The organism is Methylopila henanensis, from assembly GCF_042681025.1.
GTDB classification, from domain to species: Bacteria; Pseudomonadota; Alphaproteobacteria; order Rhizobiales; family Methylopilaceae; genus Methylopila; species Methylopila henanensis.
This window is the reverse complement of sequence record NZ_JBHUER010000002.1, coordinates 248,624-304,524: the sequence shown is the minus strand read 5'-3', so window position 1 is coordinate 304,524 and position 55,901 is coordinate 248,624. Positions and strand designations below refer to the sequence as shown.

Here is a 55,901-nt window from a genome sequence, read left to right as displayed (position 1 = left end):
TGGAGGCGAACAGCGTGACGGCGCCATGCGTAGCCGTGCGCCAGCTTTCGAGCGCGGCGTCGACGTTCTGCACCAGCGCGATCTGTCCCGGACGGCCGTAAGGCAGGTTGCGGACGGTCGCGAGCGCGGTCACGCCGTCGGGCAGGGTCAGGCTCATCACGCCGGCGCGCTCGCCGAAGGTGGTGAGCGGCTGGGTCGCGCCGAGCAGCGTCACGAGATCCGAAGGCGGCTGGCCTTCCGGCGCGCCGAGCGCGACGGAGACACGGCCGGTCTCGTCGGCGACGTAAAGCCTGCGGCCGCGCTCCGTCGTGGCGCGGGGCAGGGCGGCGGCGACGTCGTCCCCGAGCTTGCCGTCGCGGTTCTGGTCGGTGACGCGCGGCAGCTCCTGCGCCGCCAGCGTCGCCAGCAGATCGAGCTCGTCGGTCGCGTTCCGGAGCGCGTCGCTCCGGCTGTCGAGCGCCTGCATCAGCGCCCCGGCGCCGACGACGCAGAGGAAGGCGACGATCAGCGCCGGGATGAGCTTACGGAGGACGGGTTCGGCGTCGTCGAGGCCGAATTTCGACCGGGACAGGGATCCTGCGATCTTCTTCACGCCGAAGCTACGCACAGGCATTCCCGCCACGTTGGCGCGCGCCATCGCAGTGTCCTTCCGGCCGATATGAGCTGAAGTCGATCGGAGAAGAACCCCACGTTCCGATTCGACTTGGCTATTAGAATCAATACCGGCCTGCACTGTCCAGTACGAATTAACGTACGATTAAATACTTTTCCTCGCGTGGCCGAAAAGTGGAGTCGAATGAATCACTTGGACGTCACCCCGAATTTCAGCCGAGGGCGCGCCGAACGATGTCGCCGACGTCGGCCGAGAGCCCGGACGCGCGGGACAGCGTCCGGAGCGCGTCCTCGGCCTTCGCGCGGCGGCCCGGCTCGAGCGCCCGCCAGGTCTTGAACGCGCCGAGGAGGCGCGCCGCGACCTGCGGGTTGCGCGCGTCGAGCGCGCGGGCGGTCTCCGCCACGAAGGCGTAGCCGGCGCCGTCGGCGCGGTTGAATTGGGTGGGGTTGGCGCCGAACGCGCCGACGAGGGAGCGGACGCGGTTCGGATTGCCGAAGTCGAAATAGCGGCTACGCGTCAGTTCGCGCACCCGGTCGAGCGTGTCGGGCAGGGGCGCCGAGGCCTGGATCAGCAGCCACTTGTCCATCAGCAGCGGATCGGAGCCGTAGGACGCCGCGAAGGCGTCGAGCGCGGCGTCGCGGGCGGGCGCGGCGTGCAGGGACAGGACCTGCAGCGCCATGATGCGGTCGGTCATGTTGGTCGCGCCGTCGAACAGCGCCTTGGCGAGCGCGACGCCTTCCGCGCCGCCGTCGGCGGCGAGGTAGTCCAGCGCGCTGACCTTGAGCGCGCGGCGTCCGGCGGAGGCGGCGTCGGGGCTGTAGTGGCCAGTGTCTTGAAGGCGCGCATAGGCGGCCGCGATCTCGTCGGCGAGGCTCGCCGCGATCGCGCCCTTCAGCGCGCGGCGGGCGGCGTGGATCGCGTCCGGATCGACGTCGTCGCCGATCTCGCGGGCGACGTCGCCTTCGCTCGGCAGCGCGGCGACCTGGGCGGCGAAGGCGTGATCGGTCTCGCCGGGCGCGAAGGCGCGGCCGACGGCGTCGGCGATCCGGGGCTCCTCCGGCGTCGCGCCGCCCGTCCTCAGCGCGGCGACGCGCGCCACGAGGTTGCGCAGCGCGACCGTCTGTCCGGCCTGCCAGCGGTTGAACGGATCGGGGTCGTTCGCCGCGAGGAACAGGTAGTCGTCGTCGGTCAGGTCGGCGGACAGCTTCACCGGCGCCGAGAAGTTGCGGAACAGCGAGGCGACCGGACGCTGCTCCAGTCCCTCGAAGGTGACCCGCGTGGTCGCGGAGGTCAGCGCGACGACGGCGTCCGCCTTCCGGCCGCCGACGACGAGCGGCAGATCGCGCCCGTCGGGGCCGACCAGCCCGACGACCATGGGAATGACGGCCGGCGCCTTGGTCGGCTGGCCGGGCGTCGGCGGCACGCGCTGCGTCGCCTCGATCGTGAAGGTTTTCGTCGCGGCGTCATAGGCGGTGGTCACCTCGACCGACGGCGTGCCGGCCTGATGGTACCAGAGCATGAATTGGTCGAGATCGCGCCCGGAGACTTCCGCGAAGCAGGCCACGAATTGCTCGATCGTGCAGGCCTGGCCGTCGTGGCGGTCGAAGTAGAGGTCCATGCCGGCCTTGAACGCCTCGGGCCCGATCAGGACCTTCAGCATGCGGATGACCTCGGCGCCCTTCTCGTAGACCGTCGGCGTGTAGAAGTTGTTGATCTCGGCGTAGGCCTGCGGCCGCACGGGATGGGCGAGGGGGCCGGAGTCCTCCGCGAATTGCGCCGCCCGCAGGTTGCGGACGTCCTGGATGCGCTTCACCGGCCGCGATCGCGTGTCGGAGGTGAACTCCTGGTCGCGGAAGACGGTGAGGCCTTCCTTCAGGCAGAGCTGGAACCAGTCGCGGCAGGTGATGCGGTTGCCGGTCCAGTTGTGGAAGTATTCGTGGGCGATGATCGCCTCGATGTTGGCGTAGTCGCCGTCTGTCGCGGTCTCGGGGCTCGCCAGCACGTACTTGTCGTTGAAGACGTTGAGGCCCTTGTTCTCCATCGCGCCCATGTTGAAGTGCGAGACGGCGACGACCATGAACACGTCGAGATCGTACTCGCGTCCGAAGGCTTCCTCGTCCCAGCGCATGGAGCGCTTGATGGCGTCCATGGCGTAGGTGGCGCGGTCCTCGCGGCCGTGCTCCACGAACACCTTCAGAGCGACGTCGCGGCCGGAGGCCGTGACGAAGCGGTCCTCCACCACGCCGAGGTCGCCCGCCACCAGCGCGAACAGGTAGGACGGCTTCGGGTGCGGATCATGCCACACGGCGAAGTGGCGGCCGTCGCCGGCCTCGCCGGTTTCGGCGAGGTTGCCGTTCGACAGCAGGACCGGCGTCTCGTCCTTCGGACCTTCGACGCGGGTGGTGTAGACCGCGAGCACGTCCGGCCGGTCCAGGAAATAGGTGATGCGGCGGAAGCCCTCGGCCTCGCACTGGGTGGTGTAGGCGCCGTTGGAGCGATAGAGCCCCATGAGCCGCGTGTTGGCGGTCGGGTCGATCTCGGTGACGATGGTGAGCTCGAACGGGCGGCGCGGCGGGTTCGCGAGCGTCAGCCGCTCCGGCGAGACGTCGAGCGCATCGGCCTCGATCGCGCCGCCGTCGATCGCGGCCGAGACCAGCTTCAGGTCCTCGCCGTCGAGCACGAGCGCTGCGCGCTCGCGGCCGTCCGGATTGGGGCGGATCGACAGCCGCGCCGTCACCCGCGTCGCCGTGGGGTGCAGGTTCACGTCGAGGTCGACGGTCTCGATCAGGAAGTCCGACGGCCGATAGTCGGCGAGACGGACGATCTGGGGGTCCTCGGCGCGCATGGCACGGCTCCGTCGGCTTGGGGTGCGAACAGGGCGTCCGGTTTAGGCTTGAGCGCGGGGCGGAGGCAAGGCGGGCCTGTCGACGGCCCTGCCTCGCCGCCATCAGCGGAACGCGCTGAAACGATCACAAAACCTGTTGTTTTCGAGGAGCCGTTCGTCTTGCGCGCTCCGGTCGCCGCGCCTAGGGTCCGGCCGATCCAAAGCCTGCCGGAGCATGAACGATGGCCTTCCTCGCCGACGCCCTTTCGCGCGTTAAGCCGTCCGCGACGATCGCGGTGAGCCAGAAGGCGCGCGAGCTCAAGGCGCAGGGTCGCGACGTCATCGGCCTCGGCGCCGGCGAGCCGGATTTCGACACGCCGCAGAACATCAAGGACGCCGCGATCGACGCCATCCGCCGCGGCGAAACCAAGTATCCGCCGGTCGCGGGCATCCCGCCGCTGCGCGAGGCGATCGCGCAGAAATTCAAGCGCGAGAACGGGCTCGACTACAAGGCGTCGCAGACGCTGGTCGGCACCGGCGGCAAGCAGATCCTCTACAACGCTTTCGTCGCTACGCTGAACCCGGGCGACGAGGTCGTGATCCCCGCGCCCTACTGGGTGAGCTACCCCGAGATGGTGGCGATCAACGGCGGCACGCCCGTGCTGCTGCCGACCACGCTCGAGCAGGGCTTCAAGGTTCAGCCCGAGGCGCTGGACGCGGCGATCACGCCGAAGACCAAGTGGGTGCTGCTGAACTCGCCCTCGAACCCCTCCGGCGCCGCCTACAGCCGGGCCGAGATCAAGGCGCTGACGGACGTTCTGCTCAAGCATCCGCATGTCTGGATACTGACCGACGACATGTACGAGCATCTTGTGTTCGGCGGTTTCGAGTTCACGACGCCGGCGCAGGTCGAGCCCGCGCTCTACGAACGCACGCTGACCATGAACGGCGTGTCCAAGGCCTATTGCATGACCGGCTGGCGCATCGGCTACGCCGCGGGGCCGGACAGGCTGATCAAGGCGATGGAGATGGTGCAGGGCCAGCAGACCTCGGGCGCCTGCACCATCGCCCAGTGGGCCGCGCTCGAGGCGCTGGCCGGGCCGCAGGATTTCCTCCCCGGCTTCCGCGTCGCGTTCGAGCGGCGGCGCGACCTGGTGGTCTCCATGCTGAACCAGGCGAAGGGGCTCAACTGCCCGACGCCCGAGGGCGCGTTCTACGTCTATCCCTCCTGCGCCGAGGCGATCGGCCGGACCGCCCCGTCGGGCAAGGTCATCGAGACCGACGAGGATTTCGTCTCCGAGCTGCTCGAGGCGGAAGGCGTCGCGGTCGTGCACGGATCGGCCTTCGGACTTGGGCCGAACTTCCGCATCTCCTACGCGACCGCCGACGAGACTCTGGAAGAGGCCTGCTCGCGCATCCAGCGCTTCTGCGGATCGCTGCGCTGACGCGCAGGGCGGCGGCCGGGTTTGCGTGTTATGATGCGGCAGGGGACGAAACCTAAGCCGCGCCGGGTGCGTTTCACCGGCGCCCGCATCAAACGATCGGAGATCGTCATGTCCTTCCGGCTTAAGGCTGCGCTCCTCGCGGCCGCGATCGCTGTCCCCGGCGCTGCGCTCGCCGCCGACATGGGCCACCCCACGGTGACCGTCACCAAGAAGCGCTACGTCGAGTCCGGCGTGCAGATCGGCACCCTGACCTGCAAGTCGCCGGGCGGCATCGGCTACATCGTCGGGTCGGACAACGACCTCGCCTGCGAGTATCGCCCGGCGGGCGCGCGGCATCCCGTGGACGCCTACATGGGCCGGCTGTCGACCATCGGCGTCGATGTCGGGGCGACCGGGCCGAGCGTGCTGAAATGGGCGGTCATCGCGCGCACCGAAGACATCGGACCCGGCGATCTGGCGGGACGCTACCGCGGCGCTTCGGTCAGCGCGGCGGCGTTGGTCGGCGGCGGCGCCAACGTCCTCCTCGGCGGCTCGGGCCGCTCGATCGCGCTGCAGCCGCTGAGCTTTGAAGGCCAGACCGGCATTTCCGTCTCGGCCGGCCTGGCGTCGCTGACGCTCGATCCGGTTTGACCGCGCGCCTCGCGCGGATGTGAAGTAGGTATTGCGGCCGGGCGTAACGTCCGGCCGTTTCCGTGCGTACCTCCCATGACGAAACGGGAGCGATCCATGCTGATCAAACGCACGCCGAGCTGGGCTCTCCGCGAAAGCGAGGCGACGCCGGAGGCGGTCGCGCTCGGGCGCCGGCGCTTCGTCGGCGCCGCAGCGGCGGGCGTCGCGGCAGCGCTGGGCGCGAGCAAGGCGGAGGCGGGCTGGCTGTTCGGCTCCGACGAGCCGGCTGCGCCGCCCGAGAAGGACCCGACCGCGGGCCTCTATCCCGTCAAGCGGAACGAGGCCTACGCGCTCGACCGCCCTGTGACGCCCGAGAGCGTGAACCTCGGGTACAACAATTTCTATGAGTTCGGCACGACCAAGTACATCGCGTCCGCCGCTCAGAAGCTGCCGCTCAGGCCGTGGACGCTGCGCGTCGGCGGCCTGGTCGAGACGCCGCGCGAGGTCGGGATCGACGACCTGCTGAAAGCGCTGCCGCTGGAGGAGCGGCTCTACCGCCACCGCTGCGTCGAAGCCTGGGGCATGGCGCTGCCGTGGAGCGGCGTTCCGCTGAAGAGCTTCGTCGAATGGGCGAAGCCGCTCGGTTCGGCCAAATACGTCAAGCTCACCGCCTTCCTGAAGCCCGAGGTGGCGAGCGGCCAGCGCAGCCCGCTGTTCGAGTGGCCCTATGTGGAGGGCCTGTCCATGGCGGAGGCGACCAATGAACTCGCCTTCCTCGCCACCGGCGCCTATGGCAAGCCGCTGTCGAAGCAGATGGGCGCGCCGATCCGTCTCGTGGCGCCGTGGAAGTACGGCTTCAAATCGGTGAAGTCGATCGTGAGCGTGGACTTCGTCGAGGAGATGCCGCGTACGCTGTGGGCGGCCGCCGGTCCGTCCGAATACGGCTTCTGGGCCAATGTGAACCCGAAGGTCGACCATCCCCGCTGGAGCCAGGCGCGCGAGCGCGTCCTTGGCACGGACGAGACCCGGCCGACGTTGCTGTTCAACGGCTACGCCGAGCAGGTCGCCGGCCTCTACAAGGGGCTCGAGGGCCAGAAGCTCTATATGTGATGCGGGCGGCCGATCCGTCGCGGCCGGGCGACCTTGCGTCCTAGCGTCTCGCATCCCACAGTTCCGCCATGCGCGCATGGGTGTTGACGGACGGAAAGCCGGGCGACGAGCAGCCCTGCCTCGGGGTCGCCGAGGCGGTGGCGGACCATGTCGAGAAGCGCCGCGTCATCCCGCGCCGACCTTGGGTGTGGCTTGCGCCCTGGGGCCCGCTCGATCCCCGCGACGCGCCCGACCGCTTCGGCAGCCCGATCGCGCCGTCCGGCGAGGGCTGGCCGGACCTGGTGGTGGCGGCCGGGCGTCGTGTCGTGCCGCACCTCCGACGCATCCGCGCCGCCTCTGGCGGGCGCACGATCACGGTCTTCCTGCGCGACGCGCGGGCAGGGTCCGGTTTCGCCGACATCATCTGGGTTCCGGAGCACGACACGCTGCGCGGGCCGAACGTGATCGTCACCCCGACGAGCCCGCACCGCATCAACTCGGTCCGGCTCGCGGCCGCGCGCGCGGCGCCGCCGCTGGTCCCGGCTTCCGTCACCGGACCGCGCGTCGCCGTGCTGCTCGGCGGCGACACGCGGCACGCGCGCTTCACCGAAGAGGACATCGACCGTCTCGCGGCCGGGCTTGCGCGGCTGCGGGCGGACGGGGCGGTGCTGCTCGCCACGGCCTCGCGCCGCACGCCCGAGCGGCTGAAGCTGGCGGTTCGGGCGATCTGCCACTACGTGTGGGACGGAACGGGGGATAACCCCTACATTTCGTTGCTGGCGCAGGCCGAAGCGCTCGTCGTGACCGCGGATTCCACCAATATGGTGGGCGAGGCGGTGGCGACCGGCAGACCAGTTATGGTGTTCGAGCCCTCCGGCGGGCGGCGGAAGACGCGCGCGTTTCTGGACCGGCTGACCGCGCTCGGCGCGATCCGGCCGTTCTCCGGCAGGCTCGAGCGCTACTGCTACACGCCGATCGACTCGACGCCCGAGGTCGCCGGCGCCATCGAGGCGTTGGCCGCGACCCGCCACATCCTGCGGCGCGAAGCCGAGCGCGACGGCCCGATCGTCGCGCGTGTCACGAACGGACGAATGCGATGACGACCGAACCTTTCCGCCCCGCCGCCGCGCGCCACGAGCGCGTCGTGATCCTCGGCTCGGGCCCCGCCGGCTGGACGGCCGCGGTCTACGCCGCGCGCGCCATGCTGGAGCCGCTGGTGATCTCCGGCCTTCAGCCGGGCGGGCAGCTCACCATCACGACCGACGTCGAGAACTATCCGGGCTTCGCCGAGCCGATCCAGGGCCCGTGGCTGATGGAGCAGATGCAGACCCAGGCCGAGCGCATGGGCGCACGCACGCTTGTCGATCATGTCTCGAAGGTCGACCTGTCGCGCCGGCCGTTCGTGCTGGAGACGGAGTCGAGCGGCGTCATCACAGCGGACGCGCTGATCGTCTCGACCGGCGCGCAGGCGAAGTGGCTCGGCCTCGACAGCGAGGAGCGCTTCAAGGGTTACGGCGTGTCGGCCTGCGCCACCTGCGACGGCTTCTTCTTCCGCAACAAGGAGGTGGTCGTGGTCGGCGGCGGCAACACCGCGGTCGAGGAGGCGCTGTTCCTGACCAACTTCGCCTCCAAGGTCACGGTCGTGCATCGGCGCGAGAGCTTCCGCGCCGAGCGCATCCTGCAGGACCGGCTGTTCGCGCATCCCAAGGTCGAGATCGTCTGGAACGCGACGATCGGCGAGATCATCGGCGGGGGAACGCCGCTCAAGGTCGAGGGCGTGAAGCTGGTCGACGTCCGCACCGGCGTCCCGACCGTGCTGAAGGCCGACGGCGTGTTCATCGCGATCGGGCATGCGCCGGCGACCGAGCTGTTCCGTGGTCAGCTCGACATGAAGCCGTCCGGCTATCTCGCGGTGCGGCCGGGAACGTCGCTCACCAACGTGCCGGGCGTGTTCGCGGCCGGCGACGTCGCGGACGAGACGTACCGGCAGGCGGTGACCGCCGCCGGCATGGGCTGCATGGCGGCGCTCGACGCCGAGCGTTTCATCGCGGCCGAAGAGGCTGCGCGACACGCGGCCTGATCATCATATGGCCGACGCCGGTCCTTGTGAGGCCGGCGCGGACCGAAGGGGGAGCGACGGATGGACTGGGACAAGCTGCGCATTTTCCACGCCGCCGCCGACGCCGGCAGCTTCACGAAGGCGGGGGAGATGCTGGGGCTCAGTCAGTCCGCCGTCAGCCGTCAGGTTTCCGCGTTGGAGCACGACCTGAAGGTGCCGCTGTTCCACCGCCATGCCCGCGGCCTGATCCTGACCGAGCAGGGCGAGCTTCTGTTCCGCACCACCCAGGACGTGTTCTCGAAGCTCGAGGCGGCGCGCTCCATTCTGACCGACAGCCGCGAACGGCCGAACGGCGTGCTGAAGCTGACGACGACGGTCGGTCTCGGCGCCGGCTGGCTGACGCCGCGGCTCAAGGAGTTCATGGAACTCTATCCCGACATCCAGCTCCAGCTCATCCTCACCGACGACGAGCTCGATCTCTCGATGCGGGAGGCGGACATCGCCATCCGGCTGCGGCAGCCGACCCAGCCGGATCTGATCCAGCGCCGGCTGTTCACCGTGCATTTCCACCTGTTCGCCTCGCCTGACTACATCAAGCGCCATGGTCGGCCGGCGACGGTCGCCGAACTCGACCAGCATCGCCTGATCGAGTTCGGGGGGCCGATCCCGTCCTTCCTCCAGAGCATCAACTGGCCGCTCACGGTGGGGCGGCACCCGCGCGATCCGCGCCCGGCGGCCCTAACGATCAACAGCGTGGCCGCGATCAAGCTGGCTGTCGAAAGCGGCGTTGGGCTCGCTGTGATCCCGGACTATTTCATCGAGCAGACGTCCGAACTGGCGCGCGTGCTTCCCGACGCCGACATGCCGGCTCTCGACGCCTATTTCGTCTATCCTGAAGAGTTGAAGAACGTGGCGCGGATCAACGTGTTCCGGGACTTCGTTCTGTCGAAGGCGCAACGCTGGTCGTTTTGACGCAGGGATGAGGAGCGCCGCGGCGCATTCTGCGCGGGCCGCTGGAGCAAGTGTAAGTCCTGTATGCGTTTTATGCGCCTGCGTTGCGATCATTGGGCAGCTTAAGTCGTAGGCAAATCGCCTAATCGGACGCCATTTGCATGGCCGGCATGCTTCGGGAAGCCTTGATCCGGCGCCTCGATGTCCCCACTGTCACCCCATGCTGATTGCATCGTCACGCGGCCTCCCTGCGCGGCGTCTGCAGCCGGCTGTTCCCCTCAGAAGTGAGCGCATTCCCCGGCGCGAGCTTCGAAACTCATTAAGCCGGCCCGTCATGGCCGGCTTTTTTTTGCGCGCGGGGCCCTGCGACGTCGCTCCGCTTGAGTTCGCCCGAGGGCGCAGCTACACCGCTGATCGTGCTGCGCTGCAATAAAGGGCTCGGGGATGAGGGAGCGCTTCGACGCGATCGATCTGAAGATCCTCTCCGAGCTTCAGGCGGACGGGCGGATCACGAATGTCGAGCTCGCCCGGCGGGTGGGCATCTCGGCGCCGCCTTGCCTCAGGCGGGTGAGGGCGCTTGAGGAATCCGACGCGATCCGCGGCTATCGCGCGCTGCTCGACGAACGCAAGCTAGGCTTCGAGGTCACGGCCTTCGCCATGGTTCAGCTGGCCGGCAATTCCGAAGCCGATCTGGCCGCCTTCGAGGACAAAGTCCGGCGCTGGCCGCAGGTGCGCGAGTGCTTCATGCTCTCGGGGGAGATCGACTTCATGCTGAAGTGCGTCGCGCGCGACCTAACCAGCTTCCAGAGCTTCGTGATTGAACTCACCGGCGCTGGCAACGTCAAAACAGTGAAGACCGCGCTGGCGCTGGGCCAGATCAAGAACGAGGCGGCGGCGCCGTTCGAGATGGTGGACTGACGTCGATCTTCGCCGCTGCGGCAAGTTTTCCGGGATCGGTTCCGCTCCTTGATCGTTGTGTCTGTGAGAGCGCCTCGCGAAAGCGCGCGGCGCACACCGATCAAGGGAGATCCCGATGGCTTATGAGGCGCACAACACCCCCCCGCCCGGTGCGCGGACCGAGACGCTGGAGCCGGTGGAGGCGAAGCAGGCCACCAACAAGCCGAAGGGCATGCCGGTGGTGCTGATCGCCAGCATCACGGCGGCGGTGGTCGCCATGGCCGTGGTTCTCTTCGGCTACGTCTGAGCCGGCCAGCAGCGTCAAATATCAAAACGGCCGCCCAAAGGGCGNCCGTTGTCGTTTGTGGAGACATGGGGCGCCGAAGCGGCGTCCGCGCCGTCCTCCTCAGACGAAGCGGATCTTGAGCACTTCGTAGCTCTTGCCGCCGCCCGGGGTGACGACTTCGACGGCGTCTCCGACTTTCTTGCCGACGAGCGCGCGCGCGATGGGCGAGCCGATCGACACGCGCCCGGCCTTCACGTCCGATTCCGGCTCGCCGACGATCTGGTAGACCTTCTCCTCGTCGGTGTCCTCGTCCACCAGCGTGACGGTGGCGCCAAAGGTGATGGTGTCGCCCTTGAGCTTGGAGACGTCGATGATCTCGGCGCGCGCGATGGTGCTCTCGAGCTCGGCGATGCGGCCCTCGTTCAGGCTCTGCTGCTCCTTGGCGGCGTGATATTCCGCGTTCTCGGACAGGTCGCCGTGGGACCGGGCCTCGGCGATCGCGGCGATGATGCGCGGACGCTCGCCGGAGGCGCGATGCTTGAGCTCCGCCTCCAGCGCGACGAGGCCGGCGGCGGTCATCGGGATCTTGTCCATTTCAGTCTCTCTTGCATAACCGCTTACAGCCCCGGGACGGATTCGCCTCGGGGAGCGGCTGACGGTTGGCCGGGAGAGCGCCGCTGAAGCGGTTCGGTCCCGGACGCTGACGAACGGCGGCCGGGTCGGCCGCCTCAGGCGAAATAGGATTGCAGCGCGCGGACTTCGAGGTCTCCGCCGAGATAGGCCTTGATCCCCTGCGCCGCGGCTACAGCGCCTGCGAGGGTCGTATAGTACGGCACTTTGTGCAAGAGGGCCGCACGGCGGAGCGAGCGGCTGTCGCTCAGGGCCTGGGCGCCGTCCGTGGTGTTGAACACGAGCTGGACGCCGCCGTTCTTGATCGCGTCGACCACGTGCGGCCGCCCTTCCAGCACCTTGTTGATCTTCTGCGCGTCGATGCCGTGGGCGGCCAGATGCCGCTGGGTGCCCGAGGTGGCGATGATCTTGAAGCCAAGGTCCGCCAGCATGCGCACGGGCGCCAGGATGCGGTCCTTGTCCGCCTCCTTCACCGACACGAACACCACGCCCGAGCGCGGCACGCGGGTGCCGCCGCCGAGCTGGCTCTTGGCGAAGGCGACGCCGTAGTCGACGTCGAGGCCCATCACCTCGCCGGTGGAGCGCATCTCGGGCCCGAGCACGGTGTCGACGCCGGGGAAGCGCGCGAAGGGGAACACCGCCTCCTTCACCGCGATGTGGCCGAGCGGCTCGGACGTCAGCCCGAACGAGGCGAGCGGCTCGCCCGCCATCACCCGCGAGGCGATCTTGGCGAAGGGCTCGCCCACCACCTTGGCGACGAAGGGCACCGTGCGCGAGGCGCGGGGATTGACCTCGAGCACGTAGATGACGTCGTCCTTGATCGCGTACTGTACGTTCATCAGGCCGCCGACCTCGAGCGCCAGCGCCATGGCGCGGGTCTGCTCCTCGAGCCGCCGGATGATCTCGGGCGACAGCGAATGGGGCGGCAGCGAGCAGGCCGAATCGCCGGAGTGGATGCCGGCTTCCTCGATGTGCTCCATGATTCCGCAGATGAAGACGTCCTTGCGGTCGCACAGCGCGTCGACGTCCACCTCGATCGCGTCGGAGAGGTAGCGGTCGAACAGCAGCGGGTTGCGCGACAGCACGGTGTTGATCTGCCCGGTCTTGTCGTTGGGGTAGCGCTGCTTGACGTCCTCCGGCACGAGGTCGGGAAGGGTGCCGAGCAGATAGTCCGAGAACATCCTCTCGTCGTGCAGGATCGCCATGGCGCGGCCGCCGAGCACGTAGGACGGGCGGACCACCAGCGGGAAGCCAAGGCCTTCGGCAACGACCCGCGACTGCTCGACCGAATAGGCGATGCCGTTCTTGGGCTGCACCAGCTTGAGCTTGTCGAGCAGACGCTTGAAGCGGTCGCGGTCCTCGGCGAGGTCGATCGCGTCTGGCGTCGTGCCGAGGATAGGCACGCCGGCCGCCTCAAGCGCGTTGGCGAGCTTCAGCGGCGTCTGGCCGCCGAACTGCACGATCACGCCGTGCAGCGTGCCGTTCGACGTCTCGGTCTCGATGATCTCCAGCACGTCCTCGGCGGTCAGCGGCTCGAAATAGAGCCGGTCCGAGGTGTCGTAGTCGGTCGACACCGTCTCCGGGTTGCAGTTGACCATGATGGTCTCATAGCCGGCCTCCGACAGCGCGAAGCAGGCGTGGCAGCAGCAGTAGTCGAACTCGATGCCCTGACCGATGCGGTTCGGGCCGCCGCCGAGGATGACGACCTTCTTCCGGTCGGACGGGCGCGCCTCGTCCTGCGGCTCGCCGCCGGCGAAGGCGGGCGCATAGGTCGAGTACATGTAGGCGGTCGGGGAGGCGAACTCGGCGGCACAGGTGTCGATGCGCTTGTAGACCGGGCGCACGCCGAGCGAGCGGCGCCGCGCGGCGACCTGCTCGGCCGAGAGGCCGGCGAGCGTCGCAAGCCGGGCGTCGGAGAAGCCCTGCGCCTTCAGCTTGCGGAACGCCTTCTCGGACGTCGGCAGGCCGTGACGGCGGACCTTCTCCTCGGTCGCCACCAGCCCTTCGAGTTGCCGCAGGAACCACGGGTCGATCTTGCAGGCGTCGTGGATCTCCTCGACGGTGAAGCCGAGCCGAAGCGCCTGCGCGCATTTGACGAAGCGGTCCGGCGTCGGGCGGCCGAGCGCGGCGCGGATGGCGTTCTTGTCGTCGCCCTGTCCGAGGCCGTCGATCTCGATCTCGTCGAGGCCGGTCAGGCCCGTCTCGAGCGAGCGTAGCGCCTTCTGCAGGCTCTCGGGGAAGGTGCGCCCGATGGCCATGGCCTCGCCGACCGACTTCATCGAGGTCGTCAGCGTCGGCTCGGCGCCCGGGAACTTCTCGAAGGCGAAGCGCGGGATCTTGGTGACGACGTAGTCGATCGTCGGCTCGAACGACGCCGGGGTCGCGCCGCCGGTGATGTCGTTCTCGATCTCGTCCAGCGTGTAGCCGACGGCGAGCTTGGCCGCGACCTTGGCGATCGGGAAACCCGTCGCCTTGGAGGCGAGCGCCGAAGAGCGCGACACGCGCGGGTTCATCTCGATCACGATCATGCGGCCGGTGGCCGGGTCGATCGCGAACTGGACGTTGGAGCCGCCGGTCTCGACGCCGATCTCGCGCAGGGTCGCGAGCGAGGCGTCGCGCATGCGCTGGTATTCCTTGTCGGTCAGCGTCAGCGCCGGGGCCACGGTGATCGAGTCGCCGGTGTGGATGCCCATCGGATCGATGTTCTCGATGGAGCAGACGATGATGCAGTTGTCCGCCTTGTCGCGGACGACCTCCATCTCGTACTCCTTCCAGCCGAGCACGCTCTCCTCGATCAGCACCTCGTCGGTCGGCGAGGCGTCGACGCCGCGCTCCACGATCTCGAGGAACTCCTCGCGGTTGTAGGCGATGCCGCCGCCGGTGCCGCCCATGGTGAAGCTCGGACGGATGATGGCCGGCAAGCCGATCTCCTCCAGGGCTACGAGCGCCTCGGACAGGTTGTGCGCCAGCCGGGAGCGGGGCGTCTCCAGCCCGATCTTGGTCATGGCCTCGCGGAACAGCTCCCGGTCTTCGGCCTTGTCGATCGCCTCGGCCGTGGCGCCGATCATCTCGACGTCGTGCTTCTCCAGCGCGCCCATCTTCTTCAGCGACAGCGCGCAGTTGAGCGCGGTCTGGCCGCCCATGGTCGGCAGCAGGGCGAAGCCGCCCGGAACGACGTGGCGCTCCTTGGCGATGATCTTCTCGACGATCTCGGGCGTGATCGGCTCGATGTAGGTGGCGTCCGCCATGTCCGGATCGGTCATGATGGTGGCGGGGTTCGAGTTGACCAGGACGATCCGGTAGCCCTCCTCCCGCAGGGCCTTGCAGGCCTGGGTGCCGGAGTAGTCGAACTCGCAGGCCTGCCCGATGACGATCGGTCCCGCTCCGATGATGAGGATCGTCGCGATGTCGGTGCGTTTGGGCATGTGAACCTGTCTCGGCGTCGTCTGCTGGCCGGGCGCGGTCGCCCCCGCGCGGACGCGCGAGGCGGGAAGGGCGATTGCGTGGCTGAGCGCGTTCCTTACATGGTCGAAGCCGGGCAGGGAAGCCGGGTTAGACGCATCCGGTCCCGCGGGACGACGATAACCGGAGACAATGTCGCATGGGGCTCTTCGAAAACAACCGCACGGTTCTCGTCACGGGGGCGTCCTCGGGGATCGGGGCGGAGCTCGCGCGGCTCTTCGCCGCGAACGGCGACCGCCTCGTGCTGACGGCGCGGCGCGAAGACCGGCTGAAGGCGCTCGCCGACGAACTCTGGACCAGGCATGCGGCGCAGGTCGACGTCGTCGTCGCGGATCTCGCCGCGCCTGAAGGCCCGCGCGAGCTGGCGATCGAGGTCGGTCGCCGCGGCCATGTGGTCGACGTGCTAGTGAACAACGCCGGGTTCGGATCGCTCGGGCCGTTCGTGAAGCAGCCGCTCGACCGCCAGCTCGCGATGGTGGCCGTCAACGTCGCGGCGCCGACCGCGCTCACGGGCATGTACCTGCCGGGTATGCTGGCGCGCGGCCGCGGCGGCGTCCTGAACGTCGCCTCGCTCGCGGCCTTCCAGGCCGGTCCAGAGATGGCGGTCTATTACGCCACCAAGGCCTATCTGCTGTCGTTCTCGGAGGCGCTGTTCGAGGAGTCGCGCCGGCAGGGAGTGACCGTCACTGCGCTCTGCCCCGGCCCGTCGCCGACCGAGTTCGGCGAGGTCGCCGGCGCGAACAATCTCCGCCTGTTCAAGACGGGCGTGGTGTCCGCCGCCGACGTCGCGAAAGCGGGCTTCGACGGCTTCCAGGCGAGGAAGGCCATCGTCATTCCCGGCGCCCTTCCGAAAGCGGCTGCGCTTTCCACCCGCTTCGTCTCGCGCGGGTTCACCCGCCGGCTGGCGCACGAGCTTCAGCGTTCGAAGGCCTGAAAACGCAAACAGGGCGCTCCGTGAGGAGCGCCCTGTCGCGATAAGTCCGAAACCCGGAAGGGCCTCGGGCCGAAATCACTCGGCCTTGAGGTTCGCGGCCTTGGTCTTGCCACGCTCCATGACGACTTCGAACGCGACCTTCTGGCCCTCGACGAGGGTGTGAAGGCCCGAACGCTCGACGTCGGAGATGTGGACGAAGACGTCCTTCGAGCCGTCGACCGGCTGAATGAAGCCATAACCCTTCTGGGTGTTGAAGAACTTGACGGTGCCGCTCGGCATTATCGCCTCCACTGGACAAGCGCGTGTGCGCATTTGACCGCATCCTCTCGTCGAGGCTTCGGCCGGGCACAATCCGAATTTGGCTCGTGTCGTAGAGGCAGTCGCTTTCGGCGTCACGCCGCATGCAAGCCAGACAAGGCGTCCAAACATCTGATTGCTGGTGCGACTATGGCGCACAGGTGGTGGGTCGCGTCAAGCTTCCGCCAGGGCTTTGGGACGGAACCGCGGGGCGTGCGAGCCGTTGTCGAACGGGGCGGCGGAGAGCGTCTCCAAGGAGATCAAGGCCTTGAAATCAGTGGGTGACAAGCCGGCGACATCGGCTTTGACTTTCGTCGATGACGGGTCGATCCCGAACCACCCGGAATGGCCGCTGCTTGTGCACCGGAAGGCCTTCGAAGCCGGCGGCGACGAACCCGCCGTCGCGGCCGAAGCGCTATTCGGCGCGAACGGCTGGGGCGGCTTCTGGCGCAACGGCGTCTACGCTTTCCATCACTACCATTCGACCTGCCACGAGGCTCTGGCGGTGGCGCAGGGCTGGGGCGAGATTAGATTCGGCGGCGAGGGCGGCGAAACGCTGCGGCTGGAAGCGGGCGACGTGGCGGTGCTGCCTGCCGGCACGGGCCACAAGCGAGTCGGCGCGAGCGACGACTTCCTCGTCGTCGGTGCCTATCCGCCGGACCAGCCCTACGACCTGATCCGCGACGCGTCCGAGCATGACGCCGCGCTTGGCCGGATTCGCGCCACGCCCATCCCTGCGACCGACCCGGTGTTCGGCGCCGAAGGCGGCCTCAGGAAGGCCTGGACGGCGGCCTCTCCGGACCGAAGCGGAGCATGAGCCAGATCGCCGCGGCGATGGCGACCGCGCCAAGCGCCGTTGACGCCGCGAGGGCCGGACCGGCGCCGAACGTCTCGATCGCGTAGGCGTAGAACAGCGGCGCCGCGGCCGCGGCGAGGAAGCTCGGCGCGACCAGTCGTCCGGTCAGCCGGGCGTAGTCACGCGGTTCGAACAGCGCGAGCGGCAGCGAGCCGCGGACGATCGTGGCGAGGCCGTTGCCGGCGCCGTAGAGCGCGCAGAAGCCGGCCGCGGCGAGCGCCGACAGGCCGCTCATCAGCCCCAGCACGAACGACGCCGCGAGGCCCGCGGCCGCGATCAGGTTGAGAAGCGTCGGGTCTATCCGCGCACCGAAGGCGACTTCGCACAGCCGCGCCGCCGATTGCGACACGCCGCGCAGCGCTGCGAGCGCGACCGCCGTTCCCGGCGCGACGCCGAGCCCGATCATCAGCGCGACCATCGCCGACGACATGCCTGCGGCGAGGAAGCTCGCGATCGTCGTGACGAGAGCGTAGAGCGCGCCGGCGAGCCCGACGTCGCGGCGCGTCGTCGCCCGCGGCGGCGGATGCAAGGTCGCTCCCGCCGTCGGCGGTTCGAACCGTCGATCCGGGATGCCGGCGTAGAGCGCGGCGCTCACGAGCGCGCAGGCGGCGTAGACAAGCGCGGCGGCGCGCCAGCCGAACGCGTCCGCAAGCCCGTGGCCGATCGGCCAGAACACGCTGGAAGCGAGCCCGCCGAGCAGCGTGATCTGCGACATCGACCGGCGCGCGTCGCGCCCGCCGATGCGGGCGAGGGCCGCGAAAGCAGCGTCGTAGAGCGTCAGCCGCATGGCGAGGCCAAGCACGATCCAGGCGGCGTAATAGCCGGCTGTCTCGTACGCGAGCGCGAGTCCAAGACAGCCGAGCGCGCCGACCAGCGCGCCGGCCACCATGGCGGGGCGACCGCCGTGGCGATCGATGAGCGCGCCCGCGAAGGGCGAGGCCAGCCCCATCGTCAGCAGCGCCGCGGCGAACCCGCCATGGACCTTCGTCTGGCTCCAGCCGAACTCGTCGGCGATCGGCTGGCCCAGCACGCCGATCAGGTAGTAGGTGACTCCCCAGGAGATGAGCTGGCCGGCGCCGAGCCGCCACGTCAGCCCGCGCCCGATCATCGCGCCGGGGGCGATGGGAGAGTGTCTGCGCCGTCGCCGAGCGGACGCTGCATCAGCACCGTGTCGACCCAGCGGCCGAACTTGAAGCCGACGGCCTCCAGCACGCCGACATTGCGGAATCCGAGCGCGGCGTGGACGCCGACCGACGCGGCGTTCGCCGAATCGCCGATCACCGCCACCATCTGCCGCCAGGGGCCGCGGTCGCAGCGCGCCACCAGTTCGCCAAGCAGCGCCCGGCCGACGCCGCGGCCGAGCGCGTCGTGGGCGACATAGACCGAATCCTCGATCGTGTGCCGATAGGCCGGACGCGCGCGGTAGGAGGCGGCGTAGGCGTAGCCCAGCACGCGGCCGGCTCCGCCGCTTTCGACCGCGACGATGTAGGGCAGGCCGGCCTGACGCACCGCCGCCATCCGCTCGCTCATGGTGGGCGCGGACGGCGCCTCTTCCTCGAAGGAGGCGAGGCCGGTCAGCACGTGATGCGCGTAGATCGCGGTGATGGCCGCGACGTCGCCCTCGTCGGCGTCGCGCAGCAAGAACGCGTCGACGCGGCTCATGCGGCGGCCTGCCGGCATTTTCCAGGCAGGTTCTGGTAATAGATGCTCTTGAGGCTCGCCTCGTACCAGGTCTGGCTGGCGCGCGCGGCGTCGAAGCCCTCCCGTAGCTCGATCGCGATGTCCTGTTCCGCGACGCCGGCCTGCGAGTTGTCCGGGACGGTCACGCGGCCCGCGATTCGCGGAGGCTCGACGTCGGCGATGAAGCGCCATTCCGGCTGGCCGCCGGTCGCGGCGTTGTAGTCGGTGCGGTCGCCGTCCGCCTTGGCGACGTAGACCTGACGGTAGAGGCCGCGGTCCTCGGGCGACTGGTCGAACAGGAAGGCCACGAACGGCCGGCTTTCGACGAACACGTAGAACTGGCAGTAGAGCGCGACCTTCGGCGGACCGGCGGGCTGCGCGGCAGGCTCCGGCGACGCTGTCGGCGCCGCAGGCGCGGCGGCGGTCTCGACGCGGGCGGGCGTGGAAGGGCGGAGCAGGTAGACGCCGGCGCCCAAGGCGAGCGCGGCGGCCAGGCCGGCTGAGATCAAGGCGATACGCGGCATGCGGTGGTCCCGACGTGTGGTCGACGTCGGGATATTAGGCGGACGGGGGCGACGCGACAGCCCCCGAAATCGCGAGCGTCCGGCCTCGCGCCCGTCCGCAGCCGCTCAGGCTTTCCGCTCGTCCATCATCCCGACGAAGCGGTGGAACAGGTAGTGGCTGTCCTGCGGGCCGGGCGAGGCCTCGGGATGGTGCTGCACGGAGAAGGCCGGACGGTCGGTCAGCTCGATGCCGCAGTTGGAGCCGTCGAACAGCGAGACGTGGGTCTCTCGCGCGCTCGCCGGCAGGCTGTCGCGGTCGACCGCGAAGCCGTGGTTCATCGAGGTGATCTCGACCTTGCCGGTGGTGAGATCCTTCACCGGGTGGTTCGCGCCGTGATGGCCCTGCCGCATCTTCTTGGTGCTTGCGCCGACGGCGAGCGCCAGCATCTGGTGGCCGAGGCAGATGCCGAAGGTCGGAATCTTCTTTTCGAGCACGCCCTGGATCATCGGAACGGCGTAAGCGCCGGTGGCGGCCGGATCGCCGGGGCCGTTCGACAGGAACACCCCATCGGGATCGAGCGCCAGGACCTCTTCGGCGGTCGCGGTCGCCGGCAGGACGGTGACCTCGCAGCCCGCCGTGGTCAGCATGCGCAGGATGTTGCGCTTGAGGCCGTAGTCGACCGCGACGACGCGCTTCGGCTCCACGCCCTCCGGGCGCGCGCCATAGGCGCCGGGCCAGGTCCAGCCGGCCTCGTCCCAGCCGTAGCGCTGGGTGGCGCCCACCAGCGGCACGAGGTCCTGCCCCTCGAGGCCGGCGAAGCCGTCGAGCGCGGCCTTGATCGCGGCGTCGTCGAAGCGGCCGTCCGGCGCATGGGCGATCACCGCGTTCGGCATGCCCTTTTCGCGTATGAGCGCGGTCAGAGCGCGGGTGTCGACGCCGGCGATCGCGACGATGCCGCGCGCCTTCAGCCACGCGTCGAGGTCGCGGGTCGCGCGCCAGTTGGACGGGCTCGTCACGTCGGCGGCGAACACCGCGCCGCGCACGCCCGAAGCGCCCGCCATGTTCACGGTCTCGACGTCGTCGTCGTTCACTCCGACATTGCCGATGTGCGGGAAGGTGAAGGTGATGATCTGGCCGGCGTAGGACGGATCGGTCAGGATCTCCTCATAGCCGGTCATCGCGGTGTTGAAGCAGAGCTCGCCCGCGGCGGCGCCGACGGCGCCGAGGCCGTCGCCCTCGATCAGGGTGCCGTCGGCGAGCAGCAGCCGCGCCGTGGGGCGCGCTTCGTCCCAGCCGCCGTGAGCGGCGTCTTGTTCGTGAGCCATGATTGTCTTAAGTCCCGTCGCGCGATCACGCGCCGACGCCTGACGCGCCGATGCGGCCGGAACCTAGGCGCCGCGCCCCGAAGCGTCAACTTTAGAGTGCTTTTTTCGGGGCGGACCGCGGTCAATCTGTAAGGACAAAAAAGATGCGTGAGGCGATCAGCGCCGCCCTCAAGGACGCCATGAAGGCCCGCGACGCGGAGCGCACGGGCACGCTCCGCCTGATCGGCGCGGCCATCAAAGATCGCGACATCGAGGCCCGCGGCGCCGGGAAGGGGACGGCGACCGACGATGAGCTGAAGCAGCTCCTCGCCAAGATGATCAAGCAGCGCCAGGAGAGCGCCTCGATCTACGAGCAGAACGCGCGCCCCGAGCTCGCCGCCAAGGAGAAGGCCGAGATCGCCGTGATCCAGCAGTTCCTGCCGCAGCAGATGTCGGACGCGGAGGTCGCCGCGGCGATCGACGCCGCCATTGCCGAGACCGGCGCCGTCAGCATGAAGGACATGGGCAAGGTGATGGGCGTGCTGAAGGCGAAGCACACCGGCACCATGGATTTCGCGGCTGCGAACGGCGCGATCAAGGCCAAGCTGACGGGCGGCTGAGGCCTCGCGAGAGCGGCGTCGTCCCGGACGAGCGTAGCGAAATCCGGGATGGTCTCCAGAACGAGCCCGGAGACCTGCATCGTCGGGCCCATCGCGGGTCGACCTTCGCGCGCATCCTCGGAGAACGAACCCGGATCGGCCTTCGGCCGTCCGGGATGACGTGCGTTGGACCGGTCGTCCTACGGGCTACTTCCCCAGAGCGGCGGCGTTCGGCGCGACGACGGCGAACAGGTCGGCCAGTCCCGCCAGCGCGCCGTCGTGGACCTCCTGCGCCGAACGCGCCGGCTTGCCGACGGCGCCGGGCAGCGCGCGGGTCGCGGTCGCGTTCTCCACGATCGTCACGCCGTAGCCGAGGTCGACCGCCGCGCGGGCGGTGGAGTCGACGCACATGTGCGTCATGAACCCGACGAGGATCAGGTTCTTGCGGCCGAGCGCCTTCAGCGCCGGGTCGAACTCCGGATTGGTGAAGCCGTTCGGAAGCCCCTTCGAAAACACCGGCTCGTCGCCCTGCGGGGCGGCCTGAGGCGCGATCTCGGCCCCTTTGGTGCCTTCGACGAAGATGCCGGCCGGCGAGCGGTGGACGACGTGGACGATCGGCGTCCCCGCCGCGCGGGCCTGCGCCAAAAGGTCGGCGATCGCGTTCAGCGCGGGCGCGGAGCCGGGCAGGGCGATCGGCCCTTCGACATATTCGTTCTGGGCGTCGATCACGACCAGCGTCGCGTCGGCGAGAGAGGCCGGCTGGGGCGAGGCGCCGGAGAGGTCGCGAAGGGTTTTGGGGGCTTCGGTCATGCCGCTCTCCATGAGAGGTTCCGGATCGATCGGACGCCTAGCATGGAGCGAAGGTCGGACTCCGCCATCGGCACGTTAGGCCAAGATCGGCGCGTCCGGCGTCAGAACGCCCCGAGCACGATGGCGCCGACGAAGGTGAAGGCCGCGACGACGGCCATGACGTCAAGCCTTTTCACAGCGCTCATCGGGGAAGCTCCCTTTTCCCAGCTGTGTGGATAAAGACTATTCATTCAATAGACAATACCTGGGAAGCGGATCCGCCATGCGCCGCCGCGCCTGCGAGCCACCCAGCGTCATTGAGGCGGCGTTAAGAGAACGCCCGGCATTTTACGCGTCATGCGGACATGGCGTCGTCTTGGTCTGGCTTTCTGCGCGGTCGCCGCCGTATCCGGCTGCGGCTTCTTCGACGGCGAGGAGCGCGAGCCCTGGCGCGGCAAGGTCGAAGCCGCTTGCATCGCCGCCAAGCTCGTGACCAAGACCGACTTCACGCGGCCGATCGACGAGATCGACGGACCCGGCGTCTGCGGGCTGGAGCGCCCGTTCCGAATCTATGCGCTCGCCGACGGATCGGTGGGCGTGCAGCCGTCGGCCCGGCTCGGCTGCCCCATGACGGCCGTGCTGAACGACTGGGTCGTCCGCAGCGTGCAGCCCGCGGCGCAGGCCCGCTTCGGCGTGGCCGTGGTGGAGGTCCGCAACATGGCCTCCTACGCCTGCCGCACCCGCAACAACAAGCGCGGCGGCAAGCTCTCCGAGCACGCCTTCGGCAACGGCCTCGACATCGGCGGTTTCGTGCTGGCCGACGGCCGCGAAATCTCCGTGCTGAAGGACTGGCGGAACGGAACGCCGGAGGCTCAGGCTTTCCTGCGCGAGGTGACCGCCGGCGCCTGCGGCGCGTTCAAGACCGTGCTCGGCCCCGGCAGCGACGGCCACCACGAGAACCACCTGCACCTCGACCTCGCGCGCCATGATCCGGCCGGGCGTCGCGCCTATTGCCGGCCGAAGCCGGTCGTGCCCGATCTGCCGCCTGAGCCGGAGATCGCGCCGCTCTCGGAGGAGCCCGCGATCAGCTACGCGCCGGAGGCGACGCCGTTCGACGGTCCGACCGGGTCGATCCGGCCGCGCCGGGGCGTCGAGATCATGGAGCCTCCGCCGGGATGGGACGAGGGCGAGGATTGAGAGCTGATCAGCCGGCGGCGATCTTCGGCTTCGGCGCGCCGTAGAGGTGCTCTTCCGCGGGGAACCGGCGCTCGCGCACGTCCGCCGCGTAGGCTTCCGCGGCCGCCTTCATCGTCGCGCCTACGTCGGCGTATTTGCGCACGAACTTCGGCACATGGCCGAAGGTCACGCCCATCATGTCGTCGGTGACGAGAATCTGGCCGTCGCATTCAGCCGAGGCGCCGATGCCGATGGTCGGCACGCGGATGGTCTCGGTGATGCGGGCCGCGAGCGGCGCGACGACGCCCTCGACCACCACGGCGAAGGCGCCGGCGTCGGTCACGGCGCGGGCGTCGGCGAGGATGGTCTCGGCCTCCGCCGACAGCTTGCCGCGGGCGGAGTAGCCGCCGAGCGCATTCACCGACTGCGGCTGCAGGCCGATATGGGCGAGCACGGGCACGCCGCGCTGGGTGAGGAAGGCGATGGTTTCGGCCATCACCGCGCCGCCCTCAAGCTTGACGGCGCCGCAGCCGGTCTCGGCGAGGATGCGCGCCGCGTTGCGGAACGCCTGAGCTGGGCTCTCCTGATAGGAGCCGAACGGCAGATCGACGACCACCAGCGCGCGCTTCGCGCCGCGCACGACGGCCGCGCCATGGGCGATCATCATGTCGAGCGTGACCGGGATCGTGCTCGGCAGGCCGTAGACCACCATGCCGAGGCTGTCGCCGACGAGCAGAAGATCGCTCGCCTGGTCCAGCGCTTCGGCCACCGGGGTCGTGTAGGCGGTGAGGCAGACCAGCGGCGTGCCGCCCTTCGCCGCGCGGATCGCGGCGACGGTGACCGGCTTGGTCGAGGCCGCGGTCAGCGGCGGCTTGGTGTGCGCGCTCATGAGCGTCCAATCCTCCGGGCGGCGACTGTCGCCGCCAGCCGGCCCCTCCCACAGAGACCGGGGGCCTTCGGCGCCCGAGATTTGGTCGCCGAGCGCCGCTTTCGCCAGTGTTTTATCGCCTCGGCGTCGGGAAAGCGCCGATTACTTCGTTGAAGGCTCCGTTCCCCGATCCGAACAGCGGGCCGGGGGACCGGAGAAAGCGTCAGGCTACGGCGGCCTTGCGGGTCGCGGCCTTGCGGGCCTTCAGCGCCGCCTGCGCGGCGGCGAGACGGGCGATCGGCACGCGGAACGGGGAGCAGGACACGTAGTCGAGCCCGACCTCCTCGCAGAAGGCGACCGAATCCGGATCGCCGCCATGCTCGCCGCAGATGCCGAGCTTGATCTTCGGGCGGACCGAGCGCCCGCGCTCCACGCCGAGGCGCACCAGATCGCCCACGCCGTCGCGGTCGATGGTCACGAACGGATCGTAGGGCAGCAGCTTCTTCGCCACGTAGGGTCCGAGGAAGGCCGAGGCGTCGTCGCGGCTGATGCCGAGCGCGGTCTGCGTCAGGTCGTTGGTGCCGAAGGAGAAGAACTCCGCCGTCTCCGCGATCGAATCGGCCTTGATGCAGGCGCGCGGCAGCTCGATCATGGTGCCGACCTGATAGACGAGTTTCTCGCCGGTCTCCTTCTCGACCTCCTTCGCCACCGCGTCGATGCGCGCCTTCACAAAGTCGAAGTCCGGCCGGCCCATCACGAGCGGCACCATCACCTCCGGCGTCACCGCGGCGCCGGTCGACTTGGCGGCCTCGATGGCGGCCTCGAAGATGGCGCGCGCCTGCATCTCGGCGATCTCGGGATAGGCGATCGCGAGACGGCAGCCGCGGAAGCCGAGCATCGGATTGAACTCGTGCAGCTCGGCGGCGCGGTTGCGCAGCTTGTCGGCGGGCACGCCCATGGCGGCCGAGACCTCGGCGATGTCCTTCTCGGTGTGCGGCAGGAACTCGTGCAGCGGCGGGTCGAGCAGGCGGATCGTGACGGGAAGCCCCTTCATGATCTCGAACAGCGCCACGAAGTCCGCCCGCTGGTAGGGCAGCAGCTTCGCGAGCGCCTTGCGGCGACCGGCCTCGTCGTCGGACAGGATCATCTCCCGCATCGCCACGATGCGCTTGTCGTCGAAGAACATGTGCTCGGTGCGGCAGAGGCCGATGCCCTCGGCGCCGAAGCGGCGGGCGGCGCGGGCGTCGTCCGGGGTCTCGGCGTTGGCGCGCACGCCCATGCGGCGGACCTCGTCGGCCCAGCGCATCAGCGTCGCGAAGTCGCCGGAGAGCTCCGGCTGGATCATGGCCACCGGGCCGTCGAGCACCTGTCCGGTCGAGCCGTCGATGGTGACGACGTCGCCCTCGCGGAACACGCGGCCGGCGACGGTCAGCGTGCCGGCCTTCTCGTCCATGCGCAGCATGCCGGCGCCGGAGACGCACGGCTTGCCCATGCCGCGGGCGACGACCGCGGCATGGCTCGTCATGCCGCCGCGCGTGGTGAGGATGCCCTCCGAGACGTGCATGCCGTTGATGTCTTCGGGCGAGGTCTCGGTGCGCGCGAGGATGACCTTCTTACCGGCGGCGACGGCGGCCTCCGCGGCCTCCGACGAGAACACCAGCTCGCCCTGCGCGGCGCCGGGGGAGGCGGGCAGGCCGGTCGCGATGATCTTGCGCTCAGCCTTCGGATCGATCGTGGGATGGAGGAGCTGGTCGAGCGCAGCCGGGTCGACCCGTTCCACGGCCTCCTCGCGGGTCAGCGTGCCGTCGCTTGCGAGATCGACCGCGATCTTGAGAGCGGCCTTGGCGGTGCGCTTGCCGTTGCGGGCCTGCAGCATCCACAGCTTGCCGCGCTCGACCGTGAACTCGAGATCCTGCATGTCGCGGTAGTGCTTCTCCAGCGTCTGCGAGACGCGGACGAACTCTTCGAACACTTCCGGCAGGCGCTTTTCCAGCGACGGAGCCTTCACGTCGCCCTCGATGCGGGCGGCTTCGGTCAGCGGCTGCGGGGTGCGGATGCCCGCGACCACGTCCTCGCCCTGCGCGTTGATCAGGAACTCGCCATAGAGACGGTTCTCGCCGGTCGACGGATTGCGCGTGAAGGCGACGCCGGTGGCCGATGTGTCGCCCATGTTGCCGAACACCATCGCCTGCACGTTGACCGCGGTGCCCCAGCTCTCGGGGATCGCGTTCAGGCGGCGGTAGGTGATCGCGCGGGCGTTCATCCAGGACGAGAACACGGCGCCGATCGCGCCCCAGAGCTGGTCGCGCGGATCCTGCGGGAAGGGCGCGCCGGTCTCCTTCTGCACCTTGGCCTTGTAGGCCTCCACAAGCTTGACCAGATCGTCGGCGTCGAGCTCGGTGTCCTCGGAGACGCCCTTCCGCTCCTTGGTCATTTCGAGGATGTCCTCGAACTGGTGATGGTCCACGTCGAGCACGACGTTGGAGTACATCTGAATGAAGCGCCGGTAGCTGTCATAGGCGAAGCGGCGGTTGTCGGAGCCTTTGGCGAGCCCTTCGACCGTCACGTCGTTGAGGCCGAGGTTGAGGATCGTGTCCATCATTCCCGGCATCGAGGCGCGCGAGCCGGAGCGCACCGACACCAGCAGCGGGTTCTCCGCGTCGCCGAAGACGCGGCCGGTGATCTTCTGGATGTGATCGAGGCCCGCCTCGGTCTGGGCCGCCAGCTCGGAGGGGTAGCTCCGGCCGTTGTCGTAATAGTGAGTGCAGACTTCGGTCGTGATGGTGAAGCCGGGCGGCACGGGCAGGCCGAGATTCGCCATTTCGGCCAGGTTCGCGCCCTTGCCGCCGAGAAGCTCGCGCAGCTCGGCGCGGCCTTCCGCACGACCGTCGCCGAAGGTGAGCACCCACTTAGTCATCAAGCGTTTCTCCGAATAGCCGCGAAGGTCGATCGCCTGCCGGCGTCCTGCCGCGACGGCAGCTTGCACGGCGCCGCAGCAAAGGCAAGATGTCGCACCGCGACTTAAGGAGGAATGCTTAAGTCGCATTCTGGCGCCTGGAACACCAGGGCCTCGCTGCGGTTGCTCACATCAACCGCGCAGTCGCACAAAAGCAAGGCGTGGTTCGCCTTATCTTCGCTCCTGCGAGTGACTTGCAAGGGTTGCAGTTGCGAACGATAGTCAGAAGCGTTCAAGGCCACTCCTAAAAATGCGAGCGATCCATCCATGATCGACGTCCCGCAGACGTCTGCGTCCTCTCCGTTGTCGGGCTGGCGGGGGCAACCCGGCGCGCCGTCGCTGCAGGAGGCGCATGGCTCGGTCGGGGTGGGCGGAGTGACGCGGCTCCGCCGGTTCCTCGCGTTCTTCGGACCGGGCTACCTCGTCGCCGTCGGCTACATGGACCCCGGCAACTGGGCGACCTCGCTCGCGGGCGGATCCCAGTTTGGCTACACGCTGATGGCGGTGGTCGCGCTGTCGTCGCTGATGGCGATGCTGCTGCAGGCGCTGTGCGCGCGGCTCGGCGTCGGGGCGGGGCGGGATCTCGCGCAGGCCTGCCGCGACGCCTTCCCGAAGCCGATCGCCTTCGTGCTCTGGATTCTCGCGGAAGCCGCGATCTGCGCCACCGACCTCGCCGAGGTCATCGGCACTGCGATCGGCCTCAATCTGCTGTTCGGCGTTCCGCTCGAGATCGGCGTCCTCATCACCGCGCTCGACGTGTTCCTCGTGCTGATGCTTCAGCGCATCGGCTTCCGCTGGATCGAGGCCTTCGTCATCGGCCTGCTGTTCGTGATCGCGGCCTGTTTCGCGATCCAGCTCGCCATGGCCGACCCGGACCTCGGCGCCGTCATCCGCGGCCTCGCGCCGACCGCCGAGCTCGTCCAGAATCCGGCGATGCTCTACATCGCGCTCGGCATCGTCGGCGCGACGGTGATGCCGCACAATCTCTATCTGCATTCCTCGGTCGTGCAGACCCGCGGCTACGAACGCACCGAGGTCGGCAAGCGCGAGGCGATCAAGTGGGCGACGCTCGACTCCACCATCGCGCTGTCCTTCGCCTTCCTGATCAACTCCTCGATCCTGATCCTCGCGGCGGCCGCCTTCCACACCACCGGCAACACAGAGGTGGCGGAGCTTGGCGAGGCGCACACGCTGCTCGGACCCCTGCTCGGCGGCGCGATCGCGGCGACCGCTTTCGGCGTGGCGCTGCTGTGCTGCGGCCTGAACTCGACGGTCACGGCGACGCTCGCCGGTCAGGTGGTGATGGAGGGGTTCCTGCGCATCCGGCTCGCGCCGTGGCTGCGTCGGCTGATCACGCGGGTGATCGCGATCGTGCCCGCGATCCTCGTCACTCTCTATTACGGAGAAAGCGGCACGGCGCGCCTGCTGGTGCTGAGCCAGGTGGTGCTCAGCCTGCAGCTCCCGTTCGCGATCATCCCGCTGGTGTGGTTCACCGCGAGCCGCGCCAAGATGGGGGACTTCGTCGCGCCGCGCTGGATGAGCGTCACGGCGGGCGTGGTCGCGGCCCTGATCGTCGCGCTCAACGTCAAGCTGGTGATCGACTTCGTCAGCGGGGCGTGAGGCTGGACGCGGGTTGAGCGGCGCCAGACGGCCGGTTGCGGGCCACGACCGGACCGATGGCGGGACCGTCGTCCGTGCGGGTCTCGGCGTCGCGCAGCAGCACGAAGCGCGCGCCGGAGGCCTTCAGCGTCCTGAGTCCTTCGGCGAGGCCGGAGCCGGCCGCGCGGCCGGGCTGGTTGACGTGAGCGATGATGACGTCGCCGTTCTTCGCTGCGGCGACCCGGCGCGCGACCATCGGCGCCATCAGAGAGGCGCCCATGTCGGCGTTCAGAGAATAGCCGGCGATCGCGTAGCCGTCCGCGCGGATGGCCGCAAGGGCGTCGCGACTGTAGCGCGCTGTCGCGTCGCGGTACCAGCGCGGGCGGGAGCCGGTCGCGGCCTCGATCGCCGCCGCGCCGCCTTCCACCTCCCGGCGAACGGCCTCGAGCGAGCCGGCGGTGCGGATTCCGAACATGGTCGCTCGGTCGGTGATCGCCGGCACATGGGCGTCGCCGTGGTTCTCGATCTCGAACAGGTCGCGGTGGGCGAGGAGCAGCTTCAGCGCCGCCGCGTTGCCGTTGAGCCAGCGGCGGGTGACGAACACCGTCGCCGGGATGCGTTCGGCGATCAGGAGGTCGAGCACGCGATGGTCCGTGGCGCCGGAGCAGGCGTCGAGCGTCAGCGCCACGGTGCGCGCGCTCGCGCCGGGATCGGCGAGCGTCAGCCGGGGTTCGAGATCGGAGGCGGCGGCGGGCGCGGCGCTGAGCAGGGCGGCGAGAGCCGCGGCGGCGCGAAGATGCGGGGGCATGCCTGGAATGGTCTCTGGCGGCGCTTTCCAAAGTGTTGAACCGCCGGCCGCGCGGCGATCCTGCGTGCGTTATGACGGGCGGACGCTGCGGACGCGATCCGCAAAACCGCGGACCGGCCGCGCGCGCTGCGCAATGGCGCGCTCGTGGCCGCGGGACGTTAAAGTCCGCACGAATCGAGGAGCTCGGCGCTGACGTGACATCGTTCTGGGGAAAGCTTGGAGGCGCGGCCGCGGGTCTCGCGCTCGGAGGGCCGCTCGGCGCGCTCGCGGGCGCCATCGCCGGCCACTTCCTGCTCGACCGCGAGACCGATCCCGCCGCGCGGGCGGCGCGGGAGGAAGAGAAGCGCGCCTTCGCCTTCACCATGGGGGTGATCGCGCTCGCCGCGAAGATGGCGAAGGCCGACGGCGCGGTGGTGTGCGTCGAGGTTCAGGCGTTTCGCCGCGTGTTCCAGATCGGCGAGGCCGATCTGCCCCGCGTGACGCAGGTGTTCGATCTCGCCAAGCGCGACGTCGCCGGTTTCGAGGCGTACGCGGCCCAGCTCGCCAACCTGTTTCGCGACGAGCCGGCGACGCTCGAGGACGTGCTGCACGGCCTCGCGCACATCGCTGCGGCCGACGGCGCGGTGCACGAGGCCGAGGCCGCCTATCTCGCCGAGGTCGGCCGCATCTTCGGGCTGGAGCCGGCCCGTCTTCGCCGCGCGCTCGGCCGTCACATGCAACTTGCGGCGACGGACCCCTACGCCGTGCTCGGAGCAGACCCCACGGCCTCGGACGACGATCTGAAGCGCCGTCATCGCGCTCTGGTGGCCGAAAATCACCCGGATCGCGCGCTCGCCCGCGGCCTTCCGGCTGAGGCGGTTCGGATCGCGACCGACAAGCTCGCGGCCGTCAACGCCGCATGGGACGCGATCCGCGCCGAAAGGAAGCTCGCATGACCGCGTTCGCGCCCGACAGCCCGCTGGTCGACGAGGTCAGGCCGGCGGCGAACCATGACGAGCGCGGCGCAGAGCCGGACATCCTGCTGCTGCACTACACCGGCATGGAGACCGCGGAGGGCGCCGTCGCGCGCCTGTGCGAAGAGGCGAGCAAGGTCTCCTGCCATTACGTGGTGCTGGAGGACGGCCGCGTTCTGCAGCTCGTGCCCGAAGGGCTCAGGGCGTGGCACGCCGGCGTTTCGTCGTGGGAGGGCGAGACCGGCGTCAACGCGCGTTCGATCGGCGTCGAGATCGTGAACCCGGGCCACGAGTTCGGCTATCGCGATTTTCCACTGCCGCAGGTCGACGCCATCATCGCGCTGGCCCGCGACATTTGCGCCCGCTGGCGAATTTTGCCCGAGCGTGTTCTGGCGCATTCTGATGTTGCGCCGCAGCGAAAAGAAGACCCCGGCGAGAAGTTTCCGTGGGACCGGCTCGCCGCGGCAGGCGTCGGGCACTGGGTCGCTCCGACGCCGATCGACGACGGCGGGGGACTTGCGGAGGGGGAGGAGGGCGACCCCGTGGAGCAGCTTCAGACGCTGCTCAGTCTCTACGGATACGGGCTCGAGATCGACGGGCGGTTCGGGCCCGTGACGGCCGCCGTGGTGCGGGCTTTCCAGCGCCATTTCCGGCCGGCGCGCGTCGACGGCGTCGCGGACTTTTCCACCTGCGACACCTTGCGCAACCTGCTCGCCGCACGGCCGGAGCGGTGAGGCTACCCGCCCTTTTCTCGTCACAGCCCTGACAAGAAGCGACCCAGCCAAGGTCGATCTCAGGTCATTTTCGCAAGGCTTTGGTCCCCGCATGCAAAACGCATAGGGGAGTGAGTTTATGCGTAAATCGACGATCGTCGTCGCGATCCTAGCGGCGACCGTCGCCTCGGCGAACGCCGCGCCGAACACCGAACGTCTTACCCGGGGGGCAAGCGTCGCCTCGAAATCTCAAGCCAAGCCGAACTCGACTATCGCAGCAGTAAGAACGTCTGAACGAACCATTAACACCCGAGGCGGGGGTAAGGTTCCGAGCTTCACCACAGGATCACAGGTCCGCGCTTCCGCCGCAGCCTTCACCTCTGCGCGGAGCGCCGGCCAGCCGGCGGCGCCCTCGGCTGCGGAGAAGCCGCAGGTGCGGCGCGCGGCCTCGGCTCCGAAACGCGCGACATCGCGCAAGACGGCCCGGGCCGTCGCCAAGACCGAGCGCCGGACCGCCCGCCGGCAGGCGACGCGTCGCCTGCCGGCGAAGACCGAGATGGTCGCGTTGCGGCGTGAGATCGACATTCCCTCGACCACCGGCTCGGTCGACCGTTCGGGCGCCGTGGCGGCGCCGACGGGGTCGATCCCCTCGATGGTGACCCAGGCCGCCCGGCAGGCCGGCGTCAGCCCGGCGCTCGCCCACGCCGTGGTGAAGGTCGAGTCGCGCTACGAGCCGCGCGCCACCGGGCCCGGCGGCTACATCGGCCTGATGCAGCTCAGCTACCAGACGGCGCGAGGCATGGGCTTCCGCGGCAGCCGTCAGGCTCTCTACGAGCCGAGCACGAATCTGCGCTACGGCATGAAGTATCTCGCCGGCGCCGTCGCCAAGTCCGGCGGCAGCACCTGCGGGGCGGTGTCCAAGTATCAGGGCGGACACGGCGTGCGCGGCGTGACCCGCGCGGGCGCGGTCTACTGCGCCAAGGTGAAGCGCTTCATGGCCCAGGGCCTGCCCGCCGGCGAGCGCGTGACGGCCGAGGCGACCGCGGACAAGCCGAAATCCTGAGACGCGGCGGCGATCGTCGCCGACGCTCCGCGCGCCCGGACCGCCCGGAACCGGACTCCCCAGGTCTTGCGTGGGGTCCGGTCCGAGGCGGCTCGGGCGCGCGGCGTTTCAGCGCGGCTTGACCGCGCGTCGTGGTCCCCGCACAAGGGCGCGGCCAGTCGGCCGGACGGCCGCTCCGGTTCAACGCCGGGGAGGAAAGTCCGGGCTCCATGGAAGAACGGCGCCGGATAACGTCCGGCGGGGGCGACCCCAGGGAAAGTGCCACAGAGAGCAGACCGCCACGGATGTTCGCATCCGCGGTAAGGGTGAAAGGGTGCGGTAAGAGCGCACCGCGCTGCCGGTAACGGGAGCGGCATGGCAAACCCCGCCGGGAGCAAAACCGAATAGGAGCGACATGTCCCGCGTTCGCGCGGAGGCGGGCCTTCTTCCAGGTCGTCGCTCGGGTTGGTTGCTAGAGGCGTCCAGCAATGGGCGTCCCAGAGGAATGGCCGTCACGTGCAAGGGCTTGGTTCCGCCGGGCTTTTGCGCCATACAGAACCCGGCTTACAGGCCGACTGGCGCTTGACCCGCGTGGCCCGCGTGGGAGGGGGAACGATCAAGAATGCGCGTGCTTGTCACCGGCGCGGCCGGCTTCATCGGCTTCCACGTCGCGACGGCGCTCGCGGCTCTCGGTCACGAGATCACGGGCCTCGACAATCTCACGCCCTACTATCCGGTGCGCCTGAAGCACGAGCGTCTTGCTGCGCTGCCGAAGAACGTGCGCTTCGTCGAGCAGGACGTGGCCGACGCGGCGGGGCTCGCGAACCTTTTCCGTGAAGTCCGGCCGGAAGCGGTGGTCCATCTCGCGGCGCAGGCGGGCGTCCGCTACTCCATCGACAATCCGCTCGCCTACATCCACTCGAACGACCTCGGCCATGTCTCCATGCTCGAGGCCGTCCGCCGGCAGGCGCCCGAGGCGCATCTCGTCTACGCCTCGTCGAGCTCGATCTACGGCGCGCGGAACAAGGCCCCGTTCCACGAGGACGATCGCGCCGACACGCCGTCCTCGCTCTACGCCGCGACCAAGCGCGCCAACGAGCTCGCCTCCTCGGCCTACGCCCACCTTTACGGCCTGCGCCAGATCGGCCTTCGCTTCTTCACGGTCTACGGGATCTGGGGACGGCCCGACATGGCCTACTGGTCGTTCTCCGACGCCATCCTGAACGGTCGCGAGATTGCGCTGTTCGACAAGGGGCGGGGCCTGCGCGACTTCACCCACGTGGACGACGTCGTGCGCAGCATCGTCGCCATGGTGGAACGGCCGGTGTTCGCCGCCGGCGCGCCGACCCATCGCATCTACAACATCGGCAACTCCTCGCCGGTGCCCGTCACCGACCTTGTCGACATCATCGAGCGCGCCGCCGGCGTGAAGGCGAAGATCCGGCTCGTCGCGGAGCAGCCCGGCGACGTGCCGCTGACCTCCGCCGACACTTCCCGGGTGATGGCGGACTACGGCTTCGCGCCCTCCACTCCGCTCGAGGACGGCGTCAGCCGCTTCGTCGCATGGTTCCGCGACCGACCGGACCTGCACGGCCTGACGCCTCAGACGACCATCGTCTGAGGTTTGAAACACGCCGTTTGATCGCGTGATCAGCCTCCGGGCAACGGCTTCTTAACCCTAAGGAAGGCCTACTGGCTTCGTCGCGCTTCGGTCGCGGCGCGGCCCTTGTCAGGTATTGCGTCCTGGGCCGCGGCGGCCGGCGGCGACCCTTAACGGTTCGTTGACGCCCATAAGGCCCCATGATATCCCAAATCATCCCGTCGACGCGGCAGGTGGAAGGCTCCGGGGGAGCCCTTTCGCCCATGACGTCTGCGGCCGTTCCGGCCGCGGACTCGGGTCGCGTCGTCCGCGTCTTCGCGGGCCCGTTCGTGGGGAGCGGGCGGCGGATCGCCGGATCCGGCGTGGGGGCCCATGGACCGCTTCGTGTCCAATTTCACCAACAGGCTGGATGCGAAGGGGCGCGTGTCGATCCCGGCTCCGTTCCGCGCCGTGCTTGCGCGCGACGGCTTCGAAGGGCTCTACGTGCATCCCTCGCTCGACCTGCAGGCTTTGGACGCCGGCGGCAATGCGCTGCTCTCGGACATCGACCGTCTGCTGGAGACGCTCTCGCCCTATTCGGACGAGCGGGACGGGCTGGCGACGGCGCTGCTCGGGGTGAGCGAGGTGCTGAAGGTCGATTCGGAGGGCCGCGTCGTGCTGACGGAGAGCCTCAAGGCCTATGCGGGCGTCACCGATCAGGTGACCTTCGTAGGGCAGGGACGGAAGCTGCAGATCTGGGAGCCGGAGCGGTTCCGGGCTCATCTCGATCAGGCCCGCGCCACGGTGCGCGAGCTGAAGCGGCGGCTGGAGCAGACCTCCTTGCGCGAGGCGGCGTCGTGATGGCGCGGCGCGATCGGCGTTCCGAACGGGGCGTCGACGAGGACGGCCGGCCGCACAACCCCGTCATGCTCACCGAGGTTCTGGAGGCGCTCGCGCCCGCCGACGGCGAAATCTATTTCGACGGCACGTTCGGAGCCGGCGGGTACACCCGCGCCATCCTCGAGGCGGCCGACTGTCGCGTGATCGCGACCGACCGCGACCCGACCGCGATCGCCGCCGGCTACGACATGGTCGCAGCCTTCAAGGGCCGGCTGACGCTGGTCGAGGATCGGTTCTCCAACCTTGCGCATGTCCTCGATCAGCTCGGAATTCCGGAGGTCGACGGCGTCGTGCTCGACGTCGGCGTCTCCTCCATGCAGCTCGACCAGGCCCCGCGGGGGTTCTCGTTCCGGAAGGACGGGCCGCTCGACATGCGCATGGGCGGGGAAGGGCCGAGCGCGGCCGACCTCGTCGCCGATCTCGGCGAGAAGGAGCTTGCCGCGATCCTGAGAACGCTTGGCGAGGAGCGTCGCGCGGGCGCGATCTCGCGCGCCATCTGCGCCGCGCGGGAGGCTGAGCCCATCGTCACCACGCTGCGCCTCGCCGACATCGTCGAGAGCGTGCTCGGCAAGTCCTATGACGGCGTCCACGCCGCGACCCGCACTTTCCAGGCGTTGCGCATCGCCGTGAACGACGAGCTTGGCGAGCTCGGACGCGCGCTGTTCGCCGCCGAGAGCCGCCTGAAGCCCTCGGGGCGGCTCGTCGTGGTGTCGTTCCACTCGCTCGAGGACCGGATCGTGAAGACGTTCCTCGCCGACCGCACCCGCACGCTGCCAGGCGGCTCCCGTCATATGCCGGCCGCCGCGGTGCCGCCCGCGACCTTCACGGCCCTGTCTCGCGGCGTCGTCAAGCCCGGCGCGGACGAGACGAGCTCCAACCCCCGCGCGCGCTCCGCCCGGCTGCGCGCCGCCGCGCGCACCGAAGCGCCAGCTCGCGGCGGCGACGCCTTCGCCTTCGGCGTGCCGCGGCTGCCGGTCGGCGGCCACGAGGGAGGCGCGTCATGAAGATCGCCCGCGTCCTGAACGTCATCGCCATCGCCGCCCTCGTCGGGGCCGCGGTCACGGTCTACCGCATCAAGTACGACGCCACGCTTCATTCCGAGAACGTCGCCAAGCTGAAACGCCAGATCGCCGCGGAAAACGACGCCATCGCCGTGCTCAAGGCCGAATGGGCGTTCCTCGCGCGGCCGGATCGCGTGCAGGCGTTCTCCCAGCGCCACCTCGAGCTCAAGCCCCTGCAGAGGGCGCAGACCATCAAGCTCGCCGCCCTGCCGGCGCGCCCGGCGCCGGTCGACGAGATCGGCAACAAGCTGGAGGCGCTCGGCCTGATCGGCGCGGACGCGAGCATCGCGGTCGAGACCCCGGCCGCGGCGGCGGCCAAGAAGGCGGCCCCGCCGGCGCCCGCGAAGAAGGCGACGATCGCGGTCAAGCCGGCTTCCCAGCTCAAGGCCCCGGCCAATCGTCCGCAGCCGAAGCCGCTGTCGACGCCGAGGCCCGGCCAGCCGCTGAACATCACCGATTTCCTGCGTCAGAATCCGGGGCTGATCCAATGACCCGAGACCAGATTCAGAACGGCGCCGCTGCGGGCGCTTCGGCCGCGCTCCGCGGGCTCGGGCGTTTCGGTCGAGGGTCCGGACGAGCCGGCCTCGCCGGCGCGCGTCTCGGCGCTTCCGGCGCGAAGAAGCTGTTCTTCCTGCTGGTCGGCAAGGGGGAAGGGCTCGGCCTCACCGGCGGCCGGCTGCGCATCGCCATGATGGCGTTCGGGTGCCTTTATCTCGCGATCGTCGGTCGGCTCGTGCATTACGCCGTCGCGCCCGAGGTCGGGGCGGTCGCGCGGGTCAGCGCTGCGGTCTCCGCCAACGCCCGGCCGGACATCGTCGACCGCAACGGCCAGGTGCTGGCGACCGACATCAAGGTGTCGTCGCTCTACGCCGAGCCGAAGAACATCATCGACGTCGACGAGGCGGTCGAGCTGCTCAGCGGCGCTCTGAAAGACCTGAACCGCGACGACCTGCGCGCCAAGCTCTCGACCCGGAAGGGCTTCGTCTGGCTGAAGCGCGAGATCTCGCCGGCCGAGCAGGTCGCCGTGTTCCGCCTCGGCATCCCCGGCGTCGGCTTCCTGCAGGAGAACAAGCGCATCTACCCGAACGGCGACGTGGTCGCCCATGTGCTCGGCTTCGCGGACGTCGACAACAAGGGCATCGCCGGCATCGAGAAGTACCTCGACACGTCGGGCAAGACCGCGGAAGCGGCCGCGGCCGCGGGAGCGGGCGGACGCCTGGAGCCGATCTCCCTGTCGCTCGATCTGCGCGTGCAGCACGCGGTGCGCGACGAGCTCAAGGCCGGCATGGAGAAGTTCAAGGCGATCGCCGCCTCCGCCGCGATCGCCGACGTCGAGACCGGCGAGATCATCAGCCTGGTGTCGCTGCCGGACTACGATCCGAACCGCCCGACGGACGCGCTCAAGCCGGACCGCATCAACCGCGTCAACGTCGGCGTGTTCGAGATGGGCTCGACCATGAAGGCGCTGACCATCGCGATGGGTCTCGACTCCGGCAAGTTCAACCTCCAGAGCCGGATGGACGCCCGGAACGCGCTCGCCTATGGCCGCTTCCGGATCCACGACTTCCATCCGCAGCGGCGCATCCTGAACGTGCCCGAGACCTTCATCTACTCCTCGAACATCGCGACCGCCCGCATCGCGCTCGGCATGGGCGTCGACGCCCACAAGGCGTTCCTCGCCAAGATGGGCCAGCTCAACCGTCTGCAGACGGAACTGCCGGAGAGCTCGCGCCCGATCCTGCCGCCGCGCTGGGGCGAGCTGAACACCATCACCATCTCCTTCGGCCACGGCCTCGCGATCGCGCCGATCCAGTCGGTGATGGCGGTGAGCGCGCTCGTGAACGGGGGCCTTCTGATCAAGCCGACGCTGATGAGGCGGACCGCGGAGGAGGCCCGCTCCAAGGCGGTGCGGGTGATCAAGCCGTCGACCAGCGTCGCCATGCGCTACCTCATGCGCCTCAACGCCGAGCGCGGTTCGGCCAAGAAGGCGGACGTTCCGGGCTATCGCGTCGGCGGCAAGACCGGCACGGCCGAAAAGGTCATCGGCGGCCGCTACTCCAAGACGAAGAACCTCACGGCTTTCACCGCCGTGTTCCCCATGGACGCCCCGAAGTACATGATGCTCGTGGTGCTCGACGAACCGAAGGCGCTGCCCGAGACGCACGGCTTCGCGACCTCCGGCTGGAACGTGGTGCCGATCGGCGGCAAGATGGTCGAGCGGGTCGCTCCGCTGCTCGGCGTCGAGCCGGTCTACGACGCGCCGCCGGCCAATGATCTGCTCGCCTCCACCGGCATGGCCGTGGGCGGCGTGCAATGACCGAGCCGCGCGCGCTCGGCGACCTGCTCCCGGCGCTCGGACTTGAGGCCGACCTCGCCGCCACGCCGATCCTCGGCGTAAGCGCGGACAGCCGGGCGGTGAAGCCGGGCTTCCTGTTCGCGGCCCTCGCCGGCGCGAAGACCGATGGAAAGCGGTTCGTGGGCGCGGCGGTCGCCAACGGCGCGGCCGCGGTGCTGGCCGACGCCGACGCGGGCGTCGAGGCCGACGTTCCCGTCATCCCCGTCACCGACGCGCGCGCGACGCTCGCCCGCGTCGCCGCCCGGTTCCATCCGCGCCAGCCCGAGATCGTCGCCGCCGTCACCGGAACCAGCGGCAAGAGCTCGGTCGTCACCTTCCTCCGCCAGATCTGGGCCGCCGCAGGCCATCAGGCCGCGAGCCTCGGCACGCTGGGCGTCACCAAGCCCTCCGGCGCGACCTACGGTTCGCTCACGACCCCCGATCCGGTCGCGCTGCACGCGACCTTGGATGCGCTCACGGGGGAGGGCGTGACCCATCTCGCGATGGAGGCGTCGTCGCATGGCCTCGACCAAAAAAGGCTTGACGGCGTTAACCTTAACGCCGCCGGTTTCACCAATCTCTCACGTGACCACATGGATTATCATCCGACGGTCGCGCATTACCGCGACGCCAAGCTGCGGCTGTTCAGCGAGCTGCTTCCGACCGGCGGGGCGGCTGTGGTCTGCGTCGACGGCGCCGATTCTGCGTGGTTCTGCGAGGCCGCAAAGGCGAGGGGCGTGCGCCTCATCACCGTCGGTTTCGGCGGCGAGACCCTGAAGCTTGCATCCGTGGCGCGCGACGGCATGGCGCAGATTCTCGACATCGAACACGAGGGCGGCCGGCGCACGATCCGGCTTCCGCTCGCGGGCGACTTCCAGGCGGCGAACGCCCTTACCGCGGCGGGGCTTGCGATCGGCACGGGCGTCCCGACGGAGGTCGCGCTCGACGCGCTCGAGACGCTCGAGGGCGTGCCGGGCCGTGTCGACTTCGTCGGCGAGCGCAACGGCGGCGCGGTGTTCGTCGACTACGCCCATAAGCCCGACGCGCTGGCTTCAGTCCTCGCGGCGCTGCGGCCGTTCGCCAAAGGGCGGTTGATCGTCGTGTTCGGCGCGGGCGGCGACCGTGACGCCGGCAAACGCCCGCTGATGGGCGAGGCGGCGGCGGCCGGCGCCGACGTGGTCATCGTCACTGACGACAATCCGCGATCCGAAGACCCTGCCGCCATCCGCGCGGCCATCCTCGCCGCGGCCCCCGGAGCGCGCGAGATCGGCGACCGCGGGCTCGCTATCCGCACTGCGGTATCCGGGTTACAGCCCGGCGACGTTCTGCTCGTCGCCGGCAAAGGTCACGAAACGGGCCAGATCGTGGGAGATCGGACGCTTCCGTTCTCGGATCACGAGGTGGTGCGGGACGCTCTTCAATCGGGGGAGACCGCCGCGTGACCACGGCGAACATGTCAGCGGAGCCGCTCTGGAGCTCGCCCGAGCTCGCCCTGGCGACCGCCGGCCGCGTCGTCGGCCGCGCCGAACGGCCGGTGACCGGCGTATCGATCGACAGTCGCACGGTGGCGCAGGGCGACGCGTTCTTCGCCATCAAGGGCGACGTCCATGACGGCCACAGATTCGTGGCCGATGCGCTCTCGCGGGGCGCGGCGATCGCGGTGATCGACAAGGCGCACGCGGCCGAACTCGCTGAGGTCGGGCCGCTGCTCGTGGTCGACGATGTGCTCGACGCGCTGGTCGCGACTGGAGTAGCGGCGCGCGCCCGTTCGCGCGCCAAGATTGTCGCCGTGACGGGCTCCGTCGGCAAGACCAGCACCAAGGAGGCGCTGCGCCTCGTGCTCGGCGCGGACGGGCCGACCCACGCGTCCGCCGCCTCCTACAACAACCATTGGGGCGTGCCGCTGACGCTGTCGCGGCTGCCGAAATCCGCCGCCTACGGCGTGTTCGAGATCGGGATGAACCATCCGGGCGAGATCCGCCCGCTGACGAAGATGGTCCGGCCGCATGTGGCGATCGTGACCAATGTGGAGCCCGTGCATCTCGCGGCCTTCGACAGCGTCGAGGGCATCGCCGACGCCAAGGCTGAGATCTTCGAGGGGCTCGTGCGCGGCGGTCATGCGGTGGTGAACCGCGACAATCCGCATTACGAGCGGCTGAAAGCGGCCGCGACCGCCGCCGGCGCCGCCGTCTGGAGCTTTGGGGAGCACGTCTCCTCGGACGCGCGGCTCGACCGCGTCGCGCTGAAGCCGGACGAGGCCTGCGTCGCCGCCACCGTGCTGGGCGACGCGGTGACGTTCAAGATCGGCGCGCCGGGACGCCACCTCGTCCAAAACGCGCTCGCCGTGCTGCTGGCGACCAAGCTCGCCGGCGCGGACCTTGCGCTTGCGGCGCTGGCGCTTGCGAAGTTCACGGCTCCCGCCGGAAGGGGCAAGCGCTATGAGCTCGCCGCGGCCGGCGGAGCGGTGACGCTGATCGACGAGAGCTACAACGCCAACCCGGCTTCGATGCGCGCGGCGCTCGCGCTGCTCGGCCAGACGCCGGTGGGCGCCTCCGGACGGCGCATCGCCGTGCTTGGCGACATGCTCGAGCTCGGCGCGACCTCGGCGGAGCTTCACGCGAAGCTCGCGGAGACGATCGCGGCGGCCAAGATCGATCTGGTCTTCACGTCCGGTCCGCTGATGCGCGCCCTGCACGACGCGCTGCCCGAGCGGCGCCGCGGCGGCTGGGCGGAAAGCGCGGCCGAAATCGAGGCGAAGCTGGTCGACCGCATCCGCGGCGGCGACGCCGTCATGCTCAAGGGCTCAAACGGCTCGAAACTCGGTCCGGTCGCGACGGCGCTGCGCGCCCGGTTCGCGCCGGCCTCCGATGACACCATTACGGCGGGAACCGTCTGATGCTCACCTTTCTCGCCGAGTTCTCCTGGGCGTTTCCGGGCCTGAACCTGTTCCGTTACATCACCTTCCGCACCGGCGGCGCGGTCATGACCGGCGCGCTGTTCGTGTTCCTGTTCGGGCCTTGGATCATCTCGCAGCTCAGGCTGAAGCAGGGCAAGGGGCAGCCGATCCGTACGGACGGACCGGCGACGCATCTCACGAAGCGCGGCACACCCACCATGGGCGGACTGATGATCCTGTCGGGCCTCGTCGCCACCGTGCTGATCTGGGGCAACCTCTCCAACCCATACGTCTGGATCGTGCTGCTGGTGACGATCGGCTTCGGCGCGATCGGCTTTTACGACGACTACCTCAAGGTCACGAAGCAGACTCACGCCGGTTACTCCGGCAAGGCGCGGCTCGCGATGGAGGCCGTGATCGCGGGCGTCGCCGTGTTCGCGATCATGCATGTGGGGCAGCCCGGCTTCTCGAGCTCGCTCGCCTTTCCGTTCTTCAAGAACCTGCTGCTCGATCTGGGCTTCTTCTTCGTCGCTTTCGGCGTAGTGGTGATCGTGGGCGCCGGCAACGCGGTGAACCTCACCGACGGCCTCGACGGGCTCGCGATCGTGCCGGTGATGATCGCGGCGGCGAGCTTTGGCGTGATCTCATACCTCGCCGGCAACGCCGTGTTCGCCGACTACCTGCAGATCCACTTCGTCACCGGCACCGGCGAACTCGCCGTGGTCTGCGGCGCGGTGATCGGGGCAGGCCTCGGCTTCCTCTGGTTCAACGCCCCTCCGGCGCAGATCTTCATGGGCGACACCGGTTCGCTCGCCATGGGCGGCATGCTGGGGACGATCGCCGTCGCGACCAAACACGAGATCGTCCTCGCCATCATCGGCGGCCTGTTCGTGCTGGAAGCGGTGTCGGTGATCGTGCAGGTCGCCTCGTTCAAGCTCACCGGCAAGCGCGTGTTCCGGATGGCGCCGATCCATCATCATTTCGAGCAGCTCGGCTGGTCGGAGCCTCAGGTCGTTGTCCGCTTCTGGATCATCGCCGTGGTGCTGGCCCTCGTCGGCCTCGCCACGCTGAAGCTGCGGTGAGCGCGATGACGGGCCCGATGTCGGTTCGCGCGCCGGAAGGCGTCGCGCGCTGCGGCTCTCCGGCGGACGGCGGCAGGTCCGCTGCGGCGAAGACGGCGACTGCGTCCTTCGGCCAGCCCTCGTCCAGCCGGGGCAGCGGGCCGGCGCCGGAAACCGCCATCGAAGCGGCTTCGGGCGGGCAGGGGTTTATGCTCTGGATCTCCCGCGCGCGGCGGGGGCTCGCCTCGTGACGCCCGCGACCGCATTCGCCGGCAGGCGCGTCGCCGTCTTCGGCCTCGGCGGGTCCGGGCTGTCGACGGTGCGCAGCCTCGTCGCCGGCGGAGCCGCCGTGCTCGCCTTCGACGATTCCATGGACGCCGTCGCGAAGGCGGAGGCCGAAGGCCTGCCGACCGGCGACCTGCGCGCCGCGGATTTCGGGACTTTCGACAGCCTCGTGCTCGCGCCCGGCGTGCCGCTGACGCACCCGGCGCCGCACTGGTCCGTCCAACGCGCGCAGGCTGCGGGCGTCGAGATCATCGGCGACGTCGAGATATTCTGCCGCGAGCGTCGCGCGATCGCTCCGGACGCGCCGTTCGTCGCGATCACCGGCACCAACGGCAAGTCGACGACCACCGCGCTGATCGCGCATGTGCTGCGCTCGGCCGGCTGGGACGTCCAGATGGGCGGCAACATCGGCGTCGCCGTGCTCGACCTCGCGCCGCCCGCCGCTAACCGCGTGCATGTCGTCGAGTGCTCATCTTACCAGATCGACCTTGCGCCGACGCTCGATCCCACCGTCGGCGTCATGCTGAACCTGTCTGAGGACCATCTCGAGCGGCATGGCGCGATGGAGAACTACGCTGCGATCAAGGAGAGGCTGGTCGCGCGCTCCGGGACCGCCGTGATCGGTCGCGACGACGCGTTCGCGCGCGCCATGGCCGAACGCATCGGCGGCGAAGGCGGCCGCGTCGTCGCGATCTCCGAGACCGACCCGCTGGATCTGTCGCGGGCCCGCGCTTTGCGCGGAGCGCACAACGTCCAGAACGCCTCCGCGGCGCTGGCGGCCGCGCGTGCTCTCGGGGTGCCCGACGAGGCGACCTTTGACGGCTTCGCGAGCTTTCCGGGCCTCGCTCACCGCATGGAGGAGGTGCCGGGCCCGGGCCGGACGACCTTCATCAACGATTCAAAGGCGACCAACGCCGACAGCGCCGAGAAGGCGCTGGCCTCGTTCGACAGGGTGTTCTGGATCCTCGGCGGCAAGCCGAAGACCGGCGGCGTCGAGGCGCTCGTGCCGCTGTTCGGGAAAGTCACGAAGGCCTACCTGATCGGAGAGGCGTCGGCGGCGTTCGCGAAGACGCTCGCGGCCCATGGCGTGCCGCACGCCGAGCTCGGAACGATCGAGCGCGCGACCGAGGCGGCGGCGGCGGACGCCGAAGCCTCCGGCGAGGCAGAGCCCGTGGTGCTGTTCTCGCCGGCCTGCGCCTCGTTCGACCAGTTCCGCAATTTCGAACAGCGCGGCGAGGCGTTCCGCAGGGCTGTGCAGGCTCTCGACCCCCGATGAGGGCGCGGGCGCGGTCCGGCGTTGGTCGGATTTCGTTAACGCTAATCGTTTCATGCTGCCGCATCGCGCGCGCCCCCGCGGGCGACGCGTTGCGTCGGATTGGAGTTGCCGGATGATCTCCCGCGCGGAACGGACCGTTTTCGGCGAATGGTGGTGGACCGTCGACCGCGCGCTGCTCGCGGCGGTGGGCGCGCTGATGGTGCTCGGCGTCGTGCTGTCGCTCGCGGCGTCCCCGCCGGTGGCGGAGCGCATCGGCCTCGACGACATGTTCCACTTCGTCAACCGGCAGGTGATGTTCCTCGTGCCGGCGCTGGTCATCATGATCGGCATTTCGTTCCTGAGCCCCAACCAGGCCCGGCGGCTCGCCTGGATCGCCTTTCTCGGCGGGCTGATGGCTCTGGCCGCCACTCTCTTCATCGGCATGGAGATCAAGGGCTCGAGGCGGTGGCTGCAGATCGGCTCGTTCGGCGTGCAGCCGTCGGAGTTCGTGAAGCCGGCCTTCATCGTGATCGCGGCGTGGCTGTTCGCCGAGGGCGCGGAGCGCCGCGACATGCCGGGGCACATCCTCGCGACGCTGCTGCTCGGCGCGGTCGTCGGCCTGCTGGTGCTGCAGCCCGATCTCGGCCAGACCGTGCTCGTCACCGCGGTCTGGGGCGCGCTGTTCTTCCTCGCGGGCCTGCCGTGGATCTGGGTCGTCGGCCTCGGCGGCGCCGGCGTGTTCGGCCTGCTGACCGCCTACCAGCTCCTTCCCCACGTGGCGCGCCGCATCGACCGCTTCATGAATCCGGAGACCGGCGACACCTTCCAGATCGACCGCGCGACCGACGCCTTCATGCAGGCCGGATGGTTCGGCAAGGGGCCGGGCGAGGGCACGGTCAAGCGCATCATCCCGGACGGGCACACCGACTTCATCTTCGCGGTGACGGCCGAGGAGTTCGGCATCGTGTTCTGCGTCGCGATCGTCTCGCTCTACGCCTTCATCGTGCTGCGCGGACTCTGGCACGCGCGTCGGGAGCAGGATGGCTTCGTGCGGCTCGCGATCGCCGGGTTAACGATGCTGTTCGGCCTGCAATCGGCGATCAATATGGCGGTTAATCTTCACATGATGCCGGCGAAAGGCATGACGCTGCCGTTCATCTCCTACGGCGGCTCGTCGATGCTCGCGCTCGCGCTCGGCATGGGCATGCTGCTCGCGCTCACCCGGCGCCGGCCGCGCACCGACACGCTGGCGAACGAGATCGCGCGCCACGTCCGCCACCACGGCCGGCATCCGGCCGGCGCCCGGGCATGAGCGAGCGGCCGATCCTGCTCGCGGCCGGCGGCACCGGCGGCCACCTGTTCCCCGCGGAGGCGCTGGCGACCGAACTCGCCCGCCGCGGCGTGGCCGTCGAGCTGATCACGGACGAGCGCGCGCTCGCCTACGCCAAGCACTTTCCGGCCCGGGCGCTGCACGCGACGCCGGCCGACACCATCCGCGGCTCTGGGGTCGCGGCCTATGCGAAGCTCGGGCTGACGCTCGCCCGCGGCGTCGCCCGCAGCGCCGGGATCCTCCGGCGGGTGCGGCCGGCGGCGGTGGTCGGCTTCGGCGGCTACCCGACCTTCCCACCGCTCGCCGCGGCGAAGCTCGTCGGCGCTCCGGTCGTCCTGCACGAGCAGAACGCGGTCATGGGCCGCGCCAACCGCATGCTGGCGAAGTTCGCCACCGCGATCGCGACCGGCTTTCCGACCGTCTCCGGCCTGCCGGAGGGCGCCCGGCCGGTCCATGTGGGCAATCCGGTCCGGCCGCAGGTGCTCGCGGCGAGCCGCGTCGCCTACCAGGCGCCCGTCGGCGAACAGCCGGTGCGCCTGCTGATCTTCGGCGGCAGCCAGGGCGCCCGCGTCATGTCCGAGGTCGCGCCGCTCGCCATCGCGCGGCTGCCCGTCGAGCTGCGCTCGCGCATCCGCGTGACCCAGCAGGCCCGCCCGGAGGACATCGAGAACGTGCGCCGCGCCTACGCCGAGGCCGGCGTCGAGGCCGCGCTCGCGACCTTCTTCGACGACATGCCGGCGCGCATGGCGCTCGCCCATTTCGTTATCGCCCGCGCCGGCGCCTCAACGGTCGCTGAGCTTTCGGTGATCGGGCGCCCGTCGATCCTCGTTCCGCTGCCGCACGCGCTCGACAACGACCAGCTCGCCAACGCCAACGCGCTCGCCATGGCGGGCGGCGCGGTCGTGACCGCCCAGAGCCGCTTCACGCCGGACGCGCTGGCCGACGAACTCAGCGTGCGGCTCAACGACCCGGATGCGCTCGCCGCCTCCGCGGCCGCCGCACGGCAGGTCGGCAAACCGGATGCAGCCGCGCGCCTCGCCGATGTGGTATTGGCCACCGCCCGTCTGGGGTCCGCCGCCCCGGCGGTCTCCGCATCCCCCGCATCCTGAACCACCGGCTCCGCGCATCCCATGAAGCTTCCCCGCGACATCGGCCCCGTCCACTTCGTCGGCATCGGCGGCATCGGCATGTCCGGCATCGCGGAGGTGCTGGCGAACCATGGCTACAAGGTCCAGGGTTCGGACGCCGCCGAAAGCGCGAACGTCAAGCGGCTGCGTGAGAAGGGCATCGAGGTCGTCATCGGCCACGCGGCCGAGAACCTCGGCGAGGCCGAGGTCGTGGTGGTGTCCTCCGCCATCAAGCGCGGCAATCCGGAGCTCGCCGCCGCCCGCGAGAAGCGGCTGCCGGTGGTGCGGCGCGCCGAGATGCTGGCCGAGCTGATGCGGCTGAAGACCTGCGTCGCCGTCGCCGGAACCCACGGCAAGACCACGACCACCTCGCTTGTCGCGACCCTGCTCGACGCCGGCGCGATGGACCCGACCGTGATCAACGGCGGCATCATCAACGCCTACGGCACCAACGCCCGCATGGGCGACGGCGACTGGATGGTGGTCGAGGCCGACGAGAGCGACGGCACCTTTCTCAAGCTGCCCGCCGACGTCGCGGTCGTCACCAACATCGACCCCGAGCATCTCGATCATTTCGGCACCTTCGACGCCATCAAGGCGGCGTTCCGCACCTTCGTGGAGAACGTGCCGTTCTATGGTTTCGCGGTCATGTGCCTCGACCATCCGACCGTGCAGGAGATGGTCGGCACGATCGAGGACCGCCGGGTCGTGACCTATGGCGAGAACCCGCAGGCGGACGTGCGGCTGCTCGACGTCGACCTCCGCGGCGGCGTCGCGAAGTTCCGCATCGTGATCCGCGACCGCAAGTCGGGCGCCGAGACCAACATCGACGACCTGACGCTGCCCATGGCCGGGCGCCACAACGCGCTGAACGCCACCGCCGCCATCGCCGTCGCCCATGAGCTCGGCGTCTCGGCGGAGCAGATCCGCACCGGGCTCGCGCGCTTCGGCGGCGTGAAGCGGCGCTTCACCCGCACCGGCGAGTGGAACGGCGTCTCGATCTTCGACGACTACGGCCATCATCCTGTGGAAATCTCGGCCGTGCTGAAGGCCGCGCGCGCCTCCACCGACGGACGGGTGATTGCGGTGGTGCAGCCGCACCGCTATTCGCGACTCCATGCGCTGTTCGACGGCTTCTCGAGCTGCTTCAACGACGCCGACACGGTGATCGTCGCCGACGTCTACGCCGCGGGCGAGCAGCCGATCGAGGGCGCGGACCGCGACGGGCTGGTCGCGGGCTTGCGCGCGCGGGGGCACAGGCATGTGACGCCGCTCGAAGGGCCGCAGGCCCTCGCCGGAGTCGTCGCGAGCATCGCGCGGCCGGGCGATTACGTCGTTCTGCTCGGCGCCGGCACGAGCACCTATTGGGCCGCCGCCCTGCCGGACGAACTGGCGGCTCTAACAAGAGGAGAGGGCGCATAATGCCCCAGATGGGAAGAACGCAGTTTGGAGAGGGGCGGCGCTCCCGCACCAGGACGCAACAGATGGCCGGATGGATCGCGGACGCGGCGATCGAGCCGGCCGTGATCGGGCCGGTTCCCGACGTCGCCGACGTCGAGGCTTCCGACGACCAAGCGCCGCGCCGGGTCGAGGCGCCGCTGTCGCTCAGGGCTCGCCGCCGGTGAGCGAACTCGCCGCGAAGCTCCGGGCGGCGATGCCCGAACTCCGCGGCAGGCTGGTCGCCGACCAGCGCCTGGCCGATCTCGCCTGGTTCCGCGTCGGCGGGCCGGCCGAGGCGCTGTTCACGCCCGAGGACGAGGACGATCTCGCCTACTTCCTCCAGCGCGCGCCGGAGGACGTTCCGGTGACGCCGATCGGCCTCGGCTCGAACCTTCTCGTCCGCGACGGCGGGCTGCCCGGCGTCACCGTGCGGCTCGGACGCGCCTTCGCCGGAATAGCGCCGGCGGGGGCTGCAAGGCTGAAGGCTGGCGCCGCCGCGGCCGACAAGCGCGTGGCGATCGCAGCGCATGAGGCCGGGATCGGCGGCTTCGCCTTCTACGCCGGCATTCCCGGCGCGATCGGCGGCGCGCTGCGCATGAACGCCGGCGCCAACGGGACCGAGACCTCCGACCGCGTCGTCGAGGTCTACGGCGTCGACCGCTCCGGCCGGCGGCGCACGCTCTCGAAGGCCGAGATGGGCTACTCCTACCGCCATTCGGCGGCGCCGGCCGACGTGATCTTCACCGGGGCGCTGTTCGAGGGCGCGCCGGCCGAGCGCGACGCCATCCGGGCCGAGATGGACGAGGTGCTGCGGCACCGCGAGTCGACGCAGCCGGTCAAGTCGCGCACCGGCGGCTCGACCTTCAAGAATCCGCCCGGCCATGCCGCCTGGAAGCTGATCGACCAGGCCGGGATGAGAGGGTTTTCCGTCGGCGGGGCGCAGGTTTCGGAGATGCACTGCAACTTCCTGCTCAACACCGGCGGCGCCGTCGCCGCCGACATCGAGACGCTGGGCGAGGAGATTCGCCGGCGGGTGCGGGAGACCTCAGGCGTCGAACTCGAGTGGGAGATCAAGCGGATCGGCGTAGCGGCCTAAGGGAAGCCGCGCTTGTCCCTGCCGCAGGGCCCCGATCGTAAAGCGCCTCGTCGTCCTCCGGCCTGACCGGAGGACCCATCGCCGACGTAGCGCTCGACGCCTGAGATGGATGGTCCGGTCAAGCCGGACCATGACGCGCCTTAGTCTGACGCCGCTTGCGGGGTGAAGCGTGATGCGCTCGCCCAGAGAAATGTTCGGGAAACACACATGTCCAAGCACGTCGCCGTCCTGATGGGCGGCTGGTCCTCGGAGCGGCAGGTCTCGCTCTGGTCGGGAGCCGCCTGCGCCAAGGCCTTGGAAGGCGAGGGTTTTCGCGTCACGCCGATCGACGTCGGCCGCGACCTCGCGGACGTGCTCGCGAAGACCCGGCCGGACGTGTGCTTCAACGCGCTCCACGGCCGCTTCGGAGAGGACGGCACGGTGCAGGGCCTGCTGGAGATCATGGGAATCCCCTACACGCACTCCGGCGTGCTGGCCTCCTCGCTCGCCATGCACAAGGAACGCGCGAAGACGGTGATGGCCGCGGCGGGCGTCGCCGTGCCCCGCGGCAAAGTGGTCACGCGGGCGGAAGCGGCCGCGGCGCATGTCCTGACGCCGCCTTACGTCCTCAAGCCTGTCGACGGCGGATCGTCGGTCGGCGTGCTGATCGTTAACGAAGACCACGCCCATCCGCCGCAGGAGCTGACGCGCGGCGACTGGGCCCATGGCGATCTGCTGCTTGCGGAAAATTTCGTTGCAGGGAAAGAGCTTACCTGCGCCGTCCTCAACGGCGAGGCGCTCGACGTGATCGAAATCGTGCCCGGAGAGGGCTGGTACGACTTCGACGCCAAGTACGCGAAGGGCGGTTCGCAACACGTCCTGCCCGCAAAAATTTCATCCTTTGTTTACCAAGAGGTCCGAAAACTGGCTGTCGCGGCGCACCACGCGCTCGGGTGCCGCGGAGTCAGCAGGGCCGATTTCCGTTTCGACGACCGCGAGGGCGGAACGGGAGAGCTCGTCTGCCTCGAAGTGAACACGCAGCCCGGCATGACGGAGACGTCGCTCGTGCCGGAACTCGCCGCTTATGCCGGCATGGGGTTTGGTGAGCTCGTTCGATGGCTAGTGGAGGACGCCTCCTTAGATCGCTAGAACGCCCCGCGCCGCCCGCCGGCGGGCGCGGTCCGGCGCCGCGCCGGACCACGGTGTTCAAGACCGGGCCGAACATGCGCAAGGTCGGCGAGAACGCGCGCCAGCCGCGCCCCGACCTCGACGACGTCCATGAAGTGATCGGCGCGAGCCGCTGGTCCTCCTTCCGTTTCCGCTTCGAGCGCATCGTCCGCCGCCGCCGGGTCGGCGTGGCGCTTTCGGCGCTGCTCTACGCCGCGACCGGCCTCGCCGGCATGATCGAGGGCGGGCACTGGCCGGCCGTCCGCCACGAGATCGAGAATCTTCACATCACGGTGGCGAACGCCGTCGGCTTCCGCGTCGTCGCGGTTGCGACCGAGGGCCAGAACGCGCTGACCGACGACGAGGTGCTGCTGGCGCTCGGCGTCAAGGACGACACGGCGCTGCCGTTCCTCGACGTGAAGGCCGCCCGCGAGCGCCTGATGGCGAATCCGCTGGTCGCCGACGCGACCGTCCGCAAGCTCTATCCCGACCGCGTCACCGTGCATCTGGTGGAGCGGAAGCCGTTCGCGCTCTGGCAGCACGACGGCAAGGTGCAGATCCTCGCGGCCGACGGCACCCCGATCGACGAGTTCCGCGACTCGCGCTTCGCTCATCTGCCGCTGGTCGTCGGCCCCTCCGCCAACCTGAAGGCGGGCGCGCTGCTCGAGGCGCTCGCCGCCGCGCCGCTGATCCGCGAGCAGACCTACGCCGCGGTGCTCGTGGCCGAGCGGCGCTGGAACCTGCGCCTGCGCTCCGGCGTCGAGGTCAAGCTTCCGGAGCTCGGCTTCGCCGCGGCGCTGACGCGGCTCGAGGAGGTCCAGACGCGCGACGACCTGTTCGGCAAGGGCGTCACCGCCATCGATCTGCGCGATCCGAAGCGCCTCGTGGTCCGGCTGACCCCGGAGGCCGCGGAGACGCTCGCCGAGGCCGAGAAGGCCGCGGAGAAGGCCAGGAAGAAGGCAGGCGGGGCATGAGTCAGGCGTTCCCCTACGGCGTCGTTCCCAAGATGCGGCCGCTGCCGTCGCGGCGGGCCGTCGTGGTGTCGGTGCTCGACGTCGGAACCTCGAAGGTCGCCTGCCTGGTCGCCCGGCTGAAGCCGGTCGAGCCCGGCGACGCGCTGCCCGACCGTTCCCACCTCGTCGAGCTCATCGGCGTCGGCCACCAGCGCTCGCGCGGCGTGAAGAACGGCCAGATCGTCGACATGGACGCTGCCGAGCAGTCGATCCGGCTCGCGGTCGACGCCGCCGAGCGCATGGCCGGCGTCCAGATCGAGAGCGTCATCGTGTCGGTCTCCGCCGGCCGGCTGTCGAGCGAGACCTTCCACGCCGAGGTCGGCATCGCCGGCCATCCGGTCGAGGACCGCGACATCCGCCGCGTGCTGCAGGCGGGCTGCGTCCACACCGTGCGGCCGAACCGCACCGTGGTGCACTCGATCCCGACCGGCTTCGGCCTCGACGCCACCCGCGGCGTGCGCGATCCGCGCGGCATGGTCGGCCAGCATCTCGGCGTCGACATGCACATCGTCACCGCCGAGGGCGCGCCCCTGCGCAACCTGATGCTCTGCGTCGAGCGCTGCCACCTGCACGTCGAGACCATGGTCGCCGCCCCTTACGCGGCCGGCCTCGCGGCGCTCGTCGACGACGAGAGCGAGATGGGCGTCACGCTGGTCGACATGGGCGGCGGCACCACCTCGGTCGCGGTGTTCCAGGGCGGCGGCTTCGTGCATTCCGACGCGGTCGCGCTCGGCGGGCGCCACGTCACCCTCGACCTCGCGCGCGGGCTTTCCACCAGCCTCGACGAGGCCGAGCGGCTGAAGACGCTGCACGCCAGCGTGTTCCCCTCGATCGCCGACGAGCGCGAGCAGCTCGCGGTCACGCCGGTGGGCGAGAGCGAGCTTGAGGCCGCGAGCTACGTGCCGAAGTCGATGATCGTGAAGATCGTCAAGCCGCGGGTCGAGGAGATCCTCGAGCTGCTGCGCGACCGGCTGAAGGCCTCGGGCCACGCCTCCGAGGCGCGCCGGGTCGTGCTCACCGGCGGCGCCTGCCAGCTCACCGGCGTGCCGGACCTCGCGCGCCGCATTCTCGACCGGCCCGTCCGCATCGGCCGCCCGCTGGGCGCCCGCGGGCTGCCCGAGGCGGCCAAGGGGCCGGCGTTCGCGGCGCCGGTAGGACTTCTGGTTTTCCCGCAGGTCGCGGGACTGGAGCACGTCGACCCGAAGCGGATGCGCCGCGGCGGGCAGACGCAGAAGGACACCTACATCCACCGGGTCGGCCGGTGGCTGAAGGAGAGCTTCTGATGGGCGGCGCGGCGGCCGCCGATCGGAAAGGGGCCTTGCGCGCCCCCCGAACGCCGAAACTGCGATTGGCAAATGTGCCGGGACGGCGCGACAACCTAAGAGGCATGCGATGACGCTCAACCTGAAGATGCCGGACATCCGGGAACTGAAGCCGCGGATCACCGTCTTCGGCGTCGGCGGCGCCGGCGGCAACGCGGTCAACAACATGATCGAGGCGGGCCTCGTGGGCGTCGACTTCGTCGTCGCCAACACCGACGCGCAGGCCCTGACCCTGTCGAAGGCCGAGCGCATCATCCAGATGGGCGTGCAGGTCACCGAAGGCCTCGGCGCGGGCTCGCAGCCGGAAGTCGGCCGCGCGGCCGCCGAAGAGGTGATCGACGAGATCCGCGACCACCTCTCGGGCGCCCACATGGCGTTCATCACCGCCGGCATGGGCGGCGGCACCGGCACCGGCTCCGCGCCGGTCGTCGCCCGCGCGGCCCGCGAGGCCGGCATCCTCACGGTCGGCGTCGTCACCAAGCCGTTCCACTTCGAAGGCATGCGCCGGATGAAGGTGGCCGAGGCCGGCATCGAGGAGCTGCAGAAGGCGGTCGACACCCTCATCGTCATCCCGAACCAGAACCTGTTCCGGGTCGCGAACGAGCGCACCACCTTCGCCGACGCCTTCGCGATGGCGGACCAGGTGCTTTATTCGGGCGTCGCCTGCATCACCGACCTGATGGTCAAGGAAGGCCTGATCAACCTCGACTTCGCCGACGTCCGCGCGATCATGCGCGAGATGGGCAAGGCGATGATGGGCACGGGCGAGGCCTCCGGCGAGAAGCGCGCGGTGCAGGCGGCGGAAGCCGCCATCGCCAACCCGCTGCTCGACGACGTCTCGATGAAGGGCGCCCGCGGCCTGCTGATCTCGATCACCGGCGGCAACGACCTGACCCTCTACGAAGTCGACGAAGCCGCCACCCGCATCCGCGAGGAAGTGGACTCCGAGGCCAACATCATCCTCGGCGCGACCTTCGACGAGAGCCTGGAAGGCATCATCCGCGTGTCGGTCGTCGCCACCGGTATCGACCACATCATCGAGGCCGGCCAGGTCTCGGCGGCGGAGCAGCGCATCGCCGAGCTGACCAGCCGCTTCAAGCAGCCGGCGCCCGCGACCCGCAGCCCCGAGCCGCAGACGCTGCCGACCTTCCGCGCCCCGACGCAGCCCGCGCCGCAGGCCTACGAGGCGCCGCAGCACCACGAGGAGCCGGTCTACGAGGCCCATTACGAGCAGCAGGCGATCGCCGCGATCGAGGACGTCACCATCCGTCCGGCCGCGCCGAAGCCCGCCGTTCCGGAGCCGCAGGTCCAGTCCTACGCCCCGGTGGAGGAGGAGCATCACGACCAGCCCTACATCCCGCCGCAGGCCGAGCGCGCCCGTGCGCCGCGGATGCCGCGGGTGGACGAGCTGCCGCTGCCGGCCCAGGCGCAGATCCGCGCCAGCCGCGAGCCGGCCGCCGAGCAGGCCGCGCCGGACCGCAAGCGCATGACGCTGCTGCAGCGTCTGGCGAACGGCCTCGGCCGGCACCAGGAGGACGAGCACGAGGCGCCGCAGCAGGCCTACGCGCCCGAACGCGCCCCGGCTCCCGAGCAGCCGGCCCGCCGTCCGCAGGCGACTCCGCAGGCGCCGGCCTACCGCCCGGCCCAGGGCGGTCTCGACGCCCACGGCCGCGCTCCGGCCCCGGCCCATCCCCGCGGCCTCGAGGACGACCAGCTCGAGATCCCGGCGTTCCTGCGCCGTCAGGCGAACTGAAGACTGGCCGTCGGCGTCGAGTCGACGCTGAAGGAAGAGAATCTCCGGCCCGGGCGGGAACGCCCGGGCCGGAGCCGTGCGTTGGGCGTGGATAAATCTTCCCGATCAATGCCTTAGGGCTGTTACAAAGCGAAAAGAACCTTGATTTGGTTGGGGTGTCCGCCCGACCTACTTTGCAGCGCATCACAGGTGTCCGGGCTCCCGGACGATGAACTGCGGCGCTCGACCGTCGCAGGCGGCCATGCCTCCCAACGGCCGCAGGTGCTCAAGGACAGTGTTTCATGTATGCGCATCAGACCACGCTCGCCGGAACGGTCGCCCTTTCGGGCGTCGGCGTTCATTCGGGCGCGCCGGTCTCCCTGACGCTCGATCCGGCCGACGCCGGGACGGGCGTCGTGTTCGTCCGCGTCATGCCGAACGGCGACGAGCGTGAGATTCCGGCCAGCCACGCGCTGGTCAACGGCACCGAACTCCAGACCGTGCTGGGCGACCCGTCCGGCGCGTCGGTCTCCACCACCGAGCACCTGCTCGCGGCGGTCCGCGCGCTCGGGCTCGACAATGTCCGCATCACGGTCGACGGTCCGGAGCTGCCGATCGCCGACGGCTCCTCGCGGCCGTTCGTCGAAGCGATCGAGAGCGTCGGGCTCAAGGCGCAGGCCGCGCCGCGCCGGCTGATGAAGATCCTGAAGCCTGTCCGCGTCGAGCAGGGCCGCGGCTTCGCCGAGCTCGCGCCGGCGCCGCAGGGCTTCCACCTCGACGTCGAGATCGATTTCGCGAGCGACCTGATCGGGCGCCAGCGCATCGCGCTCGACCTGACGCCGGGCAGTTTCCGCACCGAGCTCGCCGGCGCGCGCACCTTCGGCTTCCTCAAGGACGTCGAGCGGCTGTGGGCGGCGGGCTTCGCGCGCGGCTCCTCGACCGACAACACGGTTGTCCTCGGCGAGGACCGGGTGCTGAACCCGGAAGGCCTGCGGTTCGCGGACGAGTTCGTGCGGCACAAGGCGCTCGACGCCGTCGGCGACCTGGCGCTCTCGGGCGCGCCGCTCGTCGGCCGGTTCCGCTCGTTCTGCGGCGGCCACAGGCTGAACGGCGCCGTGCTCGGCGCGCTGCTCGCCGATCCCACGGCCTACGCCATCGTCGACGCCGAGGCTCCCGCCCGGCGCGAGCGCGGCGACGCGCGCCGGCCCGCGCTGGTCGCGAATCCGGCCGTGGCCTTCGGGCATCGCGCCGCCTGACGTGTTCCCCATGCATCGGCCGGTCGCGCCTTGGCGCGCGCCGGCCGATTCGGCTATAGACTGCATCGCGGCCGTCTGTTTGATGACGGCTTCGTGGTCGCGCCGACAGGGGCGGCCGTTCGGGGAATCAATGCCGGTTCAGACGCTCGAGAGGCCTTCGATGTCGCTGCGTACGCCCTCACACCCGTCTTCCGCGCGGGGGCGCGGACTGAGGAGCGCGCTGCTTCTCGCCGTCGCTCTGCCGCTCGTGGCGCCGCTGGCCGGCTGCTCCTACTTCAATTCCAACAAGGAAGAGTTCGCGCCTGACGAGCCCGCCGACAAGCTCTACAACGAGGGCCTCGGCTACCTGAACGCGGGCTCGTATGACGAGGCGAAGAAGAAGTTCGCCGAAGTCGACCGCCAGCACCCCTACACCGAGTGGGGCCGCAAGTCGGTGCTGATGACGACCTACGCCAACTACCGCAGCGGCAACTACACGGAAGCGATCACCAACGGCAATCGCTACGTCCAGCTTCATCCGACCAGCCCTGACGCGGCCTATGCGCAGTATCTGATCGGCATGTCCTACTACAATCAGGTTCCGGACATCAGCCGCGACCAGGAGCGCACCGCCAAGGCGATCGCCGCCTTCGACGAGGTGCAGCGCCGCTGGCCGGAGAGCGAGTACGCCGCCGAAGCCCGCAAGAAGATGCAGATCGCCCGCGACCAGCTCGCCGGCAAGGAGATGCAGGTCGGGCGATTCTACCTCGCGCGCCGCGACTACACCGGCGCGATCAACCGCTTCCGCGTGGTCGTGAGCCAGTACCAGCAGACGCGCCACATCGAGGAGGCGTTGCACCGCCTCGTCGAGGCCTATCTCGCGCTCGGCATCGCGGCCGAGGCGCAGACGGCCGCCGCGATTCTCGGCCACAACTTCCCCGACAGCGAGTGGTACAAGCGCTCCTACGCGCTGATGAACCAGGGCGGCGTCCAGCAGGCCCAGGAGAACACCGGCTCCTGGATCAGCCGCGCCTTCCGCGGCGTCACCGGCTGAGGCGAACAGCGCTCGCGGAGTAATCCCGTGCTCGCACGGCTTTCGATCCGCGACATCGTCCTGATCGACCGGCTCGACGTCGATTTCGACG

The 55,901-nt window shown here is 69.7% G+C and carries 50 protein-coding genes and 1 other RNA gene (2 of these 51 running past the window's edge); 38 read left to right on the top strand and 13 right to left on the bottom strand.

Going from position 1 to position 55,901, the window contains the following annotated elements:
- Positions 1 to 637 carry the start of a PAS domain-containing sensor histidine kinase gene (locus ACFSCV_RS04085; RefSeq protein WP_378797250.1) on the bottom strand. Its footprint begins 1,673 nt before the window's first position, so only the first 637 of its 2,310 coding nucleotides appear in the window; its start codon is at positions 635 to 637; the stop codon falls past the left edge of the window.
- Positions 638 to 824: 187 nt separating this feature from the next.
- Positions 825 to 3,458 (bottom strand): aminopeptidase N, encoded by a 2,634-nt coding sequence (gene pepN / locus ACFSCV_RS04080; protein ID WP_378797248.1) that lies wholly within the window; start codon positions 3,456 to 3,458, stop codon positions 825 to 827.
- Between the two features lie 221 nt (positions 3,459 to 3,679).
- On the opposite strand from pepN, the gene ACFSCV_RS04075 reads away from it, so the two are divergent.
- The 8 genes from ACFSCV_RS04075 (at position 3,680) to ACFSCV_RS04040 (ending at position 10,794) form a co-directional block, all read left to right on the top strand.
- Positions 3,680 to 4,882: a pyridoxal phosphate-dependent aminotransferase gene (locus tag ACFSCV_RS04075; RefSeq protein WP_378797246.1), complete on the top strand. Its 1,203-nt coding sequence runs from the start codon at positions 3,680 to 3,682 to the stop codon at positions 4,880 to 4,882.
- A gap of 108 nt (positions 4,883 to 4,990) precedes the next feature.
- Positions 4,991 to 5,512 carry a DUF992 domain-containing protein gene (locus ACFSCV_RS04070; RefSeq protein WP_378797244.1) on the top strand — a complete coding sequence of 174 codons (522 nt, stop codon included), beginning with the start codon at positions 4,991 to 4,993 and terminating at the stop codon, positions 5,510 to 5,512.
- Between the two features lie 96 nt (positions 5,513 to 5,608).
- Positions 5,609 to 6,601, top strand: coding sequence for a protein-methionine-sulfoxide reductase catalytic subunit MsrP (msrP, locus tag ACFSCV_RS04065; RefSeq protein ID WP_378797242.1), 993 nt, complete (start codon positions 5,609 to 5,611; stop codon positions 6,599 to 6,601).
- A gap of 80 nt (positions 6,602 to 6,681) precedes the next feature.
- Entirely contained in the window at positions 6,682 to 7,680 is a 999-nt protein-coding gene (locus ACFSCV_RS04060) for a mitochondrial fission ELM1 family protein (protein ID WP_378797240.1), read from the top strand.
- Positions 7,677 to 8,660, top strand: a complete 984-nt coding sequence (trxB, locus tag ACFSCV_RS04055) for a thioredoxin-disulfide reductase (protein ID WP_378797238.1) — start codon at positions 7,677 to 7,679, stop codon at positions 8,658 to 8,660. Before ACFSCV_RS04060 ends, trxB begins: the two co-directional genes overlap by 4 nt.
- A gap of 60 nt (positions 8,661 to 8,720) precedes the next feature.
- Entirely contained in the window at positions 8,721 to 9,611 is an 891-nt protein-coding gene (locus ACFSCV_RS04050) for a LysR family transcriptional regulator (protein WP_378797236.1), read from the top strand.
- Between the two features lie 423 nt (positions 9,612 to 10,034).
- The gene (locus ACFSCV_RS04045) at positions 10,035 to 10,508 is read left to right on the top strand and encodes an Lrp/AsnC family transcriptional regulator (protein ID WP_378797234.1); all 474 of its coding nucleotides are present in this window, start codon (positions 10,035 to 10,037) and stop codon (positions 10,506 to 10,508) included.
- 115 nt (positions 10,509 to 10,623) lie between these two features.
- Complete coding sequence (locus ACFSCV_RS04040) at positions 10,624 to 10,794, top strand: hypothetical protein (protein WP_378797232.1); 171 nt, start codon at positions 10,624 to 10,626, stop codon at positions 10,792 to 10,794.
- Between the two features lie 99 nt (positions 10,795 to 10,893).
- Here ACFSCV_RS04040 and greA read toward each other — a convergent pair whose 3' ends face one another.
- Both greA and carB read right to left on the bottom strand, forming a co-directional pair.
- Positions 10,894 to 11,367 carry a transcription elongation factor GreA gene (gene greA, locus ACFSCV_RS04035; RefSeq protein ID WP_271201861.1) on the bottom strand — a complete coding sequence of 158 codons (474 nt, stop codon included), beginning with the start codon at positions 11,365 to 11,367 and terminating at the stop codon, positions 10,894 to 10,896.
- Between the two features lie 134 nt (positions 11,368 to 11,501).
- On the bottom strand, positions 11,502 to 14,828 hold the full coding sequence (gene carB / locus ACFSCV_RS04030; RefSeq protein ID WP_378797230.1) for a carbamoyl-phosphate synthase large subunit: 3,327 nt from the start codon (positions 14,826 to 14,828) through the stop codon (positions 11,502 to 11,504).
- A 176-nt stretch (positions 14,829 to 15,004) separates the two neighbouring features.
- Between carB and ACFSCV_RS04025 the strand changes: the two genes are divergently transcribed.
- Positions 15,005 to 15,799 (top strand): SDR family NAD(P)-dependent oxidoreductase, encoded by a 795-nt coding sequence (locus ACFSCV_RS04025; protein WP_378797228.1) that lies wholly within the window; start codon positions 15,005 to 15,007, stop codon positions 15,797 to 15,799.
- A 75-nt stretch (positions 15,800 to 15,874) separates the two neighbouring features.
- Here the strand turns inward: ACFSCV_RS04025 and ACFSCV_RS04020 are convergent, their stop codons facing one another.
- Complete coding sequence (locus ACFSCV_RS04020; RefSeq protein WP_271201858.1) at positions 15,875 to 16,078, bottom strand: cold-shock protein; 204 nt, start codon at positions 16,076 to 16,078, stop codon at positions 15,875 to 15,877.
- Positions 16,079 to 16,400: 322 nt separating this feature from the next.
- Between ACFSCV_RS04020 and ACFSCV_RS04015 the strand changes: the two genes are divergently transcribed.
- Entirely contained in the window at positions 16,401 to 16,913 is a 513-nt protein-coding gene (locus ACFSCV_RS04015) for a cupin (protein WP_378797226.1), read from the top strand.
- Here ACFSCV_RS04015 and ACFSCV_RS04010 read toward each other — a convergent pair.
- From ACFSCV_RS04010 to carA, 4 genes are all read right to left on the bottom strand, one after another.
- Positions 16,867 to 18,060: an MFS transporter gene (locus ACFSCV_RS04010; RefSeq protein ID WP_378797224.1), complete on the bottom strand. Its 1,194-nt coding sequence runs from the start codon at positions 18,058 to 18,060 to the stop codon at positions 16,867 to 16,869. The two genes, ACFSCV_RS04015 and ACFSCV_RS04010, sit on opposite strands and share 47 nt — an antisense overlap.
- Positions 18,057 to 18,614: a GNAT family N-acetyltransferase gene (locus ACFSCV_RS04005; RefSeq protein ID WP_378797222.1), complete on the bottom strand. Its 558-nt coding sequence runs from the start codon at positions 18,612 to 18,614 to the stop codon at positions 18,057 to 18,059. The genes ACFSCV_RS04010 and ACFSCV_RS04005 overlap by 4 nt, the downstream gene beginning before the upstream one ends.
- Positions 18,611 to 19,156: a hypothetical protein gene (locus ACFSCV_RS04000; RefSeq protein WP_378797220.1), complete on the bottom strand. Its 546-nt coding sequence runs from the start codon at positions 19,154 to 19,156 to the stop codon at positions 18,611 to 18,613. The genes ACFSCV_RS04005 and ACFSCV_RS04000 overlap by 4 nt, the downstream gene beginning before the upstream one ends.
- A gap of 105 nt (positions 19,157 to 19,261) precedes the next feature.
- Entirely contained in the window at positions 19,262 to 20,461 is a 1,200-nt protein-coding gene (carA, locus tag ACFSCV_RS03995; RefSeq protein WP_378797218.1) for a glutamine-hydrolyzing carbamoyl-phosphate synthase small subunit, read from the bottom strand.
- A gap of 143 nt (positions 20,462 to 20,604) precedes the next feature.
- Between carA and ACFSCV_RS03990 the strand changes: the two genes are divergently transcribed.
- The gene (locus ACFSCV_RS03990) at positions 20,605 to 21,060 is read left to right on the top strand and encodes a GatB/YqeY domain-containing protein (RefSeq protein WP_378797216.1); all 456 of its coding nucleotides are present in this window, start codon (positions 20,605 to 20,607) and stop codon (positions 21,058 to 21,060) included.
- A 186-nt stretch (positions 21,061 to 21,246) separates the two neighbouring features.
- Here the strand turns inward: ACFSCV_RS03990 and ACFSCV_RS03985 are convergent, their stop codons facing one another.
- The gene (locus ACFSCV_RS03985; protein ID WP_378797214.1) at positions 21,247 to 21,849 is read right to left on the bottom strand and encodes a cysteine hydrolase family protein; all 603 of its coding nucleotides are present in this window, start codon (positions 21,847 to 21,849) and stop codon (positions 21,247 to 21,249) included.
- Positions 21,850 to 22,185: 336 nt separating this feature from the next.
- Here ACFSCV_RS03985 and ACFSCV_RS03980 point away from each other — a divergent pair, with 336 nt between their 5' ends.
- Positions 22,186 to 23,025 carry an extensin-like domain-containing protein gene (locus ACFSCV_RS03980; protein WP_378797212.1) on the top strand — a complete coding sequence of 280 codons (840 nt, stop codon included), beginning with the start codon at positions 22,186 to 22,188 and terminating at the stop codon, positions 23,023 to 23,025.
- Between the two features lie 7 nt (positions 23,026 to 23,032).
- On the opposite strand, the gene panB is transcribed toward ACFSCV_RS03980, so the two are convergent.
- Positions 23,033 to 23,893 (bottom strand): 3-methyl-2-oxobutanoate hydroxymethyltransferase, encoded by an 861-nt coding sequence (gene panB / locus ACFSCV_RS03975; RefSeq protein WP_378797211.1) that lies wholly within the window; start codon positions 23,891 to 23,893, stop codon positions 23,033 to 23,035.
- A 202-nt stretch (positions 23,894 to 24,095) separates the two neighbouring features.
- Positions 24,096 to 26,789, bottom strand: coding sequence for a pyruvate, phosphate dikinase (gene ppdK / locus ACFSCV_RS03970; protein WP_378797210.1), 2,694 nt, complete (start codon positions 26,787 to 26,789; stop codon positions 24,096 to 24,098).
- A 306-nt stretch (positions 26,790 to 27,095) separates the two neighbouring features.
- Between ppdK and ACFSCV_RS03965 the strand changes: the two genes are divergently transcribed.
- A complete protein-coding gene (locus ACFSCV_RS03965; RefSeq protein WP_378797209.1) occupies positions 27,096 to 28,448 on the top strand; it encodes an Nramp family divalent metal transporter in 1,353 nt (450 codons plus the stop codon).
- Here ACFSCV_RS03965 and ACFSCV_RS03960 read toward each other — a convergent pair.
- Positions 28,435 to 29,235: a polysaccharide deacetylase family protein gene (locus ACFSCV_RS03960; protein WP_378797208.1), complete on the bottom strand. Its 801-nt coding sequence runs from the start codon at positions 29,233 to 29,235 to the stop codon at positions 28,435 to 28,437. The genes ACFSCV_RS03965 and ACFSCV_RS03960 overlap by 14 nt on opposite strands.
- A 194-nt stretch (positions 29,236 to 29,429) precedes the next feature.
- On the opposite strand from ACFSCV_RS03960, the gene ACFSCV_RS03955 reads away from it, so the two are divergent.
- The 25 genes from ACFSCV_RS03955 to recN form a co-directional block, all read left to right on the top strand.
- Positions 29,430 to 30,170, top strand: a complete 741-nt coding sequence (locus tag ACFSCV_RS03955) for a TerB family tellurite resistance protein (RefSeq protein ID WP_378797207.1) — start codon at positions 29,430 to 29,432, stop codon at positions 30,168 to 30,170.
- Positions 30,167 to 30,922, top strand: a complete 756-nt coding sequence (locus tag ACFSCV_RS03950; RefSeq protein WP_378797206.1) for an N-acetylmuramoyl-L-alanine amidase — start codon at positions 30,167 to 30,169, stop codon at positions 30,920 to 30,922. The genes ACFSCV_RS03955 and ACFSCV_RS03950 overlap by 4 nt, the downstream gene beginning before the upstream one ends.
- A 412-nt stretch (positions 30,923 to 31,334) precedes the next feature.
- A complete protein-coding gene (locus ACFSCV_RS03945) occupies positions 31,335 to 31,964 on the top strand; it encodes a lytic transglycosylase domain-containing protein (RefSeq protein WP_378797205.1) in 630 nt (209 codons plus the stop codon).
- Positions 31,965 to 32,118: 154 nt separating this feature from the next.
- An RNA gene (gene rnpB, locus ACFSCV_RS03940) (RNase P RNA component class A) lies at positions 32,119 to 32,526 on the top strand.
- Between the two features lie 39 nt (positions 32,527 to 32,565).
- The gene (locus ACFSCV_RS03935; RefSeq protein WP_378797204.1) at positions 32,566 to 33,564 is read left to right on the top strand and encodes an NAD-dependent epimerase/dehydratase family protein; all 999 of its coding nucleotides are present in this window, start codon (positions 32,566 to 32,568) and stop codon (positions 33,562 to 33,564) included.
- Between the two features lie 351 nt (positions 33,565 to 33,915).
- Positions 33,916 to 34,383 carry a division/cell wall cluster transcriptional repressor MraZ gene (locus ACFSCV_RS03930; protein WP_378797203.1) on the top strand — a complete coding sequence of 156 codons (468 nt, stop codon included), beginning with the start codon at positions 33,916 to 33,918 and terminating at the stop codon, positions 34,381 to 34,383.
- Positions 34,383 to 35,426, top strand: a complete 1,044-nt coding sequence (gene rsmH, locus ACFSCV_RS03925; RefSeq protein ID WP_378797202.1) for a 16S rRNA (cytosine(1402)-N(4))-methyltransferase RsmH — start codon at positions 34,383 to 34,385, stop codon at positions 35,424 to 35,426. Before ACFSCV_RS03930 ends, rsmH begins: the two co-directional genes overlap by 1 nt.
- Positions 35,423 to 35,974 (top strand): cell division protein FtsL, encoded by a 552-nt coding sequence (gene ftsL / locus ACFSCV_RS03920; RefSeq protein WP_378797201.1) that lies wholly within the window; start codon positions 35,423 to 35,425, stop codon positions 35,972 to 35,974. Before rsmH ends, ftsL begins: the two co-directional genes overlap by 4 nt.
- Complete coding sequence (locus ACFSCV_RS03915; RefSeq protein ID WP_378797199.1) at positions 35,971 to 37,800, top strand: peptidoglycan D,D-transpeptidase FtsI family protein; 1,830 nt, start codon at positions 35,971 to 35,973, stop codon at positions 37,798 to 37,800. The genes ftsL and ACFSCV_RS03915 overlap by 4 nt, the downstream gene beginning before the upstream one ends.
- A complete protein-coding gene (locus tag ACFSCV_RS03910) occupies positions 37,797 to 39,260 on the top strand; it encodes a UDP-N-acetylmuramoyl-L-alanyl-D-glutamate--2,6-diaminopimelate ligase (protein WP_378797197.1) in 1,464 nt (487 codons plus the stop codon). Before ACFSCV_RS03915 ends, ACFSCV_RS03910 begins: the two co-directional genes overlap by 4 nt.
- Before the next feature lie 11 nt (positions 39,261 to 39,271).
- On the top strand, positions 39,272 to 40,714 hold the full coding sequence (locus ACFSCV_RS03905; RefSeq protein WP_378797471.1) for a UDP-N-acetylmuramoylalanyl-D-glutamyl-2,6-diaminopimelate--D-alanyl-D-alanine ligase: 1,443 nt from the start codon (positions 39,272 to 39,274) through the stop codon (positions 40,712 to 40,714).
- Positions 40,714 to 41,796 (top strand): phospho-N-acetylmuramoyl-pentapeptide-transferase, encoded by a 1,083-nt coding sequence (mraY, locus tag ACFSCV_RS03900; RefSeq protein WP_378797195.1) that lies wholly within the window; start codon positions 40,714 to 40,716, stop codon positions 41,794 to 41,796. Before ACFSCV_RS03905 ends, mraY begins: the two co-directional genes overlap by 1 nt.
- 226 nt (positions 41,797 to 42,022) lie before the next feature.
- Positions 42,023 to 43,336 (top strand): UDP-N-acetylmuramoyl-L-alanine--D-glutamate ligase, encoded by a 1,314-nt coding sequence (gene murD / locus ACFSCV_RS03895; RefSeq protein ID WP_378797193.1) that lies wholly within the window; start codon positions 42,023 to 42,025, stop codon positions 43,334 to 43,336.
- A 112-nt stretch (positions 43,337 to 43,448) separates the two neighbouring features.
- Positions 43,449 to 44,627 (top strand): putative lipid II flippase FtsW, encoded by a 1,179-nt coding sequence (ftsW, locus tag ACFSCV_RS03890; protein WP_378797191.1) that lies wholly within the window; start codon positions 43,449 to 43,451, stop codon positions 44,625 to 44,627.
- The gene (gene murG / locus ACFSCV_RS03885) at positions 44,624 to 45,754 is read left to right on the top strand and encodes an undecaprenyldiphospho-muramoylpentapeptide beta-N-acetylglucosaminyltransferase (protein WP_378797189.1); all 1,131 of its coding nucleotides are present in this window, start codon (positions 44,624 to 44,626) and stop codon (positions 45,752 to 45,754) included. Before ftsW ends, murG begins: the two co-directional genes overlap by 4 nt.
- Before the next feature lie 21 nt (positions 45,755 to 45,775).
- On the top strand, positions 45,776 to 47,194 hold the full coding sequence (gene murC, locus ACFSCV_RS03880) for a UDP-N-acetylmuramate--L-alanine ligase (protein WP_378797187.1): 1,419 nt from the start codon (positions 45,776 to 45,778) through the stop codon (positions 47,192 to 47,194).
- 62 nt (positions 47,195 to 47,256) lie between these two features.
- Positions 47,257 to 47,397: a hypothetical protein gene (locus ACFSCV_RS03875; protein WP_378797185.1), complete on the top strand. Its 141-nt coding sequence runs from the start codon at positions 47,257 to 47,259 to the stop codon at positions 47,395 to 47,397.
- Positions 47,394 to 48,308, top strand: coding sequence for a UDP-N-acetylmuramate dehydrogenase (gene murB / locus ACFSCV_RS03870; RefSeq protein WP_378797183.1), 915 nt, complete (start codon positions 47,394 to 47,396; stop codon positions 48,306 to 48,308). The genes ACFSCV_RS03875 and murB overlap by 4 nt, the downstream gene beginning before the upstream one ends.
- 207 nt (positions 48,309 to 48,515) lie before the next feature.
- A complete protein-coding gene (locus tag ACFSCV_RS03865; RefSeq protein ID WP_378797469.1) occupies positions 48,516 to 49,436 on the top strand; it encodes a D-alanine--D-alanine ligase in 921 nt (306 codons plus the stop codon).
- Between the two features lie 53 nt (positions 49,437 to 49,489).
- On the top strand, positions 49,490 to 50,428 hold the full coding sequence (locus ACFSCV_RS03860; RefSeq protein WP_378797181.1) for a cell division protein FtsQ/DivIB: 939 nt from the start codon (positions 49,490 to 49,492) through the stop codon (positions 50,426 to 50,428).
- Complete coding sequence (gene ftsA, locus ACFSCV_RS03855; protein ID WP_378797179.1) at positions 50,425 to 51,750, top strand: cell division protein FtsA; 1,326 nt, start codon at positions 50,425 to 50,427, stop codon at positions 51,748 to 51,750. Before ACFSCV_RS03860 ends, ftsA begins: the two co-directional genes overlap by 4 nt.
- Positions 51,751 to 51,859: 109 nt before the next feature.
- A complete protein-coding gene (gene ftsZ / locus ACFSCV_RS03850; RefSeq protein WP_378797177.1) occupies positions 51,860 to 53,542 on the top strand; it encodes a cell division protein FtsZ in 1,683 nt (560 codons plus the stop codon).
- 281 nt (positions 53,543 to 53,823) lie between these two features.
- Positions 53,824 to 54,777, top strand: a complete 954-nt coding sequence (gene lpxC, locus ACFSCV_RS03845) for a UDP-3-O-acyl-N-acetylglucosamine deacetylase (RefSeq protein WP_378797175.1) — start codon at positions 53,824 to 53,826, stop codon at positions 54,775 to 54,777.
- Positions 54,778 to 54,937: 160 nt separating this feature from the next.
- Entirely contained in the window at positions 54,938 to 55,810 is an 873-nt protein-coding gene (locus ACFSCV_RS03840) for an outer membrane protein assembly factor BamD (protein ID WP_378797173.1), read from the top strand.
- Positions 55,811 to 55,837: 27 nt separating this feature from the next.
- On the top strand, positions 55,838 to 55,901 hold the start of the coding sequence (gene recN / locus ACFSCV_RS03835) for a DNA repair protein RecN (RefSeq protein ID WP_378797171.1). The gene runs 1,607 nt beyond the window's last position; only the first 64 of its 1,671 coding nucleotides appear in the window; the start codon lies at positions 55,838 to 55,840; the stop codon falls past the right edge of the window.

What these genes read in the sequence shown, in the direction of transcription:
- ftsW (WP_378797191.1), top strand. Translation starts at nt 43,449, where the DNA reads ATGATCTCCCGCGCGGAACGGACCGTTTTCGGCGAATGGTGGTGGACC.
- ACFSCV_RS04075 (WP_378797246.1), top strand. Translation starts at nt 3,680, where the DNA reads ATGGCCTTCCTCGCCGACGCCCTTTCGCGCGTTAAGCCGTCCGCGACG.
- carA (WP_378797218.1), bottom strand. Translation starts at nt 20,461, where the DNA reads ATGGCTCACGAACAAGACGCCGCTCACGGCGGCTGGGACGAAGCGCGC.
- msrP (WP_378797242.1), top strand. Translation starts at nt 5,609, where the DNA reads ATGCTGATCAAACGCACGCCGAGCTGGGCTCTCCGCGAAAGCGAGGCG.
- murC (WP_378797187.1), top strand. Translation starts at nt 45,776, where the DNA reads ATGAAGCTTCCCCGCGACATCGGCCCCGTCCACTTCGTCGGCATCGGC.
- ACFSCV_RS03985 (WP_378797214.1), bottom strand. Translation starts at nt 21,849, where the DNA reads ATGACCGAAGCCCCCAAAACCCTTCGCGACCTCTCCGGCGCCTCGCCC.
- ACFSCV_RS03875 (WP_378797185.1), top strand. Translation starts at nt 47,257, where the DNA reads ATGGCCGGATGGATCGCGGACGCGGCGATCGAGCCGGCCGTGATCGGG.
- ACFSCV_RS03840 (WP_378797173.1), top strand. Translation starts at nt 54,938, where the DNA reads ATGTCGCTGCGTACGCCCTCACACCCGTCTTCCGCGCGGGGGCGCGGA.
- trxB (WP_378797238.1), top strand. Translation starts at nt 7,677, where the DNA reads ATGACGACCGAACCTTTCCGCCCCGCCGCCGCGCGCCACGAGCGCGTC.
- murG (WP_378797189.1), top strand. Translation starts at nt 44,624, where the DNA reads ATGAGCGAGCGGCCGATCCTGCTCGCGGCCGGCGGCACCGGCGGCCAC.
- ppdK (WP_378797210.1), bottom strand. Translation starts at nt 26,789, where the DNA reads ATGACTAAGTGGGTGCTCACCTTCGGCGACGGTCGTGCGGAAGGCCGC.
- ACFSCV_RS04040 (WP_378797232.1), top strand. Translation starts at nt 10,624, where the DNA reads ATGGCTTATGAGGCGCACAACACCCCCCCGCCCGGTGCGCGGACCGAG.
- ACFSCV_RS04010 (WP_378797224.1), bottom strand. Translation starts at nt 18,060, where the DNA reads ATGATCGGGCGCGGGCTGACGTGGCGGCTCGGCGCCGGCCAGCTCATC.
- pepN (WP_378797248.1), bottom strand. Translation starts at nt 3,458, where the DNA reads ATGCGCGCCGAGGACCCCCAGATCGTCCGTCTCGCCGACTATCGGCCG.
- ACFSCV_RS03965 (WP_378797209.1), top strand. Translation starts at nt 27,096, where the DNA reads ATGATCGACGTCCCGCAGACGTCTGCGTCCTCTCCGTTGTCGGGCTGG.
- ACFSCV_RS04025 (WP_378797228.1), top strand. Translation starts at nt 15,005, where the DNA reads ATGGGGCTCTTCGAAAACAACCGCACGGTTCTCGTCACGGGGGCGTCC.
- ACFSCV_RS04050 (WP_378797236.1), top strand. Translation starts at nt 8,721, where the DNA reads ATGGACTGGGACAAGCTGCGCATTTTCCACGCCGCCGCCGACGCCGGC.
- ftsL (WP_378797201.1), top strand. Translation starts at nt 35,423, where the DNA reads ATGAAGATCGCCCGCGTCCTGAACGTCATCGCCATCGCCGCCCTCGTC.
- rsmH (WP_378797202.1), top strand. Translation starts at nt 34,383, where the DNA reads ATGGCGCGGCGCGATCGGCGTTCCGAACGGGGCGTCGACGAGGACGGC.
- ACFSCV_RS04005 (WP_378797222.1), bottom strand. Translation starts at nt 18,614, where the DNA reads ATGAGCCGCGTCGACGCGTTCTTGCTGCGCGACGCCGACGAGGGCGAC.
- ACFSCV_RS04020 (WP_271201858.1), bottom strand. Translation starts at nt 16,078, where the DNA reads ATGCCGAGCGGCACCGTCAAGTTCTTCAACACCCAGAAGGGTTATGGC.
- ACFSCV_RS03865 (WP_378797469.1), top strand. Translation starts at nt 48,516, where the DNA reads ATGTCCAAGCACGTCGCCGTCCTGATGGGCGGCTGGTCCTCGGAGCGG.
- ACFSCV_RS03990 (WP_378797216.1), top strand. Translation starts at nt 20,605, where the DNA reads ATGCGTGAGGCGATCAGCGCCGCCCTCAAGGACGCCATGAAGGCCCGC.
- panB (WP_378797211.1), bottom strand. Translation starts at nt 23,893, where the DNA reads ATGAGCGCGCACACCAAGCCGCCGCTGACCGCGGCCTCGACCAAGCCG.
- lpxC (WP_378797175.1), top strand. Translation starts at nt 53,824, where the DNA reads ATGTATGCGCATCAGACCACGCTCGCCGGAACGGTCGCCCTTTCGGGC.
- ACFSCV_RS03980 (WP_378797212.1), top strand. Translation starts at nt 22,186, where the DNA reads ATGCGGACATGGCGTCGTCTTGGTCTGGCTTTCTGCGCGGTCGCCGCC.
- carB (WP_378797230.1), bottom strand. Translation starts at nt 14,828, where the DNA reads ATGCCCAAACGCACCGACATCGCGACGATCCTCATCATCGGAGCGGGA.
- mraY (WP_378797195.1), top strand. Translation starts at nt 40,714, where the DNA reads ATGCTCACCTTTCTCGCCGAGTTCTCCTGGGCGTTTCCGGGCCTGAAC.
- ftsA (WP_378797179.1), top strand. Translation starts at nt 50,425, where the DNA reads ATGAGTCAGGCGTTCCCCTACGGCGTCGTTCCCAAGATGCGGCCGCTG.
- ACFSCV_RS04045 (WP_378797234.1), top strand. Translation starts at nt 10,035, where the DNA reads ATGAGGGAGCGCTTCGACGCGATCGATCTGAAGATCCTCTCCGAGCTT.
- ACFSCV_RS03930 (WP_378797203.1), top strand. Translation starts at nt 33,916, where the DNA reads ATGGACCGCTTCGTGTCCAATTTCACCAACAGGCTGGATGCGAAGGGG.
- ACFSCV_RS03905 (WP_378797471.1), top strand. Translation starts at nt 39,272, where the DNA reads ATGTCAGCGGAGCCGCTCTGGAGCTCGCCCGAGCTCGCCCTGGCGACC.
- ACFSCV_RS03935 (WP_378797204.1), top strand. Translation starts at nt 32,566, where the DNA reads ATGCGCGTGCTTGTCACCGGCGCGGCCGGCTTCATCGGCTTCCACGTC.
- ftsZ (WP_378797177.1), top strand. Translation starts at nt 51,860, where the DNA reads ATGACGCTCAACCTGAAGATGCCGGACATCCGGGAACTGAAGCCGCGG.
- ACFSCV_RS03910 (WP_378797197.1), top strand. Translation starts at nt 37,797, where the DNA reads ATGACCGAGCCGCGCGCGCTCGGCGACCTGCTCCCGGCGCTCGGACTT.
- ACFSCV_RS03950 (WP_378797206.1), top strand. Translation starts at nt 30,167, where the DNA reads ATGACCGCGTTCGCGCCCGACAGCCCGCTGGTCGACGAGGTCAGGCCG.
- greA (WP_271201861.1), bottom strand. Translation starts at nt 11,367, where the DNA reads ATGGACAAGATCCCGATGACCGCCGCCGGCCTCGTCGCGCTGGAGGCG.
- ACFSCV_RS04070 (WP_378797244.1), top strand. Translation starts at nt 4,991, where the DNA reads ATGTCCTTCCGGCTTAAGGCTGCGCTCCTCGCGGCCGCGATCGCTGTC.
- ACFSCV_RS03960 (WP_378797208.1), bottom strand. Translation starts at nt 29,235, where the DNA reads ATGCCCCCGCATCTTCGCGCCGCCGCGGCTCTCGCCGCCCTGCTCAGC.
- ACFSCV_RS03915 (WP_378797199.1), top strand. Translation starts at nt 35,971, where the DNA reads ATGACCCGAGACCAGATTCAGAACGGCGCCGCTGCGGGCGCTTCGGCC.
- ACFSCV_RS04000 (WP_378797220.1), bottom strand. Translation starts at nt 19,156, where the DNA reads ATGCCGCGTATCGCCTTGATCTCAGCCGGCCTGGCCGCCGCGCTCGCC.